At 68.1% G+C, this 57671-nt stretch carries 53 protein-coding genes (1 of these 53 running past the window's edge); 16 read left to right on the plus strand and 37 right to left on the minus strand.

What is annotated here, in order from left to right:
- Window positions 1-27 precede the first annotated feature (27 nt).
- On the plus strand, window positions 28-621 hold the full coding sequence (locus IM776_RS12520) for a hypothetical protein (RefSeq protein ID WP_194420418.1): 594 nt from the start codon (window positions 28-30) through the stop codon (window positions 619-621).
- A 138-nt stretch (window positions 622-759) separates the two neighbouring features.
- Here IM776_RS12520 and rpoC read toward each other — a convergent pair whose 3' ends face one another.
- The 10 genes from rpoC to IM776_RS12570 form a co-directional block, all read right to left on the minus strand.
- On the minus strand, window positions 760-4635 hold the full coding sequence (gene rpoC / locus IM776_RS12525) for a DNA-directed RNA polymerase subunit beta' (protein WP_194420419.1): 3876 nt from the start codon (window positions 4633-4635) through the stop codon (window positions 760-762).
- A 56-nt stretch (window positions 4636-4691) separates the two neighbouring features.
- On the minus strand, window positions 4692-8192 hold the full coding sequence (gene rpoB / locus IM776_RS12530) for a DNA-directed RNA polymerase subunit beta (RefSeq protein ID WP_194420420.1): 3501 nt from the start codon (window positions 8190-8192) through the stop codon (window positions 4692-4694).
- A 213-nt stretch (window positions 8193-8405) separates the two neighbouring features.
- Complete coding sequence (locus IM776_RS12535) at window positions 8406-10160, minus strand: ABC transporter ATP-binding protein (protein ID WP_194420421.1); 1755 nt, start codon at window positions 10158-10160, stop codon at window positions 8406-8408.
- Window position 10161: 1 nt separating this feature from the next.
- Window positions 10162-11115: an ABC transporter permease gene (locus tag IM776_RS12540; RefSeq protein ID WP_194420422.1), complete on the minus strand. Its 954-nt coding sequence runs from the start codon at window positions 11113-11115 to the stop codon at window positions 10162-10164.
- Complete coding sequence (locus tag IM776_RS12545) at window positions 11112-12116, minus strand: ABC transporter permease (protein WP_194420423.1); 1005 nt, start codon at window positions 12114-12116, stop codon at window positions 11112-11114. The genes IM776_RS12540 and IM776_RS12545 overlap by 4 nt, the downstream gene beginning before the upstream one ends.
- A gap of 86 nt (window positions 12117-12202) precedes the next feature.
- Window positions 12203-13882 (minus strand): ABC transporter substrate-binding protein, encoded by a 1680-nt coding sequence (locus IM776_RS12550; RefSeq protein WP_194420424.1) that lies wholly within the window; start codon window positions 13880-13882, stop codon window positions 12203-12205.
- A 186-nt stretch (window positions 13883-14068) separates the two neighbouring features.
- Window positions 14069-15553: a glycoside hydrolase family 3 protein gene (locus IM776_RS12555; protein WP_194420425.1), complete on the minus strand. Its 1485-nt coding sequence runs from the start codon at window positions 15551-15553 to the stop codon at window positions 14069-14071.
- Window positions 15550-16383, minus strand: coding sequence for a carbohydrate ABC transporter permease (locus IM776_RS12560; protein ID WP_194420426.1), 834 nt, complete (start codon window positions 16381-16383; stop codon window positions 15550-15552). The genes IM776_RS12555 and IM776_RS12560 overlap by 4 nt, the downstream gene beginning before the upstream one ends.
- The gene (locus IM776_RS12565) at window positions 16380-17360 is read right to left on the minus strand and encodes a carbohydrate ABC transporter permease (RefSeq protein WP_194420427.1); all 981 of its coding nucleotides are present in this window, start codon (window positions 17358-17360) and stop codon (window positions 16380-16382) included. Before IM776_RS12565 ends, IM776_RS12560 begins: the two co-directional genes overlap by 4 nt.
- A 42-nt stretch (window positions 17361-17402) precedes the next feature.
- Window positions 17403-18695, minus strand: a complete 1293-nt coding sequence (locus IM776_RS12570) for a sugar ABC transporter substrate-binding protein (protein WP_194420428.1) — start codon at window positions 18693-18695, stop codon at window positions 17403-17405.
- A gap of 138 nt (window positions 18696-18833) precedes the next feature.
- Here IM776_RS12570 and IM776_RS12575 point away from each other — a divergent pair, with 138 nt between their 5' ends.
- The 3 genes from IM776_RS12575 to IM776_RS12585 all read left to right on the plus strand — a co-directional run bounded on the left by IM776_RS12575 (window position 18834) and on the right by IM776_RS12585 (window position 20841).
- Window positions 18834-19694, plus strand: coding sequence for a spermidine synthase (locus IM776_RS12575; protein ID WP_194420429.1), 861 nt, complete (start codon window positions 18834-18836; stop codon window positions 19692-19694).
- 77 nt (window positions 19695-19771) lie between these two features.
- Window positions 19772-20299 carry a hypothetical protein gene (locus IM776_RS12580; RefSeq protein ID WP_194420430.1) on the plus strand — a complete coding sequence of 176 codons (528 nt, stop codon included), beginning with the start codon at window positions 19772-19774 and terminating at the stop codon, window positions 20297-20299.
- 53 nt (window positions 20300-20352) lie between these two features.
- Window positions 20353-20841 carry a SprT-like domain-containing protein gene (locus tag IM776_RS12585; protein WP_194420431.1) on the plus strand — a complete coding sequence of 163 codons (489 nt, stop codon included), beginning with the start codon at window positions 20353-20355 and terminating at the stop codon, window positions 20839-20841.
- A gap of 236 nt (window positions 20842-21077) precedes the next feature.
- Here IM776_RS12585 and IM776_RS12590 read toward each other — a convergent pair whose 3' ends face one another.
- The 9 genes from IM776_RS12590 to IM776_RS12630 all read right to left on the minus strand — a co-directional run bounded on the left by IM776_RS12590 (window position 21078) and on the right by IM776_RS12630 (window position 29566).
- Complete coding sequence (locus IM776_RS12590; RefSeq protein WP_194420432.1) at window positions 21078-21734, minus strand: 2-phosphosulfolactate phosphatase; 657 nt, start codon at window positions 21732-21734, stop codon at window positions 21078-21080.
- Window positions 21735-21857: 123 nt separating this feature from the next.
- The gene (locus IM776_RS12595; RefSeq protein WP_194420433.1) at window positions 21858-23321 is read right to left on the minus strand and encodes an ABC transporter permease; all 1464 of its coding nucleotides are present in this window, start codon (window positions 23319-23321) and stop codon (window positions 21858-21860) included.
- Complete coding sequence (locus tag IM776_RS12600; protein WP_194420434.1) at window positions 23318-24079, minus strand: ABC transporter ATP-binding protein; 762 nt, start codon at window positions 24077-24079, stop codon at window positions 23318-23320. The genes IM776_RS12595 and IM776_RS12600 overlap by 4 nt, the downstream gene beginning before the upstream one ends.
- 85 nt (window positions 24080-24164) lie before the next feature.
- Window positions 24165-24800: a response regulator gene (locus tag IM776_RS12605; protein ID WP_194420435.1), complete on the minus strand. Its 636-nt coding sequence runs from the start codon at window positions 24798-24800 to the stop codon at window positions 24165-24167.
- Window positions 24797-26026: a sensor histidine kinase gene (locus IM776_RS12610; RefSeq protein WP_194420436.1), complete on the minus strand. Its 1230-nt coding sequence runs from the start codon at window positions 26024-26026 to the stop codon at window positions 24797-24799. The genes IM776_RS12605 and IM776_RS12610 overlap by 4 nt, the downstream gene beginning before the upstream one ends.
- A 55-nt stretch (window positions 26027-26081) precedes the next feature.
- Entirely contained in the window at window positions 26082-27233 is a 1152-nt protein-coding gene (locus tag IM776_RS12615) for an AMP-binding protein (RefSeq protein ID WP_194420437.1), read from the minus strand.
- 52 nt (window positions 27234-27285) lie between these two features.
- Window positions 27286-28185: a 1,4-dihydroxy-2-naphthoyl-CoA synthase gene (locus tag IM776_RS12620; RefSeq protein ID WP_194420438.1), complete on the minus strand. Its 900-nt coding sequence runs from the start codon at window positions 28183-28185 to the stop codon at window positions 27286-27288.
- 35 nt (window positions 28186-28220) lie between these two features.
- Window positions 28221-29219, minus strand: coding sequence for a permease prefix domain 1-containing protein (locus tag IM776_RS12625; RefSeq protein ID WP_194420439.1), 999 nt, complete (start codon window positions 29217-29219; stop codon window positions 28221-28223).
- Window positions 29220-29221: 2 nt separating this feature from the next.
- Window positions 29222-29566 carry a PadR family transcriptional regulator gene (locus IM776_RS12630; protein WP_194420440.1) on the minus strand — a complete coding sequence of 115 codons (345 nt, stop codon included), beginning with the start codon at window positions 29564-29566 and terminating at the stop codon, window positions 29222-29224.
- A 76-nt stretch (window positions 29567-29642) separates the two neighbouring features.
- Between IM776_RS12630 and IM776_RS12635 the strand changes: the two genes are divergently transcribed.
- The gene (locus IM776_RS12635; RefSeq protein ID WP_194420441.1) at window positions 29643-30656 is read left to right on the plus strand and encodes a GNAT family N-acetyltransferase; all 1014 of its coding nucleotides are present in this window, start codon (window positions 29643-29645) and stop codon (window positions 30654-30656) included.
- A gap of 97 nt (window positions 30657-30753) precedes the next feature.
- Window positions 30754-31737, plus strand: coding sequence for an o-succinylbenzoate synthase (locus IM776_RS12640; RefSeq protein WP_194420442.1), 984 nt, complete (start codon window positions 30754-30756; stop codon window positions 31735-31737).
- A gap of 79 nt (window positions 31738-31816) precedes the next feature.
- Here IM776_RS12640 and IM776_RS12645 read toward each other — a convergent pair whose 3' ends face one another.
- The gene (locus IM776_RS12645; RefSeq protein ID WP_194420443.1) at window positions 31817-32449 is read right to left on the minus strand and encodes a TetR/AcrR family transcriptional regulator; all 633 of its coding nucleotides are present in this window, start codon (window positions 32447-32449) and stop codon (window positions 31817-31819) included.
- A 164-nt stretch (window positions 32450-32613) separates the two neighbouring features.
- Between IM776_RS12645 and IM776_RS12650 the strand changes: the two genes are divergently transcribed.
- From IM776_RS12650 to IM776_RS12660, 3 genes are all read left to right on the plus strand, one after another.
- Entirely contained in the window at window positions 32614-35361 is a 2748-nt protein-coding gene (locus tag IM776_RS12650) for an efflux RND transporter permease subunit (protein WP_194420444.1), read from the plus strand.
- On the plus strand, window positions 35358-37322 hold the full coding sequence (locus IM776_RS12655) for a YhgE/Pip family protein (protein WP_194420445.1): 1965 nt from the start codon (window positions 35358-35360) through the stop codon (window positions 37320-37322). The genes IM776_RS12650 and IM776_RS12655 overlap by 4 nt, the downstream gene beginning before the upstream one ends.
- Before the next feature lie 208 nt (window positions 37323-37530).
- Window positions 37531-38118 (plus strand): 2'-5' RNA ligase family protein, encoded by a 588-nt coding sequence (locus IM776_RS12660; protein ID WP_228479754.1) that lies wholly within the window; start codon window positions 37531-37533, stop codon window positions 38116-38118.
- 133 nt (window positions 38119-38251) lie between these two features.
- Here IM776_RS12660 and ccsB read toward each other — a convergent pair whose 3' ends face one another.
- The 5 genes from ccsB to IM776_RS12685 form a co-directional block, all read right to left on the minus strand.
- Entirely contained in the window at window positions 38252-39235 is a 984-nt protein-coding gene (gene ccsB / locus IM776_RS12665; protein ID WP_194420446.1) for a c-type cytochrome biogenesis protein CcsB, read from the minus strand.
- A 9-nt stretch (window positions 39236-39244) separates the two neighbouring features.
- Window positions 39245-40942, minus strand: a complete 1698-nt coding sequence (gene resB / locus IM776_RS12670) for a cytochrome c biogenesis protein ResB (protein WP_228479755.1) — start codon at window positions 40940-40942, stop codon at window positions 39245-39247.
- A gap of 43 nt (window positions 40943-40985) precedes the next feature.
- Entirely contained in the window at window positions 40986-41738 is a 753-nt protein-coding gene (locus tag IM776_RS12675) for a cytochrome c biogenesis CcdA family protein (protein WP_194420448.1), read from the minus strand.
- On the minus strand, window positions 41735-42385 hold the full coding sequence (locus IM776_RS12680) for a TlpA family protein disulfide reductase (protein WP_194420449.1): 651 nt from the start codon (window positions 42383-42385) through the stop codon (window positions 41735-41737). The genes IM776_RS12675 and IM776_RS12680 overlap by 4 nt, the downstream gene beginning before the upstream one ends.
- Window positions 42386-42447: 62 nt before the next feature.
- On the minus strand, window positions 42448-42852 hold the full coding sequence (locus tag IM776_RS12685; protein ID WP_194420450.1) for a helix-turn-helix domain-containing protein: 405 nt from the start codon (window positions 42850-42852) through the stop codon (window positions 42448-42450).
- Between the two features lie 52 nt (window positions 42853-42904).
- Between IM776_RS12685 and IM776_RS12690 the strand changes: the two genes are divergently transcribed.
- The gene (locus IM776_RS12690) at window positions 42905-43816 is read left to right on the plus strand and encodes an NAD(P)/FAD-dependent oxidoreductase (RefSeq protein WP_194420451.1); all 912 of its coding nucleotides are present in this window, start codon (window positions 42905-42907) and stop codon (window positions 43814-43816) included.
- A 6-nt stretch (window positions 43817-43822) separates the two neighbouring features.
- On the opposite strand, the gene IM776_RS12695 is transcribed toward IM776_RS12690, so the two are convergent.
- Both IM776_RS12695 and IM776_RS12700 read right to left on the minus strand, forming a co-directional pair.
- Complete coding sequence (locus tag IM776_RS12695) at window positions 43823-44446, minus strand: histidine phosphatase family protein (protein WP_194420452.1); 624 nt, start codon at window positions 44444-44446, stop codon at window positions 43823-43825.
- A complete protein-coding gene (locus tag IM776_RS12700) occupies window positions 44447-44812 on the minus strand; it encodes a DUF5684 domain-containing protein (RefSeq protein ID WP_194420453.1) in 366 nt (121 codons plus the stop codon). It abuts the gene before it with no gap.
- A gap of 112 nt (window positions 44813-44924) precedes the next feature.
- On the opposite strand from IM776_RS12700, the gene aspS reads away from it, so the two are divergent.
- Window positions 44925-46706, plus strand: coding sequence for an aspartate--tRNA ligase (gene aspS, locus IM776_RS12705; protein WP_194420454.1), 1782 nt, complete (start codon window positions 44925-44927; stop codon window positions 46704-46706).
- A 220-nt stretch (window positions 46707-46926) separates the two neighbouring features.
- On the opposite strand, the gene IM776_RS12710 is transcribed toward aspS, so the two are convergent.
- Complete coding sequence (locus IM776_RS12710; protein ID WP_194420455.1) at window positions 46927-47754, minus strand: sulfite exporter TauE/SafE family protein; 828 nt, start codon at window positions 47752-47754, stop codon at window positions 46927-46929.
- A gap of 230 nt (window positions 47755-47984) precedes the next feature.
- Between IM776_RS12710 and IM776_RS12715 the strand changes: the two genes are divergently transcribed.
- The 4 genes from IM776_RS12715 to IM776_RS12730 are packed head-to-tail and all read left to right on the plus strand — an operon-like array spanning window position 47985 to window position 51926.
- A complete protein-coding gene (locus tag IM776_RS12715) occupies window positions 47985-49130 on the plus strand; it encodes an ABC transporter substrate-binding protein (RefSeq protein ID WP_194420456.1) in 1146 nt (381 codons plus the stop codon).
- A gap of 8 nt (window positions 49131-49138) precedes the next feature.
- On the plus strand, window positions 49139-50053 hold the full coding sequence (locus IM776_RS12720; RefSeq protein ID WP_194422644.1) for an ABC transporter permease: 915 nt from the start codon (window positions 49139-49141) through the stop codon (window positions 50051-50053).
- A complete protein-coding gene (locus IM776_RS12725; RefSeq protein ID WP_194420457.1) occupies window positions 50050-50844 on the plus strand; it encodes an ABC transporter permease in 795 nt (264 codons plus the stop codon). The genes IM776_RS12720 and IM776_RS12725 overlap by 4 nt, the downstream gene beginning before the upstream one ends.
- The gene (locus tag IM776_RS12730) at window positions 50841-51926 is read left to right on the plus strand and encodes an ABC transporter ATP-binding protein (protein WP_194420458.1); all 1086 of its coding nucleotides are present in this window, start codon (window positions 50841-50843) and stop codon (window positions 51924-51926) included. The genes IM776_RS12725 and IM776_RS12730 overlap by 4 nt, the downstream gene beginning before the upstream one ends.
- Before the next feature lie 54 nt (window positions 51927-51980).
- Here the strand turns inward: IM776_RS12730 and IM776_RS12735 are convergent, their stop codons facing one another.
- The 9 genes from IM776_RS12735 to IM776_RS12775 all read right to left on the minus strand — a co-directional run bounded on the left by IM776_RS12735 (window position 51981) and on the right by IM776_RS12775 (window position 56945).
- Window positions 51981-52736, minus strand: a complete 756-nt coding sequence (locus IM776_RS12735) for an amino acid ABC transporter ATP-binding protein (protein WP_194420459.1) — start codon at window positions 52734-52736, stop codon at window positions 51981-51983.
- Window positions 52733-53530, minus strand: a complete 798-nt coding sequence (locus IM776_RS12740) for an amino acid ABC transporter permease (RefSeq protein ID WP_194420460.1) — start codon at window positions 53528-53530, stop codon at window positions 52733-52735. The genes IM776_RS12735 and IM776_RS12740 overlap by 4 nt, the downstream gene beginning before the upstream one ends.
- A 35-nt stretch (window positions 53531-53565) precedes the next feature.
- Entirely contained in the window at window positions 53566-54390 is an 825-nt protein-coding gene (locus tag IM776_RS12745) for a transporter substrate-binding domain-containing protein (protein ID WP_194420461.1), read from the minus strand.
- Window positions 54391-54512: 122 nt separating this feature from the next.
- Complete coding sequence (locus tag IM776_RS12750) at window positions 54513-54812, minus strand: Dabb family protein (RefSeq protein ID WP_194420462.1); 300 nt, start codon at window positions 54810-54812, stop codon at window positions 54513-54515.
- Window positions 54813-54831: 19 nt separating this feature from the next.
- Window positions 54832-55098 carry a glutaredoxin family protein gene (locus IM776_RS12755; RefSeq protein ID WP_194420463.1) on the minus strand — a complete coding sequence of 89 codons (267 nt, stop codon included), beginning with the start codon at window positions 55096-55098 and terminating at the stop codon, window positions 54832-54834.
- Complete coding sequence (locus IM776_RS12760) at window positions 55095-55397, minus strand: rhodanese-like domain-containing protein (protein ID WP_194420464.1); 303 nt, start codon at window positions 55395-55397, stop codon at window positions 55095-55097. The genes IM776_RS12755 and IM776_RS12760 overlap by 4 nt, the downstream gene beginning before the upstream one ends.
- A 101-nt stretch (window positions 55398-55498) precedes the next feature.
- Complete coding sequence (locus IM776_RS12765; protein ID WP_003792170.1) at window positions 55499-55597, minus strand: 30S ribosomal protein bS22; 99 nt, start codon at window positions 55595-55597, stop codon at window positions 55499-55501.
- 136 nt (window positions 55598-55733) lie between these two features.
- On the minus strand, window positions 55734-55925 hold the full coding sequence (locus IM776_RS12770) for a helix-turn-helix domain-containing protein (RefSeq protein ID WP_194420465.1): 192 nt from the start codon (window positions 55923-55925) through the stop codon (window positions 55734-55736).
- Between the two features lie 96 nt (window positions 55926-56021).
- Window positions 56022-56945, minus strand: coding sequence for a TetR/AcrR family transcriptional regulator (locus tag IM776_RS12775; RefSeq protein ID WP_194420466.1), 924 nt, complete (start codon window positions 56943-56945; stop codon window positions 56022-56024).
- 99 nt (window positions 56946-57044) lie between these two features.
- Here IM776_RS12775 and IM776_RS12780 point away from each other — a divergent pair, with 99 nt between their 5' ends.
- A protein-coding gene (locus IM776_RS12780; protein ID WP_194420467.1) for an ATP-binding cassette domain-containing protein crosses the window boundary here: on the plus strand, window positions 57045-57671 show its 5' portion. It continues 270 nt past the right edge of the window; the window shows 627 of its 897 coding nt (coding positions 1-627); its start codon is at window positions 57045-57047; its stop codon lies beyond the right edge, outside the window.

Below are 57671 nucleotides of genomic sequence, written 5' to 3' on the forward strand. Positions count from 1 at the left end.
TGTCGCACGGCGCGCTACGTTGTCGGCATGAGGACTCCTCGCACGGGCATGGCGGCCGCAGCGTTCCTTCTCGCGGCAGCGCTCACGGGGTGTACCGGGGCCCCGCCCGAGGAAACGCCCACGGCTGAGACTCCCGTAGCGTCGGAGAGCCCGTCGCCGACGGCATCCGACTCACCCGAGCCGAGTGAGACGCCGTCGGCCGCACTCATCCCGATCCCGGAGGACTGCCGCGCGATCCTGTCGGACGATGTGCTCGCACAGCTTGAGGACGTGCCCCTGAACGATCCCGCCGTCGGCCCCTCCGGCATCCAGCCCGACGGATCGCTGCTGTGCATCTGGCGCGACCCGCGCGCAGACACGACCGCGCTCATCACGAAGATCTCGCACCTGAACCGCGGTCCGGCGCTCGACATGCTGAACGATCTCGCCGATGACGAGGGCTTCACGTGCTTCACGCCGGACGAGGGCACCCGCTGCGAGAAGACGTGGGAGAACGAGATGTACCCGGTCACCGACGGACGGACGCTGTTCTGGCGGGACGACGTGATGATCGACACGAGCTACTCGAACCTCGCGCCGAGCGGCTACACCTCGAGCATCGTGGCGAGCCTGTTCGACTAGTGGGCTGATTTCCTGCGGCAGGGGTCGCAAGCGGCGGCCACCACGCCGATCAGGCAGCCAGATGCGACCCCTCGTCCGATCCAGCGACGACGAAGGCCCCGCACCTCCGAAGAGGGGCGGGGCCTTCGATCAGCTATCTCAGTTGTACGTGCCCGGAGTCACGTCATCCGTCGAGAACGCGTCGAAGTCGACGTATCCGAAGTCGCCCTCGGCGTACGCGCCGTCGGATGCGAAGATCCGGTTCGGGTAACGCTCGCTCTTGGCTTCCTCGGTCGCCTCGACCGTGACGTTGCGGTACTTCGAGAGACCCGTTCCGGCGGGGATGAGCTTACCGATGATGACGTTCTCCTTGAGACCGACCAGCGGGTCGCGCTTGCCCTGCATCGCAGCCTCGGTGAGCACGCGGGTCGTCTCCTGGAACGAGGCGGCGGACAGCCACGACTCGGTCGCAAGCGACGCCTTGGTGATACCCATCAGCTCCGAGCGGCCGGACGCGGGGCGCTTGCCCTCTGCCACAGCCTCGCGGTTGATCGACTGGTAGCGCTTGAGGTCGACCATCTCACCCGGCAGCAGGGTCGTGTCGGCGTGATCGACGACGGTGACCTTGCGGAGCATCTGACGGACGATGACCTCGATGTGCTTGTCGTGGATCGGCACACCCTGCGAGCGGTAGACGCCCTGGACACCGCCGACGAGGTACTTCTGCACCTCGCGGGCACCCATGACGCGCATGACCTCCTTGGGGTCGAGCGTTCCGACCTGCAGGGGCTGACCGACCGTGACGTGCTGACCGTCCTCGACGAGAAGCGTCGCACGCTTCAGCACCGGGTAGACGACCTCTTCATCACCATTGTCGGGCGTGAGGATGACCTTCTTGGCCTTGTCCGTCTCGTCGATCGTGATGCGGCCATCGGCCTCGGCGATCGGCGATGCGCCCTTGGGCGTGCGAGCCTCGAAGAGCTCCTGCACACGGGGCAGACCCTGAGTGATGTCATCCGCCGATGCCGAACCACCGGTGTGGAACGTACGCATCGTCAGCTGGGTACCGGGCTCACCGATCGACTGGGCCGCGATGATGCCGACGGCCTCGCCGATGTCGACGGTCTTGCCGGTCGCGAGCGAGCGGCCGTAGCACTGCGCGCAGACGCCGACAGCCGAGTCGCAGGTCAGCACCGAGCGGACCTTGATGGTCTCGACACCGAGCTCGACGAGCTTGTCGATCAGCACGTCTCCCACGTCGTCGCCGGCCGCGGCGAGAACCTCGCCCGACTCGCTGACGACATCGGCCGCCAGGGTACGGGCGAACACCGAGTTCTCGACGTTCGCGTCGCGCACCAGCTCACCCTGCGAGTTCGGAGCGGCGATCGGGAGCTCGAGGCCCTTCGACGTGCCGCAGTCCTCTTCGCGGATGATGACGTCCTGCGAGACGTCCACCAGACGACGGGTCAGGTAACCCGAGTCGGCGGTACGCAGAGCGGTGTCGGCCAGACCCTTACGGGTACCGTGCGTCGCGATGAAGTACTCCGCCACCGACAGACCCTCGCGGTACGAGGAGATGATCGGACGCGGGATGATCTCACCCTTGGGGTTGTTCACCAGACCACGCATGCCCGCGATGTTGCGGATCTGCAGCCAGTTACCACGAGCACCTGACGACACCATGCGGTTGATGGTGTTGTCCTCGGGGAAGTTGGCGCGCATCGCGGCCTGAACCTCGTCGGTCGCCTCGGTCCAGATCTTGATGAGCTCCTGACGACGCTCGGCGTCGGTGGTGAGACCCTTCTCGTACTGCGACTGGACCTTTGCGGCCTGCTTCTCGTAGCCGGCGACGATCTCCTTCTTGTTCGGAGGCGTCAGGATGTCGCTCAGGGCGACGGTGACTCCCGAGCGCGTCGCCCAGTAGAAACCGGCATCCTTGATGCGGTCCAGCGTCGCAGCCGTCTCGACCTTGGGGTACTCCTCGGCCAGCTTGTTGACGATCTGCGACAGCTTGCCCTTGTCGGCAGGCTCGCGGACGAAGGGGTAGCCCTTCGGCAGCGTCGCGTTGAAGATCGCCTGACCCAGCGAAGCGTCGACCAGGCCGTGCTTCTCGTAGCCCTCCGGAGCCTCGCCCTCAAGGAAGTTGAGGCCGGGGATGCGGATGCGGACCTTCGCCTGCAGGTCGAGGGTTCCCTCGTCCTTGGCGAGGATCGCCTCGGAGACCGAACCGAACGCACGCCCCTCGCCCTTGGCGCCCTCCTTGACCACCGTGAGGTGGTGCAGACCGATGATCATGTCCTGCGAGGGCAGGGTGACCGGACGGCCGTCGGACGGCTTCAGGATGTTGTTCGACGCGAGCATCAGCACGCGGGCCTCGGCCTGAGCCTCGACCGACAGCGGCAGGTGCACAGCCATCTGGTCACCGTCGAAGTCGGCGTTGAACGCGGCACATACGAGCGGGTGCAGCTGGATCGCCTTGCCCTCGACGAGCTGCGGCTCGAACGCCTGGATGCCGAGGCGGTGCAGCGTGGGCGCACGGTTCAGCAGCACGGGACGCTCGCGGATGATCTCCTCGAGCACGTCCCAGACCTCGGGACGGGTGCGCTCGACGGCACGCTTGGCGGCCTTGATGTTCTGCGAGTGACCGAGGTCGATCAGGCGCTTGATCACGAACGGCTTGAACAGCTCGAGCGCCATCTGCTTGGGCAGACCGCACTGGTGCAGCTGCAGCTGCGGGCCGACGACGATGACCGAACGGCCCGAGTAGTCGACGCGCTTGCCGAGCAGGTTCTGGCGGAAACGACCCTGCTTGCCCTTCAGCATGTCGCTGAGGGACTTCAGGGCGCGGTTGCCGGTACCGGTGACGGGGCGACCACGGCGGCCGTTGTCGAACAGTGCGTCGACGGCCTCCTGCAGCATGCGCTTCTCGTTGTTGACGATGATCTCGGGGGCGCCGAGGTCGATCAGACGACGAAGACGGTTGTTGCGGTTGATCACACGACGGTAGAGGTCGTTGAGGTCACTCGTGGCGAAGCGGCCACCGTCGAGCTGCACCATCGGGCGCAGCTCCGGCGGGATCACCGGCACGACGTCGAGAACCATGGATGCCGGGCTCATGCCGGTCTCCAGGAAGGAGTTGACGACCTTCAGACGCTTGATCGCGCGGATCTTGCGCTGGCCCTTGCCCTCGGAGATCTGCAGGTGCAGGCTCTCGGCCTCGGCCTGCAGGTCGAAGGCGGCCAGGCGGCGCTGGATCGACTCCGCACCCATGTGGGCCTCGAAGTACTGGCCGAAGCGGTCCTGCAGCTCGTGGAAGACGTCGTCCTCCGGGCGCAGGGCGCCGACCTCGAGCGTGCGGAAGTCCTCCCACACGCGCTCGAGCTTGGCGATGGCGTCGTCTGCGCCCTTGCGCAGCTGCGACATCTCCTTCTCGGCGGCGTCCTTGACCTTCTTCTTCGCGTCGGCCTTGGCGCCCTCGGCCTCGAGTGCCGCGAGCTCCTCCTCCAGCTTGGTGAGGCGCTCGGCGATCTTCGCATCGCGACGATCGGCGAGCGTCTTCAGCTCGAGGCGGACGTTGTTCTCCTGCGTGGCCAGGTCGCGGTGACGAGCATCCTCATCGACCGAGATGACCATGTACGCCGCGAAGTAGATGACCTTCTCGAGGTCCTTCGGCGCCATGTCGAGCAGGTACCCGAGGCGCGAAGGCACGCCCTTGAAGTACCAGATGTGGGTGACGGGAGCGGCGAGCTCGATGTGGCCCATACGCTCGCGACGGACGGAGCTCTTGGTGACCTCCACGCCGCAGCGCTCGCACACGATGCCCTTGAAGCGGACGCGCTTGTACTTCCCACATGCACATTCCCAGTCGCGGGAAGGGCCGAAGATCTGCTCGCCGAACAGACCGTCCTTCTCGGGCTTGAGGGTGCGGTAGTTGATGGTTTCGGGCTTCTTCACCTCACCGAAGGACCATCCGCGGATGTCGTCAGCGGTGGCCAGGCCGATGCGAAGCTCATCGAAGGTGTTTGACTCGAGCACTAGTTCTCCTGTGTCTCAATAAATTTCTGTGATCAGACGCTGGGCGAAGCCGCGCGTCAGATCTCGTCGATCGAGGCGGACTCGAATCGGCTGGAGATGTTGATACCGAGCTCTTCGGCGGCACGGAATGCCTCGTCGTCGGTGTCGCGGAGGTTGACAGCCGTGCCGTCTGCCGAGAGGACCTCGACATTCAGGCAGAGCGACTGCATCTCCTTCATGAGCACCTTGAAGGACTCGGGGATGCCGGGCTCCTGGATGTTCTCGCCCTTGACGATCGCCTCGTACACCTTGACGCGGCCGAGGATGTCGTCGGACTTGATCGTGAGGAGCTCCTGGAGCGCGTATGCCGCACCGTATGCCTCGAGTGCCCACACCTCCATCTCGCCGAAGCGCTGTCCGCCGAACTGCGCCTTACCACCGAGCGGCTGCTGGGTGATCATCGAGTACGGACCGGTCGAACGGGCGTGGATCTTGTCGTCGACCAGGTGGTGGAGCTTCAGGATGTACATGTAGCCGACGGAGATCGGTGCCGGGAACGGCTCTCCGGAGCGGCCGTCGAACAGCTGGGTCTTGCCCGAGCGGTCGATGAGGCGGTCACCGTCGCGCGTCGGCAGCGTCGAGTCGAGCAGGCCTGCGATCTCGTGCTCCTCGGCACCGTCGAACACCGGGGTGGCGACCTTGGTGCCAGGCGCGGCCTCGAAGGCCTCCTGCGGCAGGTGGACGGCCCACTCCGGGGTGCCCTCGACCTTCCAGCCCTGCTTCGCGATCCACCCGAGGTGGGTCTCGAGCACCTGGCCGAAGTTCATTCGGCCGGGGATGCCGAGCGGGTTCAGCACGATGTCGACGGGCGATCCGTCGGCGAGGAACGGCATGTCCTCGACCGGCAGGATCTTCGCGATGACGCCCTTGTTGCCGTGACGGCCGGCGAGCTTGTCACCCTCGGTGATCTTGCGCTTCTGGGCGATGTAGACCACGACGCGGCGGTTGACGCCCGAGCCGAGCTCGTCGTCGCCGTCCTCGGCGTTGAACTCCTTGACGGCGATGATCGTGCCCTGCTCGCCGTGCGGCACCTTCAGCGAGGTGTCGCGGACCTCGCGGCTCTTCTCGTTGAAGATCGCGCGGAGCAGGCGCTCCTCGGCCGACAGCTCGGTCTCGCCCTTCGGCGTGACCTTGCCGACCAGGATGTCGCCGGGGCGGACCTCGGCGCCGATGCGGATGATGCCGCGCTCGTCGAGGTCCTTCAGCAGCTCAGGGCTGACGTTGGGGAGGTCACGGGTGATCTCCTCCTTGCCGAGCTTGGTGTCGCGGGCATCGACCTCGTACTCCTCGATGTGGATCGAGGAGAGGGTGTCGTCCTTCACCAGGTCCTGGCTGAGGATGATGGCATCCTCGAAGTTGTAGCCCTCCCACGTCATGAACGCGACGAGCAGGTTCTTGCCCAGCGCCAGCTCACCGTTCTCGGTGGCGGGTCCGTCGGCGATGACCTCGCCGACCTCGACGCGCTCACCGGCCGAGACGACGACCTTCTGGTTGTAGGACGTGCCCTGGTTCGAGCGGTCGAATTTGCGCAGGTGGTACTCCTGCGTGCCGCCCTCGTCGAGCTGCACGACCACGCGGTCTGCGGAGACCTCGGTGACGACACCGGCCTTGTCGGCGGTCAGGACGTCGCCGGCGTCGATGGCCGCGTAGCCCTCCATACCGGTTCCGACCAGCGGGGAGTCGCTGCGCAGCAGCGGCACGGCCTGACGCTGCATGTTGGCGCCCATGAGCGCGCGCTGAGCGTCATCGTGCTCGAGGAACGGCACGAGCGAGGTCGCCACCGACACCATCTGACGCGGCGAGACGTCCATGTAGCCGATCTCGGCGGGCTCGAACATGTCGACCTCACCGCTGCCGCCCTTCGGGCGAGCCAGCACGTGGCTGTCGACGAAGTGCTTCTTCTCGTCGAGCACGGCGTTGGCCTGCGCGATGTTGAAGTCGTTCTCCTCGGCTGCCGTGAGGTAGTCGATGTCATCGGTGACCACGCCGTCGACGACGCGACGGTACGGGGTCTCGATGAAACCGAAGGAGTTGATGCGCGCGAAGGTCGCGAGCGACCCGATCAGACCGATGTTCGGGCCTTCAGGGGTCTCGATGGGGCACATGCGTCCGTAGTGCGACGGGTGGACGTCACGGACCTCGACACCGGCGCGGTCACGGGACAGACCACCGGGGCCCAGCGCTGAAAGGCGGCGCTTGTGGGTCAGACCCGCGAGCGGGTTGTTCTGGTCCATGAACTGCGACAGCTGCGAGGTTCCGAAGAACTCCTTGATCGCGGCGACGACGGGGCGCACGTTGATCAGCGTCTGCGGCGTGATCGCCTCGATGTCCTGCGTGGTCATGCGCTCGCGGACGACGCGCTCCATGCGGGACAGACCGGTGCGGACCTGGTTCTGGATGAGCTCGCCGACGGCGCGGATGCGACGGTTGCCGAAGTTGTCGATGTCATCGGTGGCGATGCGGATCTCGGCCTTCTTGCCGCTGCGCAGACCCTCGAAAGTCTCGTCGCCGCGGTGCAGGCGCACCAGGTACTTGATGGTCGCCACGATGTCCTCGACGGTCAGGACCGACGAGTCCAGCGGCTGGTTCAGGCCCAGCTTCTGGTTGATCTTGTAGCGGCCGACCTTGGCGAGGTCGTAGCGCTTGGCGTTGAAGTAGAAGTTGTCCAGCAGCGCGCGGGCGGCCTCTGCGGCGACCTGCTCGCCCGGACGGAGCTTGCGGTAGATGTCGCGAAGCGCGTCTTCCTTGGTGAGGATGGTGTCCTTGGCCAGGGTCTCCTCGATGGAGGGGAAGCCGGCGAACTCGACGAGGATCTCCTCGCTGGTCATGCCGAGGGCCTTGAGGAAGACTGTGACGGACTGCTTGCGCTTGCGGTCGATGCGGACGCCGACCTGGTCGCGCTTGTCGATCTCGAACTCGAGCCATGCGCCACGGCTCGGGATGACGCGAGCGGAGACGATGTCCTTGTCGGAGGTCTTGTCCGGCGTCTTGTCGAAGTAGACACCCGGCGAGCGCACGAGCTGCGAGACGACGACACGCTCGGTGCCGTTGATGATGAAGGTTCCCTTGCTGGTCTGCAGCGGGAAGTCGCCCATGAAGACGGTCTGAGTCTTGATCTCACCGGTCTGGTGGTTCATGAACTCGGCCTCGACGTACAGCGGGGCGGCGTAGGTCTTGCCGCGCTCCTTGCACTCGTCGATCGAGTACTTCTCGGGCTCGAGGTACGGGTTCGTGAAGCTCAGCTGCATCGTCTCGCTGAGGTCTTCGATCGGAGAGATCTCCTCGAAGATCTCCTCGAGACCGCTGAACTCGTTGAGGTCCTTGCGACCGGCCTTCTTACCCTCGGCGACACGCGCCTTCCAGGTGTCGTTGCCGACGAGCCAGTCGAACGACTCGGTCTGCAGCGCGAGAAGGTCGGGGACCGTCAGCGTGTCGGAGATCTTGGCGAACGAGAGACGCGATGCTCCGCGTCCGTTCTTGTTGGTGGTGGATGTGGATGCGTTGGGAGCAGCAGCCAAGGGAATAACCTCCGTGAGCCCCGCAGGGCTTCTCGATTCCTTTGTCGTCAGGTGGAGTGCGCGCTCACATGCTCAACATCTGCCGACCACCATATGAGGGCAGGGAGAAAGGAGGCGCAAGGAACAACTATACGAGGTAATTCGCGACATGGCAAGCCTGATCCTTGACCAATTCCGGATGCTGCGGTAAAAGCCCCCTCGCGGGTCGAAAGGTCAGGCGATGTTGAGCTCGTTGCCGGGGATGGATGCCAGCAGACGGCGGGTGTACGGGTCGCGAGGGTTCGTGAAGATCTCCTCCGAGGATGCCGCCTCCACGAGCGCGCCGTCCTTCATCACGCACACGTAGTCGCTGATCAGCCGCACCACCGCGAGGTCGTGCGAGATGAACAGATAGCTCAGGCCGTACTCGCGCTGCAGATCGCCGAGCAGGCGCAGGATCTGATCCTGCACCAGGACGTCCAGCGCCGAGACCGGCTCGTCGCAGACGATCAGGTCGGGCGAGAGGGCGAGCGCGCGGGCGATCGCGACGCGCTGCCGCTGACCGCCGGAGAGCTCGGACGGGTACCGGCGCAGCATCGACTGCGGCAGCGCGACGTCGTCGAGCAGCTGCCGGACGCGCTTGCGCCGGTCGGCACCGCTCCCCCGCCGGTAGAACTCCAGCGGCTCGGCGATCAGACGCTCGATCGTGAACATCGGATTCAGGCTCGAGTACGGGTCCTGGAAGATCGGCTGCACGCGCTGCCGGAAGTCCCTGGTGTCCGCACGGTTCAAGGAGGCGATGTCCTTGCCCTCGTAGCGGATGACGCCTTTGGTCGGCTCGAACAGCTTCAGCAGCATCCGCGCCGTCGTCGTCTTGCCCGACCCCGACTCGCCCACGATCGCGACGGTCTCGCCGCGCGGGATCGCCAGCGAAACGTCGTTCACCGCGACGAAGTCCTCGCCGCGTCCGCGGACGGGGAACACCTTGGTGAGATTCTCGATCTCGACGATGTTGTCGGGTGGGGAGGCTGCGGTGGCAGTCGTCGTTTCGACTCGCTGCGCTCGCTCAACGCGTTTCGTCTCGCCTTCGGCTCGCTCAACGACCCGCGGCGAGTCGGGCTCATCGGTCGGGACGGCGCCAGAGGCGGCGGTGAAGGCCTCCGGCTGCAGGCGCGCGACGGCGACCGACGGGGCGGCCTTCACGAGCGACTGGGTGTACGGGTGCTGCGGATCCTCGAGGATCTGCTTCGCATCGCCCTGCTCGACGACCTTGCCGCGGTGCATGACGATGACGCGCTCGGCGCGTTCGGCAGCGAGGCCCAGGTCGTGCGTGATGAGCAGCACGGCCGTCCCGAGCTCGCGGGTCATCGCGCCGATCTGATCGAGGATCGTCTGCTGCACCGTGACGTCCAGGGCGCTGGTCGGCTCGTCCGCGATGAGCAGCCGCGGCTTGCAGGCCAGCCCGATCGCGATGAGCGCGCGCTGGCGCATGCCGCCGGAGAACTCGTGCGGGTACTGCTTGGCGCGCTTGGCGGCATCCGGGAGGCCGGCCGCCTCGAGCGCCTCGACGACCTTCTGCGAGACGTTCTGGCGGTTCGCGAGTCCGTGCGCCAGCAGCGTCTCGGCGACCTGCGTGCCGATCTTGGCGACCGGGTTGAGGTTGGACATCGGGTCCTGCGGGACGAGTCCGATGTCACGCCCGCGGATGCCGCGCAGCTCGCTCTCGGAAGCCTTGGAGATCTCGCGACCGTCCAGGCGGATGCTGCCGCCGGCGATGCGGCCGCCACCGGCGAGGAGTCCGATGATCGCCATCGCGGTGGTCGACTTGCCCGAGCCGGACTCGCCCACGATCGCGACGGTCTCGCCTTCGGAGATGTCGAGATCGACGCCCTCGACCGCGTGGACGGTGCCGTCCATGGTGTTGAAGTCGACCGCGAGATCGCGGACGGACAGCAGCGGAGCATCCATGCTCTGTTGTTCCTTGCTCATGTCAGCGCGCCCTCGTCCTCGGATCCATGGATTCTCGCAGCGCCTCGCCGAACAGCGTGAAACCGAGCGCTGTGACGGCGATGCAGATGCCGGGGAAGAACGCCAGCCACGGGGCGATCGCCAGCTCGCTCTGCGCGTAGGTCAGCATCCGGCCCCATTCGGCCGTCTCGGGGCGTCCGCCGCCGAGGCCGAGGAACGACAGCGCCGCAGCGTCGATCACGGCCGTCGCGAGCGTCAGGGTCCCCTGCACGATGACTGGGCCGATGGCGTTGGGCAGGACGTGCGACATCGTGATGCGGCCCCGGCCGAGACCGAGGGTCTGCGCCGACAGCACATAGTCGCTGGAGCGCTGCTGCAGCATCGACGCGCGAAGAAGCCGGGCGAAGATGGGCACCTGCGAGGCACCGATCGCGATCATCACCGCGAACGGTGTCTGACCGAGGATCGCCGCGATCGAGACCGCGAGCAGCAGGTTCGGCACCGACAGGATGATGTCGACGATGCGCATGATGAGCGTATCGACCCAGCCGCCGAACGTTCCGGCGATGAGACCCAGCAGCATTCCGCCGACCAGGCCCAGCGCGGTGGAGACCACACCGACGAGCAGCGACGCCCGCGCGCCCCAGATGAGCTTGGACAGCACGTCGCCGCCGAAGCGGTCCAGGCCCAGCGGGAACTCCGGCAGTTCGCCGGGACCGGGGATGTGCGTCGGGGTGATGTCGCGCGCTCCGGGGAGCGCCGTCTCGGGGTAGGGCGCGAGGATCTGGGCGAGGACGGCGACGAGGACGAACACCAGGACGATGACGGCACCGATCCAGGCGGTCGGGTTGCGGCGCATGCGCACGAAGACGTCGCGCCAGAATCCGCCGGGGCTCTCCTTGCCCTCCCGCTGCGCGATCGCAGCGGTGTCGAGGACTCCCCCGCCTTGCGCAGGGGGCAGCACGGGGCTGGTCATTGGACCCTCACTCTCGGGTCGATGATGCTGTACGACACATCAACGGCCAGGTTTATCAGCGCATAGGCGATCGCGATGAAGATGATGAACCCCTGCAGCACCGGGAAGTCGCGGGTGAAGATGGCACGCGCGAGGAACGAGCCGACGCCGGGGAAGGCGAAGACCGTCTCGGTGAGGACCGCGCCGGAGATCAGGAGCCCCGTCTGCAGGCCGATCGTTGTGATGACCGGCAGCATCGCGTTGCGCAGGATGAACCGGCTGCGCAGCGTCGAGTTGGCGACGCCCTTCGCGCGGCCGGTGCGGACGTAGTCGGCGTTCTGCACCTCGAGGACGCTCGCCCTGGTGATGCGGACGATGATCGCGAGCGGGATCGTGCCGAGCGCGATCGCCGGGAGGATCAGGTGCAGGATGGCATCCCACGATGCGTCGAACTCCCCCGTGATGATGCCGTCCCACACGTAGAAACCGGTGGGGTGTGTGGCATCTATTCGCGGATCCTGTCTGCCGTCGGCCGGAAGCCAGCCGAGCTGGACCGCGAAGACGTACTTCAGGATGAAGGCCAGGAAGAACACCGGGATGGTGATGCCGACCAGGCTCAGCACCACGGAGGCGTGGTCGCTGAACTTACCGTGCCGGCGTGCGGCCCAGTATCCGAGCGGCACGCCGATGCCGATCGCGATGATGAGCGCCGCGATGGAAAGTTCGATCGTGGCCGGAAAGCGCCGGAAGAACTCCTCTGTCACCGGGCGGTTCGTCTGGATCGACGTGCCGAAGTCGCCCTGCAGGAGTCGGCCGATCCAGATGAAGTACTGCTCGATGAGGGGCCGATCGAACCCGTACAGCTTGTTGACCCGTTCGATGGCCTCCGGGGTCGCCTTCTCGCCGAGAAGGGCGACGGCCGGACCGCCGGGGAGGGCCCTGACCCAGGCGAACAGCAGGATGCTGAGCCCGAACAGGGTGGGGATGAGGAACAGCAGTCTCCTGCCGATGGTGCGCAGCAAGTGGTACTCCGATTGCGTAGACGAGCGCGATCCGCCCCGCGCCCTCCGCATGAAAGGGGACGGGCGCGGGGCGGATCGCTATCGCGTCACTTCGTGAGGACGATCTGGTTGAAGACCTCGTCGTTCACCGGGCTCGCCGGGTAGCTCTCGACCCGAGGGTCGAAGGCCAGCGTGGGAGCCGGGTGCGCCAGCGGCACACCGGGGATGAACTCCGCGACCATCTCGTTGATGTCCTGGTACAGCCCGGTCTGCTCCTCGAGGTCCGGGACGCCGCGCGCCTCGGCCAGGGCGTCGAACAGCTCGGGGTTGTCGAAGCCCCACTCCGAGCTCTGCGCACCGAAGAAGACGCCGACGAAGTTGTCGGTGTCGTTGTAGTCACCGGTCCAGCCGAGCAGGTGGATGCCGTGGTCCGCGGTGCCGGTGGTGCGGTCGAGGTACTCGACCCACTCCTCCGAGACCGGAGTCGTCTCGACACCGACTTCAGCGAGCTGCGACGAGAGCACCGTGAAGATCTGCTCGGGGTCCGGCATGTACGGACGCGAGACGTTGACCGGGTAGTTGAAGTCGAGCTTCAGCGGGTTGGACTCGTCGTAGCCCGCCTCGGCCAGCAGCGACTTGGCCTTGTCGACGTCGTACTCGTAGGTCGTGACGTCCTCGTTGTAGCCGTTGACGCTGTCCGGCATGAACTGCGTCGCCTTCTCCGTGCCCTCCGGCAGCACCTGGCTGATCAGCGCGTCCTTGTCGATCGCGTACGAGAGCGCCTCGCGCACCTTCGGGTCCTGCAGCTCGGGAATCTGCTGGTTGAACGCCAGATAGAGGATCGTGAACGGCGGACGGGAGACCATCCTGAAGCCGTCCTCCTCAAGGGCGGCCGTGTCGGCGGGGCCGACCAGGTCGTAGCCGTCGATGTCGCCGGCCTCGAGGGACTGGCGGCGTGCGGTCGGGTCATCGATGGTGCGGAAGATGATCTCGTCGATCTGCCCCTTCTCGCCCCAGTAGTCCTCGTAGTAGCTGAGGGTCAGCTGCTCGCCGCGAGCCCATTCGTCGAACTTGAAGGGGCCTGTTCCCGCGGGGTGCGCCTCGGCGTACTCCGACATCTGCGGGGCCTCGGCAGAGCCCGCGACCTCGTCAGCGCCGAACTCGGCCATCGCGGCCGGGCTCTGCATCGCGAACGCGGGAAGGGAGAGTGCGGGGATGAAGCCGGCGAACGGCTTGTTCAGCTCGACGGTCGCCGAGTAGTCGCCGTCGGGCGTGCAGGACTTGTAGACCGCGTTCTCGGGGCTCTCGGCATAGCCATGGAAGAGCTTGTTGTAGTAGTAGCCGAAGGCCTCGGATGCGGCGAGACCCGTCCAGTTGTACCAGCGGTCGAAGTTGGCGCAGACGGCCTCGGCGTTGAACGGAGTGCCGTCGTGGAAGGTGACGTCCTCCTTCAGCGCGAAGGTGTGCGACATGCCGTCTTCGGCGGACTCCCACGACTCGGCGAGAAGCGGTGCGGGGTCGGCGGTGCCGGGCTCGGTGCCGACGAGGCCCTCGAAGATCTGGCGCGAGACGCGGAAGGTCTCGCCGTCCTGTGCGAAGGCGGGGTCGAGGCTGGCCGGGTCGGAGGATGCCGCGAACACGAACGTGCTGTCGACCTCTTCTCCGCCGCCGTCCGCCGTGTCGTCACCGCGTTCACTGGCGACGCAGCCCGCGAGCAGCATCGCTGCGATCGCAGTGCCGGTGACGGCGATGAGCCCTCGCCGCCGGCGCATGGATGTGTGGTTCATGCTGTGTACCTTCCCTAGTGGGGCGCTTCGTTGCGCGTGCCGGTCGCGTCGTCGCTCCCGTTACACGTGATGCATTGACGCTACCCAGCCCGCACCTGGAATCCAAACGCATCCATGTTGCGATCCGGTATCAGCTCTGTAACGCTCCCGTCCCTTCCCCTCCCGAGAGGAGTTTGGTGAGCGGCGTCAGCGGCCGAGCAGGAGGGCGCGAGCGGCCTCGGCGCCGACGCGGCTGGCGGCGGCGACCTCGACGACGGGCAGGGGCAGCGGATGCTGCGCCGCGAGGCCCACGTTCACCACGACCGCGTCCGGCTGCCGCCGGGCTGCGAGCTCCACAAGGGCGCGCTGGCCGGCGTCCACATCCGGCCGGTCGATCAGCAGCACGAGCCGTCCGCCGGCGGCGACCGCCGCGTCCAGCGCGGCATCCCGCTCCGTCTCCGTCGCCCGGGCGATGTCGAGGCGCACGCGGAAGCCGTCGCCGGCGAGGGCCTCTGAGACGTACGCCGCGGCGCTGTCGACCGCGAGCGTCGACCGCCGGCGCGCGTCGACGACCGACAGGGCGGATGCCGCGGCATCCAGCTCACTGGTCACACGCAGCGCGCGACGGACGATCGATGCCCCGTCGAAGTTCGGCACGGCCGCCGACGTCGCGGCGGCGAGCTTGGTAGCCAGCACCCGTACGCGCTCGCGCGCCTGCTCGACCCGCTCGCGGGAGAGCGTCCCGTTCCGCAGCGCCGCGACGATCGCCTCGCGCGCGGCGAGGTAGTCGCGCTCGTCCTGATCCGGGTGCGCATCGTCACCGGGGTTCGTCGGGTTGCCGATGCACAGTAAGTCGGCGCCGGCGGCCAGGGCCTGCACGGCTCCGCCGCCGAGGCCGACCGATTCGCGGACGGCGGCCATATCAAGGGCGTCCGTGATGATGACGCCGTCGAAGCCCATCTCGCGCAGGCGTTCGAGCACCGCGGGGTTCAAAGTTGCCGGCTGCGCACCGCATGCTGGGACGACGATGTGCGCGGTCATGATCGTGTCCACGCCCGCGGCGATGGCGGCGCGGAACGGCTCCAGGTGCACGTTGTCGACCTCGGATGGATCGAGCGTGATCACCGGCAGCGCGTGGTGCGAGTCGAGGTGGGTGTCGCCGTGCCCGGGGAAGTGCTTGACGCACGCGGCCACTCCCCCGTTCTGCAGCCCGTGCACCGTTGCTGCGACGTGGCGCGAGACCAGCGCGGCATCCGCGCCGAAAGAGCGCACGCCGATCACGGGATTGCGGGGATCGGTGTTGACGTCGGCGACCGGCCCGAGCACCACGTCGACGCCGACCCGGCGGGCGCGTCGGGCGAGCTCGGCGCCGGTGGCCTCGCTGGCCGCGGTGTCGTCGAGGATGCCGAGCTGCGCCGCTCCGGGAAGCGTGGACCCGGTGGCGACCTCGAGGCGGGTGACGCTGCCGCCCTCCTCGTCGATGCCGATCAGCGCGTAGGGATTCGCGGTGTGGATCTCGGCGCTCAGGGCCGCGAGCTCTTCGGAGATGTTCTGCCCGAAGTAGACGACGCCGGCGAGGTCCTGCTCGAGCGCATCGCGCAGCCACTCCGGCGCGCCTTCGCCTTCGAGACGCGTGCCGAAGAAGCCCGGCCACAGCACGCTGTTGGCGAGGCGGGTGAGATCGTCCGTCATCCCTTCACCGCTCCCGACGTCATGCCACTCGCCAGACGCCCCTGCACGATGACGAAGAAGATCATGACCGGGATGGTGATGATGGTGGATGCCGCCATGATGCTGCCCCAGTCGTTGGAGTGCAGCCCGAAGAAGGACTTCAGTCCGATCGCGACGGTGTACTGGTCGGCGGCGCCGCCGAGCATCGTCATGGCGAAGATGAACTCGTTCCACGCGGTGATGAAACTGAAGATGCTGGTGGCGACGAGACCCGGCATCACCAGCGGCAGCAGCACCGAGCGGAACATGCGCCACCAGCTGGCGCCGTCGAGGTACGCGGCCTCCTCGAGTTCGACCGGGACGGCGGCGACGAAGCCGCGCAGCATCCAGATGCCGAACGCGAGCGAGAGAGCGACGTAGACGATCATCAGGCCGATGATGCTGTTCAGCAGCCCCAGACTCTTGACCTGGAGGAACAGTGGGATCACCAGCGCCTCGAGCGGAACCATCTGCACGATGAGGATCATCATGAGGATCATGGTGCGGAACTTGAACCTGAAGCGGGCCACAGCGACGGCGGCGAGCAGGCACACCAGGGCGCTGACCAGCACGGTGACGATGGCCACGATGGCGGAGTTGCGCAGATACGTGCCGAATCCACCCTCGTTGAACACGAAGATGAAGTGGTCGAGGGTGAACTCTTCCGGGATGAACGATCGACCGCCGCTGGAGGCGTTCTTGTCGAACGCGCTGGAGACCATCCAGTACGCGGGGAACAGCGTGAACGCCAGGAGCGCCGCGACGCCGATGCCGATGCCGACGCGGGAGAGGACGGACTTCTTCGGGTTCACAGTTCGTCCTCCTTCATGAGCGAGCGGATGTACACGATCGTGATTCCGATCAGCACGAGGGTGAGCAGCACGGCGAGCGCCGCGCCGAAGCCGTAGCGGTTCTGACCGAACGATTCGACGTACGACCAGACGCCGAGGTTGAGCACCGAACGGTTCGAGCCGGAGCCGCCGGGCATCAGGTAGACCTGCGCGAAGACCTTGAAGTCCCAGATGGTGGAGAGGATGATCACGACCGAGAACACCGGGCGCAGGGTCGGGAAGACGATCTTCCAGAAGCGGCGCCAGGCACCGGCGCCGTCCATGGCTGCGGCTTCGAGCATCTCCTTGGAGACGCCGAGCAGGCCGGCGAGCACGGTGATCGCGACGAACGGGAAGCCGTGGTGCACGACGTTCAGCAGCACGATCGCGTAGAACGACCACTGGTTGGTGAACCAGTTGACGGGCCCGTCGATCAGGCCGAGGTCGAGCAGGATGCTGTTGAAGATGCCGCGGTCGGCATCGAAGATGAACGTCCAGACGTAGGTGCCGGTGACGGCGGGCATCGCCCAGGCGATCATGATGCAGCTGGAGACGATGAGCCGCCAGGTCTTGCCGAGGCGCTGCAGCAGTAGTGCCACGAGCGTGCCGAGGGCGACCGTGGCGAACACGGCGACGGCGGCGAAGCCGACGGTGTTCGGCAGGACGATGGTCCACAGCGTGGAGTCTGTGAGCGCCTCGATGTAGTTGCCGAGGCCGATCCAGTTGTTCTCGCCGGTGTTGATCTCGCGCAGGCCGTAGTCCTGCAGCGAATAGATGAACACCTGCACCAGGGGCCACAGCATCAGCCCCGCGAGGATGATCAGGCCCGGCGCGAGCAGCAGCCAAGGTCGGGACCTGGCGATCAGGGTGAAGCGGTTGGATCGGCGGCCACCGGCCACGGAGGCGGGGGTGTTCCCCGCCTCCGTGGGTGTCGGCAGCGGTGCATGCACCGTCGACATCAAGGGATATTGCCTAACTTGTCGTTGCTGGAGTTACCAGTCTTACTGATTCAGCAGCTCGGTCATCTCGGCTGCGGCATCCTTCGTCGCCGTGGCGACGTCCTTCTGCCCGCTGAGGATCGACTGCATCATCGCGTTGGTGGTCTTCTTCGCCTGGACGGCGCCGAAGTTCGGGGTGACGGGCACGGAAGCGCCGCCCTCCACCATCTGCTGCGCGAACGGGGCGACCAGCGGGTCGGTCGAGGCGAGGGCCTCTTCCATCGCCGAGGCGACACCCGGGAAGTAACCGGTCTGTGCAGCCCACTTCTCAGCGAACTCGCCCGTGGTCATCATCTTCGTGAACTCCCACGCCAGGTCGGCGTTCTCGGTCGTGTTGAAGATCGACAGGTGCGAGCCACCGAGCACCGATGGCGCGATGTCGCCGTCCTTGCCAGGGATGACCGCCGCGCCGATCTTGCCCTCGAGGTCGGGGCCTGCCTCGACGAGGGAGGCGGGGGTCCACGAACCGGACAGCATCATCGCGACGTTGCCCTGTGCGAAGTTGTCGCTGAGGTCGGTCTCCTTCCAGGTGGTGGCACCCGCGGAGGAGAAGCCGTGCTCGGTCGCGAGGTCGGTGTAGAACTGGATGCCCTCCTGCGACTCCGCGCTGTCGAGCTCGCTCGTCCACTCGTCGCCGTCCTGCGTGGCGATCTCGCCGCCGGCGCCCCAGACCCAGGGGTAGACCTGGAACTCGGCGTCACCGGGAACAGGGAAGGCCATCATCTCGGGGTAGGCGGCCTTGATGGCCTCGCCTGCGGTGATGATGTCGTCCCACGTCTTCGGAGCCTCGAGCCCGAGCTCCTCGAAGATGTCGGTGCGGTAGACGAGGGCGCGGACACCGGCGTACCACGGCATGCCGTAGAGCTCTTCGTCGTAGGTGCCGGCGACCTCGAGGCCCTCGACGAGGTCATCGCGGAGGCCGTCTTCGCCGTCGACATACTCGTCGATCGGGAGCAGCGCCCCCGCGTCGGCGAACTCGGCCGTCCAGGTGGTGCCCGTCTCGGCGACGTCGGGGGTCGTGCCACCGGCGATGGCGGTCACGAAGCGGTCGTGCGCGTCAGCCCACTGGACCTCTTCGATCTCGACCTTGGCACCGGTCTCCTCTTCGAAGGCCGCGGACACCTCGTCGTAGAACGCGGTCGCGTCGGGGTTGGTGCCCTTCATGATCCAGACGTTGAGAGTCTGGCCCTCTCCGTCGGCTCCGCTGTTGTTGTCGGTGCCGCCGCCTGCGCAGCCTGCAAGGCCCAGCGATGCCGTGACGCCGAGCGCCACGATCGGAAGAATGCGCTTCTTCATCAGGTGAATCTCCTCATTGAAAACTGCCCTCGGCCACAACGGTTGCATGCCGACTTCGAAAAAGTATTTACCACTAACAAAATCTTCGCAACTCGGCCGAGGGGATCGTCATCGAGCTGTAACACGTAGGCTCGGGCCGTGGGACGAACGCGATCGAATGATGCCGAGCACCCACAGGCGCGCCTCGATCACGGCGGCATCGCCACCATCTCGCCATCGTCGTTCACATCGGGATACGAGCTCGTGGTCGATGGCACCCCGCAGTCGCACGTCGACCTCGAGGACCCGACGCATCTGCACTTCGAGTACATCGTCCGGATGGGTGCCGTGATCGATCAGCTCGCCGACGGACCGCTCACCGCCGTGCACCTCGGCGCCGGGGCTCTGACGATCCCGCGGTACATCGAAGCGACCAGGCCCGGTTCCCGGCAGCAGGTGATCGAACTCGAGGCACCGTTGGCCGCGCTCGTCCGAGAGCATCTGCCACTGCCGCGGGGGGCGTCGATCCGCATCCGGATCGGGGATGCGCGCGAGGGCATCGCCCGCCTTCCGAGTGCGCTGACCGGAGTGTGCGACCTCGTGGTCTCGGACGTGTACTCCGGCGCGCAGACGCCGGCGCATCTGACGAGCGTCGAGTTCTACCGGGAGCTGTCGGCGCTGCTCGCCGCCACCGGCGTGCTACTGGTGAACGTCGCGGACGGGCCGGGACTGGCCTTCGCCCGACGGCAGGTCGCGACGATCGCGCACGTGCTACCGGAGGTCGCGCTGCTCGCCGACACGCAGGTGCTCAAGGGCCGCCGGTTCGGCAACCTCGTGATCGCGGCATCCGCCTCTCCCCTGCCCACCGAATGGCTTCCGCGGATGCTGGCGGCCGGGCCACACCCGGCGAAGATCGCCCAGGGCGTCGAGGTGGCGTCCTTCGCGCAGGGCGCGCGGATCGTCACCGATGCGGATGCCGTGGCATCCCCCAAGCCCGACGCGTCGATCTTCCTGCGCTGAAATCGGCGTGCGGGGCGCGCCGACGCCTGCTCCGGCGCACTCGGAGGCAGACTGGACGTGCTGCGAAGGGAGAGCACGTGGGTTACATCAAGGGTTACGACTCGGAGACTCTTCGTGAGCAGGTCGACCAGGTCGAATGCGCCCGACGTCTCGCGGAGATCGAGGAGCAGCGGAGCCTTCCGGCGCTGCTCGAGCGCGTCTGGCTGCTGAAGGTGCTGGAGCGGCTCGATGAGGCGCTCGCGCTCGCGGACGAGTCGGTGCGCGTGGCGCGCATGGCCGGTACGCGCAAGGACGTCCTGCGCTCTCGCGTATTGCACGCGACGATCCTGCAGGCCCGGGGTGCGCATGCGGCCGCCGAACAGGAACTGGCGACGTGCGCGAGCGAGGCCGAGGGGCAGAACTGGGCCGGCATCGCGGCATTCGCTTACCAGCACCACGGCCGCAACGCCTACGATTCCGGAGACTTCGAGCTGGCGCGGGAGAGCTTCAAGCAGGCGCTGTTCCTGCGGCGTGAGGCCGGCGCACCGGACGATGAGCTCGAGACCGTGCTGCTCGCGATCGAGGCCGCGGAGCGCCGCCGCAGCGGGCAGCTCGTCTCCAGCTGAGCGCGGGTTCCGCGCGCGAGCCGAATGTCGGCACCGTGTTCTAATCTGGGCGAATGGCGGATCTGAATCGCGTGCGAGTGTGGGCAGAGGCGCTGATCCGCATGCACCTCGACGAGACGTGGGCGTTCGGGTTCGACAACGCGAAGCGCCGCGCAGGGCAGTGCGACTTCCGCGCGAAGCGGATCACCGTATCGCGCTATCTCGCCGCACGCTTCGAGGATGACGAGATCCACCAGGTGCTGCTGCATGAGGTCGCGCATGCTCTCGCCGGTCACCGTGCCGCTCACGGACCGTCGTGGCGGCGGATCGCCCTCGAGCTCGGCTACGTCGGCGGCACCACCCATCACGGCGAGACCGCCGAGGAGCTCGCCCCGTGGGTCGGCACCTGCCCCGCCGGACACATCACGTACCGGCATCGCCGGCCGAGTCGCGCGACCTCGTGCGCCAAGTGCTCGAAGACGTTCGACCCGCAGAACGAGTTCAGCTGGGTGCGGCGCGAGATCAGTCCGGCCGTGCGGCTCGCCGCGAGCACCCCGCGCTGAGCGCACCATTCCGCTGCAGCCCGCTTCGACTGCGGCCGCTGCGCGGCCTTCGCTCAACGCGTTTCGTCTCGCTGCGCTCGCTCAACGACCCGCGGGATGAGGTCCCCGCGGGCAGGCTGCGCTCCGCGGGCATTCGCGCCTGCGGGTCGTTGAGCGACGAGCGCAGCGAAGAGACGAAACGGGTTGAGCGAGCCGAAGGCGAGTCGAAACCTCGCCTCGAGAGTCGAAACCTTGCCTCAGGCGAAGGCCACGAACTCGTCGCTCTCGAGCACCGGCACGACGTCCGTCGCGTCGACCTGCGCGGCAGCGGCGGACTCGGTCGGGACGAGGCCTGCGGCCTCCATGCGCGCTGTCGCCGCGACTCCCCCGGCGATCTCCTTGGCAGATCCGGATGCCGTCAGCAGGTGCCGCATCGCACGGCGAAGCCCGCGGGCCGACTCGCACGCCGCCGCGGCCTCGGGCGAGGTGTGGTCGGCGCCGAGGTCGCTGAGTGCGGCGATGATGGTGCCCGCGCCGAGCTGGTCTTCCACGGCGAAGCGGAGGTCGCCGGCATCCGTCAGCTCACCGGCTGCGATCACCGTGACCGAGGTCCGCTGCTGACGCCGGTTCTGGATCTCGAGCACCGTGCGCGCGACGGCCGAGGCGTTACGGAGCGATCCGAGCAGCACCGTCGCCTCCCCCGCCGCGGCCGCGACGGCGGCGCCGTTGCGGGACCAGTCGACGGCATTCGTCAGTGAGACCGTACGACCGGATGCCACGGCATCCGTCACCGTCGACGAGAAGCGGAGCACGTCGACGACCACGACGATGTCCGCCGGCGCGAGGCGCGCGAGGCCCGCGACTCCCCACTCGAAGCGGACCTGATACGACGACTGATCGAACGGCTGCGGCATTCTTCCAGCCTACGGCCGCTGCCTCCCACGTGACGCCCACCGGGAGGTGTCACTTGCGGTCGCCCGGTCGCAGCTGAAGCGGCACGAAGCGACACCTCCCGGCCAGACCGTCGGCGCGCCGGCTCAGTCCACGGCGAGAGCTTCGACCGGGGCCACGCGAGTCGCCAGCCGTGTCGGGGCCGCCGCGGCGACCAGGGTCAGCACAGCGGTCGCGACGACGATGACGACCACCGGTATCCACGGCACGGCCGGCGCCACGAGCCCTGCGGTCTGCTCGAACGTCGGGGGCATCCGCACGGAACCGAGCAGCGACTGCGCGGCGATCCAGCCGTACAGCACGCCCAGCAGCAGCCCGGTGACGGTCGCCGTGACGGTGATGTGCAGCGCCTCGAGCAGGATCATCCGCCGCACCTGGCGGTTCGACAGTCCGATCGCGCGCAGCAGGCCGAGTTCCCGGCGCCGCTGCACGACCCCGATCGTCAGCAGGTTCACGAGCCCCACCGCCGCGATCACGGCCGAGATCCCGACGAGCACCATCATGACGGCGGCGAAGCTGTCCATGATGAGCGAGAACTGCGCGTCGAGTTCGCCGCCGGCCGCCCTGGTCAGCAGCACCTTCACCGACTCCAATGCGACGGCGAACATCGTCACGAGGGTCACGCCCATCACGACCCCGATCGCCATGCGGCTTGACCGCTCCGGGTACCGGTGCGCGTTCTCCGCCGCGAGCCGCGCGGTCGCAGACCGCCCGAAGAGGCGCCCGACCAGCCGCAGCAGCGGCGGCATCACGAGCACCGCGGCGAGCGAGATGCCGGTGAACGACAGCAGTCCGCCGAAGAACGACACGACGACACCGAGCGGCGTGACCAGGCCGGCGAGCACTCCGAATACGAGCAGCGCCGCGCCGAGGATCAGCAGCAGCAGCGCGCCGACGTGACGCGCGGGGCGCGACGCGGCATCCTGATGCGATCGCTCGACGGAGCCGCCGATCGCCTGCAGCGGCGTGACCGACAGCACCCGGCGCGAGCCGATCCACGCGGCAGCCCACGTCGTCAGTGCGACGCCGAGCGCCGGGATCAGGACCGCCGGCTGCACCAGCGTGAATTCGGGCACGGGTCCGAGAAGCTGGTCGGCGACATACACTCCGGATGCTGCTACCAGAAGCCCCGCCGCGACGCCGAGCAGGGCGCCGAGCGCGCCGACGACGAGACCGTGACCGGCGACCTCGGCACGCTGCGAGCGCGCCGTCGCCCCGATCAGGCGCATCAGCGCGATGCGGCGGGTGCGGCCGGCGACGATCGTCGCGAACGTGTTGGCCGTGACGATCGCCGCCACGTACAGGGCGACTCCGATCAGCAGCACGGAGAGGATCGCGATGACCGCGGCAAGCGTGCCGCTGTCGCCGATGTACGGGTCGGCCTTCAGCATCGCGCCGATGTACACGGTCGCCTCGACCAGCACGACGCCGAACGCCGACGACAGCGCTGCGACGAGGATGCTCGCGCCCATTCCCCTGTCGCGCAGCCAGCCGAATCGCGGACCTGTGGCGGTGCTCTCCGGGACGAACGTGGTGACGACGGCGCTCATGCGGTCACCTCTGCGGCGAGCATGTACGAAGCGATCTGCTCGGCGCTCTGGCGCGGATGGTCGGCGACGATGCGCCCGTCGCCGAGGAAGAGCACCCGGTCGGCGTGGCTCGCGGCGATCGCGTCGTGCGTCACCATCGCGATGGACTGCCCATGCTCGCGGCTCGCCGTGGCCAGCAGTTGCAGCACCTCGCGTCCGCTGCGCGAATCGAGGTTTCCGGTCGGCTCGTCGGCGAAGACGAGATCGGGCGCGGTGGCGAGGGCGCGGGCGATGGCGACGCGCTGCTGCTGTCCGCCGGACAGCTCGTGCGGACGGTGCCCCAGACGCGCAGACAGCCCGAGCCGTTCGACGAGCCCATCGATGCGAGCCCGCTCGATGGCGCTCGGACGTCGCCCATCGAGCTCGAACGGCAGCAGGATGTTGCCGAGAGCGTCGAGAGTGGGCACCAGGTTGAACGCCTGGAAGATGAACCCGACGCGGCGGCGTCGCAGGATCGTGAGCTCGAGATCGCCGAGTCCGGTGATCTCGGTGTCGCCGATCCACGCGCGGCCCCGGGTCGGGGCATCCAGCCCGGCCATGATGTGCATGAGCGTCGACTTGCCCGAGCCGGACGGACCCATGATCGCGGTGAACTGCCCGCGGCGGATGCCGACGCTGACGTCGTCGAGCGCGTTCACGGATCCCTCGCCGGATCCGTAGGTCTTGGTCAGGTGCTGGACGCGGGCTGCGAGCCCGAGGTCAGTGGTCGTGATCTCCATGCTCTTCACGCTACGAACCGCGGATGCCGCACCGCATCGCCCGTGCGTAGCATCCGCGTACATCCGAAGGATGATCCCGCAGCGCTCAGGCGAGGCCGTGCTCGAACGCGAACACGACCAGCTGCACGCGATCACGGAGGGCGAGTTTGCTGAGGATGCGGCTGATGTGGGTCTTCACGGTGGCCTCGCTGAGGTATTCCCGACCGGCGATCTCGCCGTTCGACAGACCGCGGGCGGCGAGCGCGAAGATCTCCTGCTCGCGCTCGGTCAGCGCGGCGAACGAGTCCGGCACCGGCCGCGTCTCGGGGGTGAAGTGCGCGAACAGCTCGCGAGTGGCGGATGCCGCGATCACGCTCGATCCGGAATGCACGGTGCGGATCGCCGCGAGCAGGAACTCCGGTTCGGCGTCCTTCAGAAGGAACCCGCTCGCCCCCTGCCGGATCGCTCGGGCCGCGGCCTCATCGAGGTCGAACGTCGTCAGCATCACCACGCGTGGGGGCTCCGGCCGCGACAGGATCTCGGCCGTCGCGGTGAGCCCGTCCATCACGGGCATCCGGATGTCCATCAGCACGACGTCGGGACGGTGCGCCGCGACGGCGGCGAGCGCCTCCTGCCCGTTGCCGGCCTCTCCGACGATCTCCATGTCGGGCTGCGACGAGAGCAGCATGCGGATGCCGGCGCGGAAAAGCGCCTGGTCATCCACCAGCATCACTCGGATCATGCGTCTTCTCCCGACAGGCTGTCGACCGACCCTGAAGCCCCGATGGACCCGGGGTTCCCGATCGGCAATGTCCCATGAACCACGAACTGGCCGCCTTCGCGATCCGCGCGCAGCGAGCCGCCGATCAGCTGCGCACGCTCCCGCATGCCGACGATCCCATGACCGCCCGCCGTTCCCACGGCAGTCGTACCGATTGCGTTGCGAACCTCGAGGTCGACGCGGTCCGGCATCCATGCCAGCCGCACGTCGACGACGCCGCCCTTCCCGTGCCGGATCGCGTTGGTGAGCGCCTCCTGCAGGATCCGGTACACCGCGAGCTGCACAGCCGCGGGCGGCTCCCCCGGCGGCATCGGATCGACCATGACCCGCGGCTCGATCCCCGCCTGCCGCACGTGCTCGAACAGCTGCTCGAGGTCGGCGATGGTCGGCTGCGGTCCGTCGCCCTGGCGGTGGCGCAGCTGGGTGAGCAGCATCCGGACGTCCGACAGCGCGGCACGCGCCGTCTGCGAGACAGTGCTGAGCGTCTCGGTCGCGATCTCGGGCGCGGACGCCGCGGCGTATCGCGCGCCGTCCGACTGGGCGATGATCACCGCGAGCGAGTGGGCGACGACATCGTGCATGTCACGGGCGATGCGCACCCGCTCCTGCTCCTCTGACGCCGCGATCTCGGCGCGTGCCTGCGCCTCTCGGCTCGTCCGCCACCGCAGCACCATGCGCCAGCCGAAGCCGCCGAGCCACGGCGCGCCGAGCGCGAGAACGCTGATGATGCCGAAGAACACGATGTTGATGATCGTGCTCGTGACGCTGACCCCGGTGAGCAGCCCGTTCACGAGGACCAGGTACAGCGAGGCGATGAACCCGCCGGCGATGACGGATGCCAGGCCCGCCCAGAACGTCCGCGTGGCACCCCACGCCGCGGTGGCGTAGAGCACACCCAGGATCGCGACGTTGATCGGCAGTGGCCCCAGGCCTGCCGACATCTGCACGAGGGCGCCCACCCAGGCGACACAGAGCGCGACGCCGGGAGCCAACCGGCCGACCGCGACCGCGCCGCACTGCAGCAGCCCGGCGACGACCACCGCGGCGATGGCCACCGCGTCGGAGGTGCTCGTGCTCAGACTGCCCGGAGCGTAGAACGCCAGCGACCCGGGCACGACCAGCGCGAAAAGCACGAACGCCCCGACGATGTCGAGGACGAGGGAGGCGCGGGAAAGCGGGCGGATCACTCCTTCACGGTACGCGAGGGATGGTTCCGCAGCATCCGCCTGAGGATGTATCCGGTCAGTGCAGCTCGGCGGCGATCCGGCGGATCGTCTCGCGGTCGGGCTTGCCCGACGGCAACGTGGCGAGCTCGTCGACGAGGATCAGCCGTGCAGGGCGAGCGGGTTTTCCGATCTCGGCGGCGACGGCCGCGCGCGCGTGCTCGAGCTGCTCGGACTCGCTGCGGCGCAGCGCCCCACCTCGCGGCGCGACGATGACGGATGCCTCACCCCACCGCGGGTCGTCGACGCCGACGACGACAGCGCCGGTGAGGCCGGGGATGCCGCGGACGATGCGCTCGACCCGGTCGAGGGAGACGTTGATGCCACCGGAGACGATGACGTTGTCGGCGCGGCCGTGCACGCGCACGACGCCGTCCTCGACGATGCCGAGGTCGCCGGTGCGATACCAGCGGATCCCATGCTCGTCGCGGGTGAAGATCCGTGCGGTGAGCGCCGCGTCGCCTAGGTAGCCGTCGGCGAGCATGGGACCGGCGATCTGCAGCTCGCCGTCGACAGTGCGCACCGCGACCTTGTCGAGCGGGATGCCGTCGTACACGCAGCCACCGCTGGTCTCGGTCGAGCCGTAGGTGCGCACGAGGCGCGCTCCGAGCTCGGCTGCGCGCTCACGGACGGGCTGCGGCAGGGACTGTCCCCCGACGAGGATCGCCTGGTACGCCTGGAGTGCAGCGAGGACGGTCGGGTCGTCCGCGGCATCCACCAGAGTGGCGATCTGCGCGGGGACGAGGGACGTGAACAGGGGCGTCCCGGCGAGCATGCCGAGCGTCGCCTCGGCGAAGGCGCGGGGCGAGAAGCTGCCGTGCAGGACCACGGGGGTGGTGCCGGAGAGGATCGAACGCACCAGCACCTGGAGGCCGGCGACGTAGCCGGCGGGCAGGGCGAGCAGCCACCTGCCGGATCCGATCCGCTCGGCCGTGGATTCGGCGCCGGCGCGCAGCGCCTCACCGCTCAGCACGACGCGCTTCGGGATGCCGGTCGATCCGGACGTGCCGATCACCACGGCTGTGCCCTCTTCGACCTCGGCGCGCTGATCGCCCAGCATCCCGAGCCCGATCGCGGGGCCGCCGTCGAGCGCGCGGACGAGCATATCCCTCAGCTCCCCCACATCGTCCCCCGTCGTCGCCACCAGCTCGCGAGACTTCGCTTGTGTCATGCTCAGTGCCTCGTTCCGTGACATAGGTGAAGTCTCGCGGGCGGTCGGGGGATTAAAAGTGGTAGGGGTATGGGGACCAGTCAGGGGCGCGCTTCTCGAGGAAGGAGTCGCGGCCCTCGACGGCCTCGTCGGTGCCGTAGGCCAGGCGGGTGGCCTCGCCGGCGAACACCTGCTGCCCGACCATCCCGTCGTCGACCGCGTTGAACGCGAACTTCAGCATCCGGATCGCGGTCGGCGACTTGGTGAGCACGGTCCGCGCCATCGCGAGAGCCTCGCGCTCCAGCTCGATGTGCGGGACGACCCGGTTGACCGAACCCATCTCGTACGCGCGCTGGGCGGAGTACTCCTCGGCGAGGAAGAACACCTCGCGCGCGATCTTCTGCCCGGTCTGGCGCGCCATGTACGCCGAGCCGTACCCGGCGTCGAAGCTGCCGACATCGGCATCCGTCTGCTTGAACCTGCCGTGCTCGGCAGAGGCGATCGACAGGTCGCAGACGATGTGCAGCGAGTGCCCCCCGCCGGCCGCCCACCCCGGGATCACGGCGATGACGACCTTCGGCATGAAGCGGATCAGGCGCTGCACCTCGAGGATGTGCAGCCGTCCGGCGCGCGCCGAGTCGTGCACCGTGGTCTCGTCGTCGGAGTACTTGTACCCGTCGCGCCCGCGGATGCGCTGATCTCCGCCGGAGCAGAACGCCCAGCCGCCGTCCTTCGCGCTCGGGCCGTTGCCGGTGAGCAGTACGGCCCCGATCTTCGGGTCCTGCCTGGCGATGTCGAGCGCCCGGTACAGCTCGTCGACCGTGTGCGGGCGGAAGGCGTTGCGCACCTCCGGCCGGTTGAACGCGATGCGCGCGACGCCGCCGTCGTGAGTGACGTGGGCGGTGATGTCGGTGTACGCCTCGGCGCCGGGCGCGAGCACCCATTCCGCGGGATCGAAGAGATCGGAGACCATGGCTCCAGCCTATTCCGCGCGCTGCGCGCGCATGATCACACGACCGCGCGCTGCGCGCGCCGCGTCTTGAGCCAGCCGTCGATGATGTCCCAGACCGCGACGCCGACGATCACGACGGCCAGCAGGACCGCGAGGATCCGGCCCACCTCGGAGGGCACGTCCGCTCGTCCGAGCGTGAAGTCCAGGAAGTCCGGGTTCAGCAGCCGGCCGCTGATCAGCAGATAAAGCGCCCCGGCCGCGAACACGATCGCGAGCACGGTGTTCAGCATCGCGAACCCCGGGCGCCAGCCGCGACCGGCGTAGATCGCGATCGCGAGCGCCGCTTCGACGCCCATGAGGATCAGGCCGCCGCCGATCCACCACGGCCACAGCTCCGGGTTCAGGATGGGCATGGCCGACGTCTGCGACCCGAGCCCGATCCCCACGTCGACGCTGTCCGCAGAGACCAGCACGAAGCCGATGAAGCGGTCCCACAGCAGGACGCCGGCCATGATGCCGAGGAACACCAGCGACGCGATGAGGTCACCGCGACCGGCACCGGTCTCCTGGGGCTCCGGCAGCGAATCGACCGACCACTTCACGCCGGTGTCGGCGCCGGTGCGCTCCAGGATGAAGAACACCAGCGTCGTCCAGAAGCCGATGTGCACGATCGTGGTGATGCCGACCACGAAGAATTGCCCGATGATCTCGCCGACGGGCTTGTCGACGATCATGTTCGCGATCGTCACCCCCGCCGCGGCGCAGATCGGACCGATGATCCACAGCAGCTTCAGCAGCCGCCACCAGGTGAGGTAGTACTTCGGCCCGATCAGGTGCAGCGGGCGGTCGGCGTAGCCGGCGGCCAGGACCGCGGGGTCGCCGAGCTCCGTGAGTACGGTGCGCTCGGCGTCCACCTTCGGCTCGCCCTGATCGGTGCGCGCCTCGACGGCGTCGCCGATGGATGCTTCGAGCTCTGCGCGCACGTCGCTCTGCGCTTCGGGGTTCAGGGACTTCGTCACGGCGCTGATGTAGCGCTCGGTGAGGGTTGCAGCCATGATCAGTCCTCCTGCTCAGGGGTGTCTTCGGTGAGAGTGGCGATCGCTTCGGTGAGCGAGGCCCATTCGGTCGTGAGGGTGTCGGCGAGGCGGATGCCGGCATCCGAGGTGCGATAGAACTTGCGAGGCCGTGCCTCGTCGGTGTTCCACTCGCTGGTGAGGTACTCCTGCTTCTCGAGGCGGCGCAGGAGCGGGTACAGCGTATTCGCGTCGGTGGCGAAGCCGTGACGCCCGAGGTCCTCGAGCAGCCCGTAGCCGTAGCCGGGGGTGCGCAGCAGCTGGAGGCACGCGAGCACCACCGTGCCGCGACGCAGCTCCTGCAGGTGAGTGTCGAGGGTTTCGTCCATGCCCGTCACATTACTGTGTAAGACACACTATTGTCAATCACCCATTGATGGACTCGCAGCGGGGTACGGTTGCAGGATGCTGCAACTCAGCCAGGTCGACCCGTTCGACGACACCGCGGTGGATCTGTGGTGGGAGATCTATGCCGCCGCCGAACGCGCGGATCGCGGGGCGCACACGGCTGTGTGGACACGCGACGAGTCACGGCATGAACTGCGGCAGCAGACGGACACGGTCGAGCGGCGGGCATACCTCGCGCTGTTCGACGGAGAAGTCGTCGCCTCGGCACGCCTGGCCCTCCCCCTGCGCGACAATCTGCGCACCGCCAGCCTCGGTGTGCACGTCGCGCCCCAGCGGCGACGACGCGGCACCGGAACAGCGGTGCTCAGCGCGATTGAGGCGGCGGCGAGGGATGCCGGTCGCAGCATCCTGAAGTCCAGCGCGTCGTGGCCCTACGCCGCGGGCGACGACGGTGCCGGCATCCCGGGCCGGGAGTTCGCGCGACGCCATGGCTACACCCTCGCGCTCGGAGACGTGCAGAGCCGCCTGCGACTGCCGATCGACGCCGACCTGCTCGACGGTCTCGAGGCGGAGGCCGCAGCCCGCTCGGCCGCATACCGGCTGCGCTCCTGGATCGGCAGCGCGCCGAGCGATGTCGTCCACGGCTGGGCTGAGCTGGATGCCGCGGTCGAGACGGAGGCGCCGGTCGGCGACCTCGACATCGAGCCTTCGGCCGTCGACGTCGCGGAGATCAGGGCGAACGAGGCGCTGCTCGCCCAGCAGAATCGCCGCAGCTACGGAACCGTCGCGCTGGATGCAGAGGGGCGCGTGGTGGCCCACACGCAACTGGTCGTGTCCGGCGACGACGGGAACGCGTACCAGTGGGGCACGCTGGTACGCAGCGAAGCCCGCGGGCACCGGCTCGGCATGTCCGTCAAGATCGCGAATCTGCGGATGCTGCAGGAGTACGCCTCGGATGTGCGCTCGGTGTACACGTACAACGCCGGCGTCAACCGGCACATGCTGGACATCAACCGCCGCCTGGGCTTCGCACCGTCCGAACGCATGGGCGAGTTCCAGAAGAAGCTGTAGCGGGGCAGCGCGTTCAGATCGCGCAATTCGCCGTTATGCACGCGGCAGAACGGCAGAATATGCGATCTGAATCACTGGGCGGGGCAGAATGGGCAGCATGACACCGGGACTGGATGACCTGCTCGAGACGGCCCGGGTGGTCGCGCTGCCGATGACGACGCGCTTCCGCGGCGTGGACGTGCGCGAAGCGCTGCTCTTCGAGGGTCCGGAGGGCTGGGCCGAGTTCTCGCCGTTCGTCGAGTACGCGGATGCCGAGGCGTCCGCCTGGCTCGCCGCAGCCGCCGACTACGCGTGGAACTCGCAGCCGGCACCGCTGCGCGACCGGATCCCGGTCAACGCCACGGTGCCCGCGGCTGACGCAGCCCACGTCGCCGAGATCCTGGAGCGCTTCCCCGGATGCCGTACCGCCAAGGTTAAAGTCGCGGACCCCGGCCAACAGCTGTCCGACGACGTCGCCCGCGTCCGCGCGGTGCGCGAGGCGCTGGGACCGGAGGGCCGCATCCGCATCGATGCCAACGCCGCCTGGAACGTCGACGAGGCCGAGCGCGCCCTGCATGCCCTCGCCGAGTTCGACCTCGAGTACGCCGAGCAGCCGTGCGCCACGGTCGACGAGCTGGCAGAGCTGCGCACGCGCATCAAGTACATGGGCATCCCGATCGCCGCGGACGAGAGCATCCGCAAGTCGGACGATCCTCTCGCGGTCGCCAGGGCCGGCGCCGCCGACCTGATCGTGATCAAGGCGCCGCCGCTCGGCGGCATCACGCACGCGCTGCAGATCGTCGTCGCGGCGGGTCTCCCGGCGGTGGTCTCCAGTGCACTCGACACGGCGGTCGGCCTCAGTCAGGGCGCGGCTCTCGCCGCGGCGCTCCCACACCTCGACTACGACTGCGGCCTGGGCACCGGAGCCCTGTTCGCCCAGGACGTCGCCGACCTCTCGCCGGTCGACGGCGCGATCCCCGTGGGCCGCGTCACGCCGGATGCCGCGCGGCTCGACCGCTTCTCAGCATCCGCCGAGCGCACGGAGTGGTGGCTCGATCGTCTGCGGCGCTGCCACGCGCTGCTCGCGGCATCCGCCAGCTGAGCGCGAGAATCGCCGTACGCCGCGAGAATCGTGCTGCCAGCGCGAGTTTCGCGCGGCAAGGCAATTCTCGCGGCCGGGGTCAGCCCTCAGCGGGCGCGATGATCAGGTCGACGAGCTGACCCAGCGCCTCGGCACCGGCACGGTGCAGCTTCTCGCCATCCCAGCCCGACACCGCGGCACGGGCCATGCAGCCCTCCCACTGGACCGTGAGCATCTGCGCGGCCGTCGGCACATCGACGCGCAGCGCGAACAGCCCCGAGTCGACGATGCCCTGGACGATGCCCTCGATGCTCGCGATCATGGCCCGATCCTGCGCGAGATAGGCCTTGCCGAACTCCTCGTCCCGCAGCGCCCGGATGCGGATCTCGCTCATCATGAGCACGCTGAGCCTGTCGTCCAGCCCGGAATCCATGACCCGCTGCACGAGCGCCGTGGGATCGGCGTCGCCGCTGAGCACTCCCGTGGCGACGAACTCCTCGATCCGCCCGCGCACGGATGCCAGCCGCTGCTCGGCGACAGAGGATGCGAGCTCGAGGAACAGCTCGTCCTTGGACGCGAAGTTGGAATAGAAGGCTCCGCGCGTGAAGCCGGCGCGCTCGCAGATCGCCTCGACGCTGGCGCCTTCCAGACCGGCCTCGGCGAAGACCTGCGCCGCGGCATCCATCAGTCGCGCCCGCGTGTTCTCACGCCGCCTCGTCACGGGAATCGTCATCGAACCCTCCTCCCTCCCATCATTGCGGAAATGCGATGCATTGAGCCTGCCGAAATGTTCACATCCGCCGCACAGTTTCACACCCCCGGCTCAACGTAGGATACACAGGTGTATCGGATACATCTCTGTATCCAAGTCTCCCATCCGTGCTCTCGGAGGATCCTGTGTCCACACTCCTGTCGTCCCTCGGACGTTGGTCGTTCCGTCACCCGTGGCGGGTTCTCGTCGCGTGGCTGATCATCCTCGCCGCCGCAGGCGGAGGCGCCGTGGTTCTCCAGCAGGGCACGGACAATTCGTTCAGCATCCCCGGCACGGAGGCGCAGGACGGGCTCGAGCAGCTGTCGCGCTCGTTCCCGCAGGTGAGCGGTACGAACGCGCAGTTCATCGTGGTCGCCGCAGACGGCGAGCAGGTGACGGACAACGCCTACCGCGTGCCGATCGAGGATGCCGTCGGCGAGCTCGCCGACCTCGACGACGTCCTGGCGGTCACCTCGCCGTACGACGAGATGGTCGAGGGCATGGTGAACGAGGGCGCCACCGCCGCCATCGTTCAGCTGCAGTTCGACGGCCAGGCCACCGACGTCTCGGACGAGACGAAGGAAGAGCTCACCGCCATGGTCGACGACCTGCGCGATGAACTGCCCGACGGCTCTGAGCTGAAGCTCGGCGGCGATCTGTTCGCGATCTCGATTCCCGGCGTGACGCTCACCGAGGCGGTCGGACTCGTGATCGCGCTGCTCGTGCTCGTGGTGACGTTCCGGTCGTTCGTGGTCGCCGGGCTCCCACTGCTGACCGCCGTGCTCGGCGTCGGTATCTCGATGGCGGGCATCTTCGCAGCCACCGCCTTCGCCAGCGTGTCGTCGACGACGCCCCTGCTCGCCCTCATGCTCGGGCTCGCGGTCGGCATCGACTACGCCCTGTTCATCATGGCCAGGCACCAGGACCAGGTGCGCGACGGCGTCGAGCCGGAGGAGTCCGCCGCACGTGCAGTCGGAACCGCGGGCTCGGCTGTCGTGTTCGCCGGCATCACGGTGCTGATCGCCCTGATCGGCCTCGGCTTCGCCGGCATCCCGTTCCTCACCACCATGGGTATCGCGGCATCCGTCGCCGTCGCGGTCGCGGTCGCGATCGCCGTCACGCTGACCCCCGCGGTGCTCGGGTTCCTGAAAGGCCGGATCGTCGGACGGCCGAAGAAGCAGCGCAAGGGCAAAGAGCCGCGCCGCGGCTTCAGCGAGCGCTGGGTCGGCGGGGTGACGAAGCATCCGGTCGTCACATCCCTCGCGGTCATCATCGGGCTCGGCATCGTCGCCGTCCCCGCGCTGAGCCTCAACCTGGCGCTCCCGAACGCCGGCGTGCTCGCACCCGACGACGAGGCGCGCCAGAGCTACGACCTCACCGCCGAGGAGTTCGGCCCCGGATTCAACGGCCCCCTCGTGCTCACCGGCACGATCATCACGTCCACCGACCCCCTCACCCTGATGGAGGACCTCGGCGATGCCGTCGCCGAGATCGACGGGGTCAAGGAGGTCGCACTCGCCGTCCCGAACGAGACCGCCGACACCGGCATCGTCCAGGTGATCCCGGAGACCGCCCCGGACGACCCCGCCACCAGCGACCTCGTGCGCGAGCTGCGCTCGCACCACGACGAGTGGCTCGACGAGTTCGGCATCGACGCGAAGGTCACCGGCTTCACCGCCGTCGCGATCGACATCTCCGACCAGCTCGGCGGCGCGCTGCTGCCGTTCGGCGTCTTCGTGATCGGCTTGTCGCTGATCCTGCTGACCATCGTGTTCCGCTCGATCTGGGTGCCGGTCACCGCGGCCCTGGGGTATCTGCTGTCGATCATCGCGGCGTTCGGCGTCGTAGCCGCCGTATTCGAATGGGGCTGGCTCGCCGACGCCCTGCACGTGGCGAAGGTCGGCCCGATCATCAGCTTCATGCCGATCATCCTGATGGGCGTGCTGTTCGGCCTGGCGATGGACTATCAGGTGTTCCTCGTCTCGCGCATGCGTGAGGACTTCGTTCACGACGCGGACTCGAAGTCGGCGTCGCGCGCTGACCGGCGTGCTGCCGCGCTGCGCGCGGTGCGGAGCGGATTCACCGGCTCGGCGAAGGTCGTCACGGCCGCGGGCCTGATCATGTTCGCCGTGTTCGTGGCGTTCGTGCCCGAGGGCGATTCGTCGCTCAAGCCGATCGCGCTAGGGCTCGCCGCCGGCATCGCGATCGATGCCTTCCTCGTCCGCATGACACTGATCCCCGCGCTCATGGCGATCCTCGGCGAGCGCGCCTGGCAGATCCCGGCGTGGCTGGAGAAGATCCTGCCGAGCGTCGACATCGAGGGCGAAGCGGTCGAGCGCGAGCGTCACCTCGCGGCATGGCCGGGCGACGGTTCGGTCGTCGCCGCCGACGGGCTCGTCCTCAGCGCGGATGCCCCGATCGTCGAGCCTCTGTCGCTGCGCGTCGCGCCCGGCGAGGCGCTCGTCGCGATGGGCGGCGACAGCCGCGTTCGTCGCGCGATCGCGCTGACCGTCGCGGGTCGCCTGACTCCGGATGCCGGAAAGCTGCGCGTGGCCGGGCACCTGCTTCCCGGACGTGCCGCCTGGGTGCGCCGCCACGTCGGCAGCGTGCTGGTCGACGACGTGGATGCCGCCCTCGTCGACCTGCGCGAAGCGCTGCGAGGCGGATCGGCACTCGTCGTGATCGACGGCATCGACCGCTTCACCGGAGGCCAGCGCGATCAGGCGACCACGATGCTGCAGCACGCTGCGGCATCTCGTCCGCTCGCGGTGTTCGCGACGGCATCCGACCCGGGCATCGCCCGCGACATCCTGGCGGAGGCCTCCTGGCCGTCCGTCGACATCATCGACGTCGCACAGGCGTCGGCACGCAACGACCTCGAGGTGAACGCATGAACCTCTCCATCGAGCGGGCACGGTCCCGCAAGCCCATCACCCTGCTGACGATCCTCGGTGTGCTGCTGCTGCCGGCCATCATCGGCGGCATTCTCGTCGCGGCGCTGCAGAATCCGACCGAGCGGCTCGACACGATGACCGCGGCGATCGTGAACCTCGACGAGCCCGTCACGATCGACGACCAGACCACGCCGCTCGGGCGTCAGCTCGCATCGGGTCTGGTCGAGGGGTCGGATGACATGGACTCGAACCTCACGTGGGTCATCTCCAACGAGGAGGATGCCGTGGATGGCCTCGCCGACGGCAGCTACCAGGCCGTCGTCACGATCCCCGCGGAGTTCTCCGCGGCGGCGACCTCGGCCGGGCAGACCATCTCGAACGGCAGCGGGTCGCCCGAGCAGGCCACGATCCGGGTGACGACCCCGGACGACGGGCTCGTCGCCGACGACCTCATCACTTCGCAGATCGCGTCGGTCGCGGCCAGCAGCATGGGCACCATGCTGAGCGAGGCGACCATGGAGAACGTGCTGGTCGGCTTCACGACCATCGGCGACCAGATCGGTGAAGCGGCGAGCGGGGCCTTGGAGCTCGCCGACGGCGCGCGTTCTGCGGCCGACGGGGCGGCCGAGCTGCCGGACGGTGCGACGCAGCTCGCCGATGGCGCTGCGGAGCTCGGATCGGGTGCATCGGAACTGTCCTCTGGACTCGGGACCATCGCGTCGGGGACGCGGGATGCCGCGAGCGGGGCGACTGAACTGGGGAACGGGCTGACGAGTGGCGCTGCGGCGCTGAATCAGAGCGGGCTCGTGCCCGATCAGCTGTTCACTGCGGCGGACGGCGCGCAGCAGGCGACCGCGGGCGTCAAGACAGGCGTCGACGACCTGGCCGAGGGCATGAATGCGCTGTTGGCCGCGTGCGTCGGCCGTGAGACCACCGATCCGGTCTGCGTCGGACTCGCAGACATGGCACAGGGGATGCCGCAGCTGCAGGGCGTGGCGGGGGCTGCTTCGAAGGCCGCGGCTGGAACCGCAACCGGACTCAGCGCCTTCGACGCAGAGGCGACGAAGAACGTCGCCGGACAGCTGAACACCGCCGGAGCCGGGGCGATCAGCCTCGCCGACGGCCTGACCCAGCTCGCGGACGGCACTGACCAGTCCGCGGCCGGAGCCTCCGCACTCGGTACCGGCGCCACGCAGCTGAGCGATGGCGCCACCGCCCTCGCCGACGGTGCAGGCGAGCTCGCCACCGGCCTCGACACGCTCGCGACCGGAACCGGCGACCTCGCCGGCGGACTGCAGACCGCGACGGAGCAGCTCCCGTCGTTCAGCGACGACGAGTCGACGTCGCTTGCGTCCGTCATCGCCGACCCGGTGACCTCGAACGCCGAGGCGAACACGATCTTCGGCCCGACGGCGATCCCGCTTCTCGCGGCCGTGGTGCTGTGGTTCGGCGGACTCGCGTCGTTCCTCGTGATGCGCGCGCACACCGCACGGACTCTTACGTCGCGCCGCTCGTCGGCGTGGCTGACGCTGGGCGCGTTCGGCCCCGCTGCGGCGATCGGTGCGGGGCAGGGGCTGCTCGTCGCTCTGATCGTGCAGATCGTCGCCTCGTACGACGCCGCCACCTGGTGGGCGTTCGCGGGGACCGCAGTTCTTGCAGGCGTCGCATTCGCCGCGGTGAACCAGGCGCTCGTCGCCGTCTTCGGTGGCGCCGGACGCTGGATCAGCGCGCTCATCGGCGTCGTCGCCGTCGCGACCGGGCTCATCTCGACCGTGCCCGGATGGCTCGCCTCGATCGGGGCGGCGCTTCCGACCGCGCCCGCGTTCACCGGCTTGATCGCCGCGAACGGCGCTGCCGTCGCGGGACTCGTCGTATGGGGCGTGCTGTCGCTGATCGTCACGACGGTCGTGGTGGCACTGCGGCGCACGACCTCTGCGAAGGCGGTGCTCGCCGCGGCGTAGCATCCGCCATGGCGCCTCCTGCCAGTCCCCCGGAGGTGTCGCCTTCTGCCGCACGAGCTGAGTCTGCACGGCAAGAGGCGACACCTCCCGACCGGCCCCGCCCACCAGCGACCCGGGAACACCTGGAAGGTGTCGCTTGTCGTCGCTCGCCACCGGTTATGGCGACACATTGCGACCCCTGCCGCGCGGGGTCCGCTACCGTCGGGGGATGCGCCGGCCGTTCATGACCCACCCCGACCAGCTGGCCTCGCTCGAGGGCCAGCAGTACCTCGTGCTGCGCCCGACCGGTCCGGTGTCCGAGGCGTACCGCCTGGTGCAGGGCGAGCTTCTCGCGCGCGTGCCGGAACGCACGAAGCATCCACACACCGAGCACGTCACGCTCCGGGGTTTCTTCGAGCCGGAACGCCGCGAGAAGGTCGCGGAACTCGTGCGCGAATGGGCGACTCGACAGCATCCGATAGAGATCATCGCGGATGCGATCGATGCATTCCCGGCGCCATGGCAGGTCGTGATCATGCGGCTGGCGCGCACCGCATCCCTCCTCGAGGCGTACTCGTCGCTCACCGCCGCGCTCGAACATACCGACTTCCGCCGTCTCGACGAGCGGCCGCTCGACGACTGGATCTTCCACCTGTCCATCGTCTACGGCAAGACCCTGTCACCGGACGCCTGGGCCGAGCTCGAACGCGCCTCGCGGCGCGAGCTGACCGAACGTCCCCGTTGCATCGTCTCCGAGGCCGAGCTCGTCTGGTACGAAGACGGCGCCGAGCACGCCGAGGTCATCCCTCTCGGCTGACGTCGCGGGATCACCGCTCCCGGCATCCGTCATTCAAAGGAGGAAAACGCACGCGAACCGGCTCGGGAGCGTGCCTTTTCCTCCTTTCGACTGGGCCAAGAGGCACAGAGCGGAGGGCGCTGAGGGCGGACCCTCAGCTCAAGCCGCTGTAGGCGTGCAGTCCCTTGAAGAAGACGTTCACGATCGTGAAGTTGAAGATCACAGCGGTGAAGCCGACGATCGACAGCCACGCGGACGGGTTGCCGCGCCAGCCGCGGGTCGCGCGGGCGTGGATGTATCCGGCGTAGAGCACCCAGATGATGAAGGTCCACGTCTCCTTGACGTCGAAGCCCCAGTAGCGGCCCCAGGCGTCCTGCGCCCAGATGGCACCGGCGATGAGCGTGAAGGTCCAGAAGATGAATCCGACGATCGCGAAGCGGAATGCCATGCCCTCGAGGCGGTCGGCGTTCGGGAGGGTACCGAGGAACTTCGGCCCGGGCTTCTCAACCGCCTCGACGAGCCGCCGCTCGCGCCGCGACTGCATCAGCTGCAGAACGGACAGCGCGCACGCGAGGGCAAAGAAGGCGGTGCCGAGTGACGCGACGAACACGTGGATCACGAGCCAGACGCTCTTGAGCGGATCCATCAGCGGCACGACACCCACGTAGAAGCTGATCGCCGCAGCCCCCATCAGCACGACGACGAGCCCGGTGATGAACGTGCCGAGGAACCGCAGATCGATCCGCGTGTTCACCACGAGATAGACGAGCACGACCAGCAGCGTGCCGGTCATGGCGAACTCGTACAGGTTCGCCCACGGCACGCGCTCCGCCGCGATCCCGCGCGTGATCGTCGCGGCGAGCTGGAACAGGAAACCCAACACGGTCAGCGCCGTGCCGATCCGCGCCATCACGTACCGCGGCTTCGTCGGCTCCTCGGATGCCGCGTCCGCAGCGTCCGCACCCGCAGAAGCTGCACCTGCACCGACGAGCACGGCCTCGCGCTCGCGGACCAGTCGCGCATCCGCGCTCACCTCGGAGCGACGCGCGAGGTCGAAGGCGTACGCCACGAAGGCCGCCGCATAGATCGCGATCGCCGTCCAGATGAGCAGGATCGAGAGGGAATCGAGGTCGGGCATTGTCCCAGTCTACTTTCGGGTGGTTTCAGAGGAAGGGGAGTCGAGCAGTCGCGCATGGCCCGCAGCGAGGTCATCGACGGCGGCGCCCAGGGTCGGGTCCTCGCCACGGGCGAGACCGGCGTACTCGAGCCGCACTGTGCTCTCGCCGTCGGAGCCCTCGGCGACGGATGCCTTCACCCACATGCGGCGACGCGGGATGAACAGCGCGAGCATGAGGCCGGCGAGTGCGAGCAGCGCGAACACGAGCACCCACACGGCGGATGCGTCGTGGTGCACCTGCAGCGATGCGAACCGCTTGACCGACTGAGTGAAGTCCGTGGCTCCGGCAGGCGACTCGTCCTCGAAGGTGATCGAACCCCGACCGTCCGGAAGCTCTGCCGTCTCCCCCGGCTGCAGTTCGATCGACGGTGCGCCGCTCTCATCGCCGACGATCGGGGTGAGCTCCTCGGTGTCCAGCACGTACACCGATCGCGGTGTGCCGTCGTCGACGCCGAGGTCGCCCTCGTAGATGCGGAGCGTGAGCAGCGGCGCGAGCAGGTCGCCGTGCGCCGACGCGTAGGCCCCGCTCTCGAGTTGGACCGCGCTCGGGTAGAGGAATGCCGCAATGCCGAGCTGTTCCGGCATCCCGTCGGTGACCTTGATGACGCCGAGCGAGGTGAGCGCGTTGTCCTGCGGCAGGAAGGGCACGGAGTTGCTGTAGACGACCTCGTCGTCCGCATTGCGCACCGTGATGGTCGGCGCATAGCCGTTGCCGAGCAGGTAGATCTTGTCGCCGGCGATGTCGAGCGGGTGATTGACGCGCACGGCATCCTCGCGGGTCTCGCCGTTCTCGCGGACGGTCACGTTGGCCAAGAAGTCGCCGGCCTGCCCGGATGCCGCGGAGCCGTACTCCTGGTAGGTCACATCGAACGAGTCGAGAGTCATCGAGTACGGGCTGAGCGCGTCATCGCCGACGAACCGGCCGCGGTTCATCGACTCGTAGTCCAACAGCGTGTTGACGAACGTCTGCCCCTCGACGACGACGCGCTGGCCGGTGTAGGCGAAGCTGCCGCCGACGCCGACCGTGATCAGCACGCCGACCAGCGCCAGGTGGAAGATGAGGTTGCCGGTCTCGCGCCAGTACCCGCGCTCGGCCGACACCGAGTACGTGCGGCCGGACTTCGATGCCGTGTCGTACCGCTCGACGCGATAGCCGAGTGCCTTCAGCTGCTTCTGCGCGACGTCGATGGAGCGGGATGCCTCGGCGTCGGCATCCGCGCCCGCAGGACGCACGACCTCGCGGTGATCCTCGAGACGCTGCAGGCGCGCGGGCGTCCGCGGCGGACGTGCGCGCAGGGCCTTGAGATGGTGCTTGATGCGCGGGATGACGCAGCCGACGAGCGAGATGAACAGCAGCAGGTAGATCGCCGAGAACCACGGCGACAGGTACACGTCGAACAGCCCCATCGCATCGAGCACGGGGAACAGGTCGGGGTTGTCGGTCTCCCACTGCGTGACGCCGTTCGGGTCGGCCATCCGCTGCGGGAAGATCGAGCCGGGGATCGCGGCGATCGCGAGGACGAGCAGCAGGATGATCGCCGTGCGCATCGACGTCAGCTGGCGCCAGCCCCAGCGCAGCCAGCCGACGAACCCGAGACGCGGCTGATTGATCGAGGCGCCGTCGCCGTCGATGTGGTCGGACGGGCGGAGCGGATCGGAAGACGTCACGGCATCCTTCTGGGCGGTGTCGGTATCAGAATGGGTGCGGGAATCAGAGCGGGAGGATGACACTGCCCATCACCGCCGTCAGTCGGGACATGAGGTCGGTCCACAGCCCCGTGACCATCAGGACGCCGAGCGCGATGAGCAGCACGCCGCCGAGGATGTTCACGATGCGGATGTGCCGGCGCAGGAACCCGATGGTCTTCGTCGCCCAGCCGAACCCGAGGGCGACGAGCAGGAACGGGATGCCGAGGCCGAGGCTGTACGCCAAGCCGAGGAACGAGGCGCGCCAGGGGTCGCCGAGCGTCCACGAGACCGCGGTGATCGCGGTCAGCGTCGGACCGATGCACGGCGCCCAGCCGATGCCGAGCGCGAAACCCAGCAGAGGGGCGCCGATGAGCCCCGTCTTCGAAGTGACGTGCATCCGGAACTCGCGCTGGGCGAAGCCGAAGAGCCCCAGGAACACCAGGCCCATCGCGATGATGACGACGCCCAGGATGCGGGTGATCAGGTCGCCCCACTGCAGGAAGAAGACGGATGCCGCGCCGCCGATGATCGTGAACGCGATGAACACGATGCTGAAGCCGAGGATGAACAGCAGCACGCCGAGCACGAGACGGCCGCGGTTGGGGGCGCTGCCTGCTGCCGCGCCCCGCGGCGCCACCGCTCCCCCGATGAAACCGAGGTAGCCCGGCACGAGCGGGAGAACGCAGGGAGAGAGGAACGACACGAGTCCGGCGAGCATCGCGACCGGGATCGCGAGCCAGAGTGCGCCGGAGCCGATCAGCTCGCTCGTGTTCACGCGCCCTCCGCGAGCGCGTCGCCCACGAGCGTCGAGAGGATGCTGGGGCCGTCCACCGGTCCGATTATCCGAGCGGCGACCCGCCCCTGCTTGTCGAGCACGAGTGTGGTCGGAGTGGCCTGGATCGGGGTGGCGCTGGCGAAGGCGAGCTTCGCCGAACCGCTGTCGACGTCCATGATGCTGGGGTAGGTCACGCCGTAGGTCTTCGCGAACGAGCGGGCCGTGTCTGCCTGGTCGTAGATGTTGATGCCGACGAACGACACGTCGTCTTCGCTGTATTCCCGCCAGACCTCTTCGAGGTCACCCGCCTCGACGCGGCACGGCGCGCAACCGGCGTACCAGAAGTTCACGACCGTGACGTCACCGGCGATGTCCGCGCTGTCGAACTGCTCGCCGTTCTCCGTCACCCCGCCGAAGACCACGGGCTCCCCGCGCTCAGCGACCGGGATCTCCTCGACCGCTCCGTCCGCGGAGATGTAGCCCTTGCCGTCACCGGAGAGGTACTGCTGGGCGACGGGGTCGGCGCCGCAGGCGCTCAGGGAGACGGCGATAACCGCGGCGAGCGCGGCTCCGAGCAGCCGACGAGAGCGTCGATTGCGGGAGGGGCGGCCGTCGCGAGTCGTTCGAATCGTCGAGGCGAAAGGCACATTCCCAGTCTACGCAGGGGTTTCTATGGTTGATCTGGAAGGTGCGACGGTGGCGATGCGGGTCAGAACCGCGCCAAGACGTCGTCGACGCCGGCGCGGAACCGCGGACACGTCATGATGTCGTGGGCGCGGCAGCGGAGCGCGTGCTCGGTCATCTCACGGGATCGCTGCATCTCCAGCATCCGCTTGTCGAGATCGTCCAGGTGCGCGTGCAGCACCTCGTGCCGTCCGGAGCGTCCGTCGTCGAGCAGCACGGCGATCTGCTCGAGCGTCATGCCGGCGAGCTTGCTGCGCTGGATGATCGCGATGCGCACGACATCCGCCTCGCCGTATCGCCTCCGCCCCGCGCCATCCCGTTCGGGGCGGAGAAGGTCGACGCTCTCCCAGTGCCGGAGCACGTTCGTGGGCAGATCGAAGCGTTCGGCGACATCGCCGACGGACCAGGGATGCGCATCGTTTGACTTCATGTTGACATGAAGTCACACACTGGTCGAGAACGCAAGATCAGGAGGATCCACCATGTACGACGCGATCGTGATCGGCGCCGGCCCAGCCGGTCTGCAGACCGCCCTCACCCTGGGCCGGATGCATCGCACTGCCCTGCTGCTCGACTCCGGCGAATACCGCAACGGCCCCGTCGAGCACATGCACAACGTCATAGCGTCCGACGGCACCCCACCGGCGGAGTTCCGCGCCACCGCACGCGCGCAGCTCGCGGAGTACGCCACCGTCGAGCTCCGCGATGTCGCAGCGGAGCGGATCGACGGCACCATCGACGACTTCGCCGTCCGGCTCGCCGACGGCTCGGCGGAGCACGCGCGGCGAGTGGTGCTCGCGACCGGTGTCGTCGACGATCTGCCCGGCGTCCCCGGACTTCAGGAGCTGTGGGGCCTGCGCGCTTTCACCTGCCCGTTCTGCGACGGTCACGAGTTCGCCGGGAAGGACATCGGCATCCTCGGCGCATCCGCACGGACGGCGCACCTGATCGGGATGCTGTCGCCGATCGTCGCGAGCATCACGGTGTTCCCCGTCGGCGAGCACCCGACCGAAGAGGACCGTGCGGTGCTCGTCGCCGCCGGGGTGCGCATCCACCCGGAGCTCGTCGACGCCGTCGCCGCGGAAGGAGACGGCGTGCGGGTGACGACCGGCGGTGAGAGCCTCGCCGTGGCGGGGCTGTTCGTGGCGGCGGGAGCCGTGCGGCAGCGCGCATCCTTCGCGGACGATCTCGGGCTGAGCATGCTGCCCTCGGGGTCGATCGAGATCGACGACTTCGGTCAGACCTCGGCCCCTGGCATCCTCGCCGCGGGCGATCTCGCCCACCGCGCGTCGCTCCCAGGGCCCGTGGCATCCGTCATCCAGTCCGCGGCCGCCGGCCAGTTGGCGGCCGCAGGGATCGTGCAGCAGCTCGCGGCGCCGCATCCGACTGCCTGAGCGACGTCACACCGCGCCGAGGTCGACGCCGGCGGCGGCCGGCTCCGCGTAACCGACCTCGCGCCACACGTCGCCGACGCGCTCGAACGAGGTGACGCTCGAGAGCGCGCAGCGCCGGGTGCGCGGGTCGTGCCGGAGGCGGAGTCCGGCGACATGCAGGTGCGTGATCCAGATCGGCGCCTGGTGCGAGACGATCACGGCGTCGCCGCCGTCGGCCTCGTTCCATGCGCTGTTCATCGCGTCCTCCATGCGGTCGGCGATCGACAGGTACGGCTCGCCCCAGCTCGGCACCGAGGGGTTGCGCAGGTGCCACCAGTTGCGGGGATCGCGCAGCGACCGGCTCATCCTGGTGCCCTCGAAGACGTTCGTCGGCTCGATGACCCGCTCATCGAGCACGGCCTCCGGCCCGAAGATCTCAGTGAACGGCTCCGCCGACTCCTGCGTGCGCTCCAGCGGCGAGCAGTGCAGCGAGGTGACGGGCCTGTCGAGTCCTTCGACGTACTCGGCGGCCGCCCGTGCCATCCGCCTGCCGTCCTCGCTGAGCCGGTAGTGCGGAAGCCGCCCGTACAGGAGGCGGCGGGGATTGTGGACCTCCCCGTGACGGACGAGGTGCAGACGCTCGGCAGGCATTCAGACCTTCCGGTAGGTCGCCGACCCGAATCCGATGATCAGGTGGCCGATGAACGGGAACATCCAGAGCAGGAAGAAGGAGAACGCTCCGCCCTTTCCGAAGTTCGCGCCCTCCTTGACCGCCACGACGATCGCGAAGACGATGTTCACGATCGGGATCAGATACAGCAGCGAGAACCAGGCCGACATGCCGGCGATCTTCACGAGGAAGATCACGTTGACGATCGGGATCAGAGCGAGGATGCCGGCATAGCCCGCCTTCACGAAGACCTTCCACATCGTGATGGCGTAGAGCACGTACAGCCCGAGACTCAGCCACATCGATGTCGTGGAGGCCACCTGGTCGCTGATCAGATTCCAATCCACGGCCTGCTCCCCCTGCTCTCCGGCTGCCCGGCGCAACCCCACTGCGGCCGAGTCTATCCAGCCGGCGCTCCACCCCGCGGAGCCCCGGCGCACACCCCCGTAGAATGGCGGAATGCTTCGCACTCACACGACCGGCTCTCTGCGAGCCGAACACATCGGTCAGACCGTCACCCTCACGGGCTGGGTCGATCGTCGTCGTGATCACGGAGGAGTCGCCTTCATCGATCTGCGCGACGCCTCAGGCATCGCCCAGGTCGTCATCCGCGATGAAGAGGTCGCCCACCCACTGCGCAGCGAGTTCGTGCTGAAGGTCACCGGCGAGGTCTCCCGCCGCCCCGAGGGCAACGCGAACCCGAACCTGCCCACCGGCGACATCGAGGTCATCGCGACCGAGGTCGAGGTGCTCAACGAGTCCGCTCCCCTGCCGTTCCAGGTGTCGACCGGCCTCGGCGACACCGAGACGATCGGCGAGGACGTGCGGTTCAAGCACCGCTACCTCGACCTGCGACGCCCGTCCGCGGCATCCGCTCTTCGTCTGCGCTCGAAGGTCTACAAGGCGATCCGCGATGAGCTCGACGCGCGCGAGTTCGTCGAGGTCGAGACCCCGACGCTGACCCGTTCGACTCCGGAGGGCGCCCGCGACTTCGTCGTGCCGGCGCGCCTGCACCCCGGCAGCTGGTACGCCCTGCCGCAGAGCCCGCAGCTGTTCAAGCAGCTGCTCATGGTCGGCGGCGTCGAGAAGTACTACCAGATGGCCCGCTGCTACCGCGATGAGGACTTCCGCGCCGACCGTCAGCCGGAGTTCACCCAGCTCGACATCGAGATGAGCTTCGTCGACCAGGAGGACGTCATCGAGATGATGGAGTCCCTCATCGTCGCGATGTGGAAGACGATCGATGTCGAGGTGCAGACGCCGTTGCCGCGCATCACCTACGCCGACGCCATGGCGAAGTACGGCTCCGACAAGCCCGACCTGCGCTTCGGCCTCGAGCTCGTCGAGGCGACCGATTACTTCAAGGACACCACGTTCCGCGTGTTCCAGAACCCGTATGTCGGTGCCGTGCGCATGCCCGGCGGCGCCTCGCAGCCCCGCAAGCAGCTGGATGCCTGGCAGGACTGGGCCAAGCAGCGCGGCGCACGCGGACTCGCCTACGTCCTCTTCAACGAGGACGGCACGCTCGGCGGCCCCGTCGCCAAGAACCTGTCCGAGCAGGAGCAGGCGGGCCTGGCCGCGCTGACCGGCGCGGAGCCCGGCGACTGCGTGTTCTTCGCGGCCGGATCGGCGAAGGACGGCCGCGCTCTGCTGGGTGCGGCGCGCGTCGAGATCGGCCGTCGCCTCGGCCTCCAGGGCCCCGACACATTCGCGTTCACGTGGGTCGTGGATGCTCCGATGTTCGAGCCCGCGGCGGATGCCGTGGCATCCGGTGATGTGGCCGTCGGAGCGGGCGCCTGGACGGCCGTGCACCACGCGTTCACCGGCCCGAAGCCGGAGTTCGCCGACACGTTCGACACCGACCCGGCATCCGCGCTCGCCTACGCGTACGACATCGTCTGCAACGGCACCGAGCTCGGCGGCGGATCGATCCGCATCCACCGCGAAGACGTGCAGAAGCGCGTGTTCGAGGTCATGGGCATCTCGGACGAGGTCGCCGACGAGCAGTTCGGATTCCTGCTGGACGCGTTCAAGTTCGGTGCCCCGCCCCACGGCGGCATCGCGCTGGGCATGGACCGCGTGCTGCAGCACCTGACGAAGACGGAGTCGATCCGCGAGGTCATCGCGTTCCCGAAGACCGGCAACGGCTTCGACCCGCTGACCGCGGCGCCCGCGCCGATCACCGACGCGCAGCGCGCCGAGGCCGGCGTCGACTTCGAGCCGGAGGATGCCGGGGCCTGAGCTCTGGGTGCTGGCGACGCTTCGACTCGCCTTCGGCTCGCTCAACGCGTTTCGTCTCGTCGCTGCGCTCCTCGCTCAACGACCCTCCAGAAAACTCCCCGGGGGAGCTCTCCCGCAGAAACTCTCTGAGGACCTCTCCCTAGCGGAGCTCTCCCCCGCGGGTCGTTGAGCGAGCGCAGCGAGACGAAACGGGCTGAGCGAGCGGAGCGAGACGAAGCCGCTACCGCAGCAGCGCGAGCCCCGGCACGATGTTCTCGTTCCACACGTCGACGCCGAGCTTCCCGATGAGTGCCACGACGACGACGAGGAACACGATCCGGATGAACTTCGCTCCGCGCGAGACGGCCATGCGCGACCCGAGGTAGCTCCCGGCGACGTTCGCGACCGCAAGGATGCCGCCGAGCAGCCACAGCACGGCTCCGTGCGGGATGAACAGCAGCAGCGCGCCGGCGTTCGTGGCGAGGTTGACGATCTTCGCCTTGGCGCTCGCCTGCAGGAAGTCGTATCCCATCAGCGCCACCAGCGTGATGACGAGGAACGTGCCGGTGCCCGGACCGATCATGCCGTCGTAGAACCCGATCACGAGCCCGGCGGCGCCAGCCATGATGTGGTGCCTGTGTCCGGAGAAGCGCAACGTCGTCACCGCGCCCATCGCGGGCCTGAACACCGTGAAGATCGCCACGGCGAGCAGGGCCACGACGATGATCGGCTTGAACGCAGCCGGCGGTAGCACGATGGCCACCGCTGCGCCGCCGAATGATCCCAGCAGCGCGATCCCGGCCATCGGCAGCGCGGTGCGGATGTCGGGCTTCGCGCGACGGTAGTACGTCACGCTGCTGGTTGCGGTGCCGAACACCGAGGCGAGCTTGTTGGTGGCGAGCGCCTGTACGGGTGAGATGCCGGGGATGAGCAGAAGCGCCGGCAGCTGCAGCAGCCCTCCTCCGCCCACGACGGCGTCGATCCAGCCGGCCGCGAACGCCGCGAGGACGACGAGCACCAGCATCCCCCAGGTGAGCTGTTCGAGCCCGAGCAGCTCACCGATCTCCATCCCTCCAGTATCCCTTCCCACTGACCTGAGAATTGCTCCGCGCGGCGAGAATCGGTCTGCCAGATTCTCGCGCGGCAGGCCGATTCTCGAGGAGGGCACCGCCGCCTCGGCGTTCGCATTCACGACACCGCACGTTCACCGCTCCCGGGAGATCCGGTAACTCAGGACCCGTAGCGTCCTGGGCAACCCGACTTCGGCGCGCTCGCGCCGGTCATCCGAGAGGAACCCTGATGGCAACCATTACCCGCCGCGCGCGTCTCGTCGCCGGCATCGCCCTGGCAGCGACCGCCGCCCTGGCGCTGACCTCCTGCGCTGCCGACAGCAGCGCAGGAAACGGCACGGACGGCGGCGACTCCACCGACGCCGCGAACGCCACCTCGCTCGCCGACTTCGGCACCTTCGAGGACCTCGAGGCCGCAGCCAAGGCCGAGGGCGCGCTGAACGTGATCGCCCTCCCCCGCGATTGGGCGAACTACGGCGAGATCCTCGACCTGTTCGCCGAGCGCTACCCCGAGATCACGATCAATGAGGCATCCCCGGATGTCTCCAGCCAGGAAGAGATCACGGCCGCCGAGACGAACCAGGGCCTGGACACCGCCCCTGACGTGTTCGACCTCGGCCTTGCGGTCGCACTGGCGAACACCGACATGTTCGCGCCGTACACGGTCGAGAACTTCGACGAGATCCCCGATGCTCTGAAGGAGCCGACCGGCCTGTTCGTCGGTGACTACGGCGGATACATGTCGATCGGCTACGACTCCTCGAAGTTCGACGAACCGACCTCGCTCGACGACCTCAAGGGCGCCGACTTCAAGGGCGCCGTCGCGATCAACGGCGACCCGACCCAGGCCGGTTCCGCCTTCGCCGCCGTGGGCCTCGCTGCCGTGCAGTCCGGTGGCGACCTGGACGACTTCACTCCCGGCATCGAGTACTTCGGTGAGCTGCAGACGGCCGGCAACTTCCTCAAGGTCGACGTGACCCCCGCCACTATCACCAGCGGCGAGACCCCTGTGGTCTTCGACTGGGACTACCTGAACGCCGCCGCCGGCGCTGACAACGAGAACTGGAACGTTACCGTCCTGGACGGCGTCGGCTACGCCTCGTACTACAACCAGGCCATCAACAAGGATGCCCCGAACCCGGCGGCTGCCCGCCTGTGGCAGGAATTCCTCTACAGCGACGAGGTGCAGAACCTGTGGCTCAAGGGCGGCGCGCGTCCGGCTCGCATGGAGGCCATGACGGAGGCGGGCACGATCGACGCCGACCTCGCAGCCGCCCTCCCCGAGGTCCCCGCGGAAACGGTCGTCCCGACCGAGGCGCAGTCCACGGCGGCCGGCACCCTGCTCGGCGAGAAGTGGGCCGCGGCCGTCCAGTGACAGCGATCATGACGGGGGTGGATGCTCCGGCATCCGCCCCCACCACCGCCGGACCGTCTCGCACGGTCCGGCGGTTCGGCCCTTCCTGGGCATGGCTGGGGCTCGTCCCCTTCGGCGCGTACGTGCTGCTTTTCCTGGCCGTGCCGACGATCCTCGCGATCGGTTCCGGGTTCTTCGACGGCGATGGCGTGTTCACCTGGACCAACATCGCAGCCCTCGTCGACCCGGTCGTATTGAACACCTTCGCGAACTCCGCGTGGATCTCGCTGCTCACCGCCGTCGTCGGCGCGGTCGCCGGCGCCCTCGTCTGCTACGCCATGCTCGGCATGAACCCGCAGGGGGCGGTCCGCCAGATGGTGGATGCCGCAGCCGGCGTGCTGGCGCAGTTCGGTGGCGTCATGCTCGCGTTCGCGTTCATCGCAACGATCGGCGCGCAGGGCGTCATCACGGTGCTGCTGCGCGACTCGTTCGGGCTCAATATCTTCGAGAACGGCATGTGGCTGTATGAGGTCCCAGGGCTCATCTTCCCGTACATCTACTTCCAGGTGCCGCTCATGGTGATCACGTTCATGCCCGCGCTCGCGGCACTGAAGCCGCAGTGGTCCGAGGCGAACCTGACTCTCGGCGGTACGCGCCTGGGATTCTGGACCCGCATCGGAATCCCGGTTCTCGCCCCGACTTTCCTCGCGAGTCTGCTGCTGCTGTTCGCCAACGCGTTCTCCTCGTACGCGACCGCGGCCGCGCTCGCCAGCCAAGGGTCGCAGATCGTTCCGCTGCAGATCCGCGCCGCCCTCACCAGCGAGACCGTGCTCGGGCGCGAGAACCTTGCCGGAGCCCTCGCACTCGGCATGATCGTCATCGTCGGCGTCGTGATGGTGCTGTACTCGCTGATCCAGCGGCGAGCCGCGAGGTGGCAGTCATGAACAAGCTCGCTCCCTCTCGCGTGACGCGGTGGATCATCGGCATCCTGATCGGCGCGTTCTTCGCGATCCCGCTGATCTCGACCTTCCTCTACACGTTGCGCGGCACCGGCGGCCGGCTCTCGTTCGAGCGCTGGGCGGCGCTGCTGGACCCCGCGGCATCCGCGGCGATCAAGCCGATCTGGACGGGCCTGGGCAACTCGCTGGTCCTCGCTCTCGTCACGGTCATCATCGTCCTGCTGCTGCTCGCACCGACGATGATCCTGGTGAATCTGCGGTTCCCGAAGCTCAAGTCGGTCTTCGAGTTCACCGCCCTGCTGCCTATCTCGATCCCGGCGATCGTGCTGGTCGTCGGGCTGTCGCCGATCTACCTGCAGATCGGGCGGGCCCTCGGCACCGGAACGTGGACGCTCGCGTTCGCCTACGGCATCACCGTGCTGCCCTTCGCGTACCGCTCGATCCAGGCATCCATCGACGCCGCCGACCTGCGCACGCTGTCGGAGGCCGCCCGGTCGCTCGGCTCGAGCTGGCCGGTCGTCGTGATGAAGGTGCTCGCACCCAACCTGCGTCAGGGCCTGCTATCGGCATCCCTCATCTCGATCGCCGTCGTGCTCGGTGAGTTCACGATCGCATCCCTCCTGAATCGTCAGGTGTTCCAGACCGCGATGGTCGTCGTCGGGAAACAGGATCCCTACGCGCCCGCGATCTTCACGCTGCTCGCGCTGCTGTTCTGCTTCCTGCTGCTGCTCATCATCGGCCGCGCCGCACGCGGCAACCGAAAGGCCTCCCAATGACCACCGCACTCCCCGCGACCAAGGACAACCAGCTGCTGGCCGAAGCCGGCGATGGGACGCGCGTGCAGTTCCAGGGCATCGAGAAGAGCTACGGCTCGAACCGCGTGCTGCACGGCGTCGACCTCGACATCGCACCCGGCGAGTTCGTGTCGCTGCTCGGGCCCTCCGGCTGCGGCAAGACCACCGCGCTGCGCGTGCTCGCGGGCCTCGAGAACGCCGATGGCGGCGCCGTGCTGCTCGGCGGTCAGGATGTCTCGCGCGTCCCCACCAACAGGCGCGACATCGGCATGGTCTTCCAGGCGTACTCGCTGTTCCCGCACCTGAGCGTCGCCGACAACACCGCGTTCGGCCTGCGCCGTCGGGGCATCGGCAAGGCCGCGGCCGGCCGCCGAGCGCTCGATGCCCTGGCTCTCGTCGGACTCGAGGGATTCGCCGAGCGGTTTCCGCACCAGCTCTCCGGCGGACAGCAGCAGCGCGTCGCGCTCGCGCGCGCGCTCGTCACCGAGCCGCGGGTGCTGCTGCTCGACGAACCGCTGTCGGCGCTCGACGCGAAGGTGCGCGTGCAGCTGCGCGACGAGATCCGCCGCATCCAGCTGCGCCTGGGCATCACGACCGTGTTCGTAACGCACGACCAGGAGGAGGCCCTCGCCGTCTCCGACCGGATCGCCGTGATGGATGCCGGACGCATCGACCAGATCGACTCGCCCGAGGAGCTCTACCTGCGGCCGGCGACCGCCCACGTCGCCGCGTTCGTCGGGCTGTCGAGCATCGTCTCGGGAGTCGCATCCGGCGACACGGTCATGGTGTGGGGTCGCTCGCTTCCTGTGAATGCTCCGGCGACCGGCAAGGTCGAGGTGCACCTGCGCCCCGAGAACCTGCGGTTCACCGGCGAGGCGGATGCTGCGACCGGAGGCGTCGTCGAGGAGAGCACCTTCCTCGGCAGCATCCGCCGCACGCTCGTCAAGACCGACACCGGCGAGCTGGTCCGCGTGCAGCACGACGCGCACCAGCATCCGGCCTTCGGTGACCGCGTCTGGCTCGGAATCGAGCCGGTCCCCGTCGCCGTCCGCGCGCGCGACTGACCCGAGAATTGCTTTGCACGTCGAGAATCGAGGTGTGCCGGGCGGATGCCGCGGCTAGAGCACGCGCGAGAGGAAGTCCTGCGTGCGCGGATGCCGCGGGTTCGCGAGCACCTCGCGCGGATCGCCCTGCTCGACGATCGCGCCCGCGTCCATGAAGATCAGGCGGCTTCCGACCTCGCGTGCGAAGCCCATCTCGTGCGTGACGACGAGCATCGTCATGCCCTCGTCCGCGAGCGACCGCATGACCTGCAGCACCTCGCCGACCAGCTCGGGGTCGAGCGCAGAGGTCGGCTCGTCGAACAGCATCATGTCGGGGTTCATGCACAGTGCCCGCGCGATCGCGACGCGCTGCTGCTGACCGCCGGACAGGTGCCCCGGGTACGCGGAAGCCTTCTCGCTGAGCCCCACCCGCGCGAGCATCGCCAGCGCGACCTTCTCGGCCTCTGCCTTCGAGCGCTTCTTCACCCGCCGCTGCGCGAGCGTGAGGTTTCCCATCACGTCGAGGTGCGGGAACAGGTTGAAGCTCTGGAACACCATGCCGATGCGGGTGCGGACCCGGTCGATGTCGGTGTCCTCGTCGGTGATGTCGATGCCCTCGACGAGGATCTCGCCGCCGGTGGGCTCTTCGAGCATGTTCACCGAGCGCAGCAGCGTCGACTTGCCCGAGCCCGACGGTCCGATGATGCACACGACCTCGCCGCCGGTGACGGTGAGGTCGATCCCCTTGAGCACCTCGTTGTCGCCGAAGCTCTTGCGCAGACCCCGGACCTCGATGGCCGGCGCGTGGATGTCGATCAGATCGGTGCTCATCGCTGCCTCGCCATTCGTCGCTCGAGCCACGCGCTGAACCGCGTGAGAGGTATCGTCACGATCAGGTACAGCAGAGCCGCCATGATCAACGGAGTCGCGTTGCCGTTCTGAGTCGTGGCGTCGCGGGCGAAGGTGGTGAGCTCCTTCGACCAGATGAAGCTTCCCGCGATGAACAGCAACGAGGTGTCCTTCAGCAGCAGCACGAACTCGTTCGTCAGCGGCGGGATGATGATCCGGAAGCCCTGCGGGATGACCACCCAGAAGGTGGTCGCCAGAGGCGACATACCCAGCGAGCGGGAGGCTTCGGTCTGCCCCTTCGGCACGGCCTGGAGACCGGCGCGGATCGTCTCGGCCATGTACGCCGAGGCGACGAGGATCAGGCCGACGAGGCCGAGAACGACCGGGCCGCCGAGGTCTTGATTGCGCACGCCGACGGCGATCGGCAGGATGTAGGCGATCGCGAAGATCGTCAGCAGCGCCGGAAGGCCGCGGAACAGCTCGATCCACACCGTGGCGATCCACCGGAACGGTGCGATCACCGAGAGCTTCATCAGCGCCAGCACGACGCCCAGCAGCAACCCGCCGAGGAACGCCACGGCGGTGAACCACAGCGTGTTCACGAGGCCCGTCGTGATGATCCCGGGGAGCATCTTGACGGCGACTTCGGGGTTGAAGAACAGCGGACCGAGTCGCGCCCAGTCCGCTGTCACGGCAGCCCACACCGCAAGCGCGATGAGGATCGCGTACACCGAGTAGCGGTACACCTTCTGCTTCTGAGTGCGCCTCAACGCCATCGCCAAGGTCCTCTCGACCGACCGTCCCTACAAGCTCAGTTCGCGGAGAAGTAGGTGTCGTAGATCGTCTTGTAGTCGCCGCTGTCGCGGAGCTCCTGCAGCGCGCCGTTGACCGCCTCGAGCAGCTCGGCCTTCTCGCCCTTGGCGAAGGCGAAGCCATAGGACTCGCCGGTGTCGTACTCTTCGACGATCTTGTAGTTGGGGTCGGCCTTCTCGTGCTCGATGTTGACCGGCTGGTCCTGCAGGATCGCATCGATCGTGCCGGCCTGGATCGCCGGCCACAGCTCGCCGTCGGACGGGAGCTGCAGCAGCTCGGCGCCCTGGGCGTTCTCGGTGGCGTAGGCCTCGCCCGTCGTCCCCTGCTGGACGCCGACGATCTTGCCGTCGAGGTCGTCGATCGACTTGATCTCCGAGTCGGCGGGGACCAGCAGAGACTGCAGCGAGTCGTAGTACGGGTCGGAGAAGTCGAGGTTGGCCTTGCGCTCGTCGGTGATCGTCATGGCCGACGCTCCGATGTCGCAGGTGCCCGAGGCGAGGGTCGTACCGGACTGCAGGGCATCGAATCCGACGTCCTGCACGGCGAGCTTCAGGTCGAGCTTCTTCGAGATCGCGTCGAGCAGGTCGATGTCGAAGCCCGTGTAGCCGGTGCCGTTGTCGCCGCCCTCGAACTCGAACGGCGCGTACGGAATGTCGGAGCAGATGGTGAGCGTGCCCGCCTCGACGAGGCCGTAGTCGTCTCCTGCAGAGGTCGGGGCGTCGTCGCCTCCGGTCTCGTTGCCGCTGCTGGCACAGCCGGCGAGGGTGAGGGTGGCGGTCGCCGCGAGGGCGAGGCCGAGGATGAGATGACGGCGACGGGTCATGACCGCTCCAGACTGACGGGGCCATGAGGCCCGCGGACGGGTATGCAGATCATCCTGACACGGCGCAGGGCTGAATTCACACCTTGCCGGGTCACGTTTCCGTTTCGCCGCCCGGCCGCCGATCAGATCTCGAAGTCGACTGCCACACGGGATGCCACGACGGAGCGGATGTACGCCGCCGCCTCTTCGTGGGCCGGGTGCACCTGGTACTGCTCCAGATCGGCGACGGAATCGAAGTCGGCGACGAGCGTGACGTCCCAGTTCACGTCCGCGTAGACCGAGTTCGCGCCGGCCGAGATCGATCGCAGCTGGGGCACCACGCCGTCCAGCGCGTTCAGGCGACGGGCGACCTCGGCCGCCTGCGCGCCGCGCTCGGCGGCATTCTCGCTCGCGAGCTTCCACGTGACGACGTGACGGATCACTTCGACTCCCTCCGGTCGCTCAGCACGACCATCTGTTCTCCAGTCTCTGGCGCAGCTTGTCGGGCGAGACCCGCCAGTGCGCGTGCACCTCGTCGTCGATCAGGACGACCGGGATCTTCTCCCACCACAGGTCGTACAGCACGGGATCGTCCTCGATGGATCGCTCGACGATCTCGATGTCATCGCCGATCTCGTCGGGCAGGCCGGCGACGACCTCTTCGACGATGCCGAGCGCCGTCGGGCACAGATGGCAGCCCTGCTTGCCGATGACCGTGATGGTCGTCACGCCGACGGCACCTCGATCGGCTTGCCCTCGGCGATCCATCCGCCGGTGCCGCCCTCGACGTTGGTCGCGTCGTATCCTCGCGCTTCGAGTGCCTGCACGACGCGCGCCGAGCGACCTCCGACCTGGCAGATGACGTCGAACGCCTCGGAGGGAAGCTCCGCGAGGCGCCCGCCGAGCTCGGACATCGGGATGTTCACAGCGCCGGGCACGTGACCTGCGTCGAATTCGTCGCGCTCGCGCACGTCTATGAGCGGGACGCCCTCGCGTGCTGCGAGGTCGGCGGTGGTGATCGACTTCATGGGTCCTCGGTTCTCCGTAGCGACAGATGCGGCGGGAGACACACGAAGCGCCCCGTCGACGAGCTCGCAGAGCTGGTCGGGGGCGCTCGGTGTCTGGCCGCTTACTTCTTGTTGCGGCGCTGGTGGCGAGTCTTGCGAAGCAGCTTGCGGTGCTTCTTCTTCGCCATGCGCTTACGGCGCTTCTTGATGACTGAACCCACGGAAACCTCACTAAGTCAGGGGCTGGGCGTCTCCGAAAATCGGACACCCGGGTACGGGCACGGAAAATGCCTCGGATCAGTTTAGCAAACGCGACACCATGCGAAGTGCACTCCGTCGCGCCGGCTCGTCCCGCCGTCAGCCGACGTCGGAGATGGGGCGCTGCAGCGCATTCGCGACGGCGGTCTCCGGCACTCGATAGCTGCGTCCGAATCGGATCGCCGGCAGGTCGCCGGAGTGCACGAGGCGGTACACGGTCATCTTGGACACGCGCATGAGTTCTGCGACCTCTGCGACCGTGAGGAATCGGACTTCAGGAACATCGGGCATCCCACGTACCCCTTTCTGGTGATGCCCAACTCTATGGGGAAGACGGGACGCCTGTAAACCCACGGGACGAATGTGGTCTATGTGACTGCTGTGCATTCACTGTCGACGAGCCGTACGCTCACGCGCATCCTTCAGCACCTGCCGCTCGATCTTGCGGGCGTCCCACAGCGCCTTCTCGGCTGCACGCACGGCCTTGCGGGCCTCGCGCACCTTCTTGTCCTCGGCGAGTTCGGCAGGCTCGGACTGGAGCCAGGTGTCGGGCTGGACCCTCGGTTCGTCGCGATCGATGCTCGCGATGTACGCCTCGACGCCATCGAACACGCGCTCGATCCCGAAGTGGAACGGGTCGTCCTCGGACAGGAACACTCCCGCCTCGATCGCCGCGCGCAGCGAGGGGAACTCCTCCGCCGTGATCACCCTGTCGAACAGCTCGGCCTCGTAGACGGTGATCTGCTCGGGAGACATGCCCGTCGACCGCGCCTGCTGGGCATAGCCCGCGATCACGATTCCGTACCAGCGCGCAGCCCCTGTGACGGCGAGCGCGACCGCGAGGCGATCACCCTCGTCGAGAGGAGTCCCATCGAGACTCTCCAGCGCGGCATCCAGCCAGGCGGAGCTGCTCGGCGTGATCGGCGAACCCGTGATCGGGATCGAGAGCAGCCACGGGTGCGCGAGATAGAGCCGCGCCTGCGCCTCGAACAGCGCCCGCAGCTTCGCCCGCCAGCCGTCCTCCTGACGGTGTTCTTCGGGCGGGAGCCCCGTGGCCTCCTCCTGCATGAGCAGCAGCAGATCGTCCTTCGCGGTGACGTACCGGTACAGCGACATCGGCGTGAATCCGAGTCGGGCGGCGACGGCCGCCATCGACACCGCGCCGATCCCGTCGGCATCCGCAAGCTCGACCGCGGCCTCGACGATCTTCTCGACGCTCATCTCGCGCTTGGGCCCGCGCTGTGGATTGGCCGCCACACCCCACGCGAGTGCGATGCCTCTGGGCAGCTCCGGGGGTTCGATGTCGCTCATGCCCTCATCCTACTTCTGTTTATTTAGTAAACAGTGTGTTACTGTCATACACAGTTGTTAGCGGCGTACACAGTTTCCCCTACACAGAAGGATCTGCTCATGACGACACCAGCCATCGAAGTACGCGGGCTCCGCAAGGCGTTCGGCGCACAGACCGTGATCGACGGTCTCGATCTCACCGTCTCGCGCGGTGAGGTCTTCGCGCTGCTCGGCCCGAACGGCGCCGGTAAGACCACGGTCATCAACATCCTCACCACCCTCACCGAGCCGGATGCCGGCACCGCCACCGTCAGCGGGTTCGACGTGGCATCCGCCGCGATGCAGGTGCGCCGCCGGATCAGCCTCACCGGCCAGTCCGCTGCGGTCGATGACGCCCTCAGCGCGATCGAGAACGTGGTGATGTTCGCGCGTCTCGCCGGCCTCTCCGGTTCCGCGAGCCGTCGCCGCGCGAAAGAACTCCTGGAGGGCTTCGGACTGATGGATGCCGCGAGCCGGCGCGTCGCGACGTTCTCCGGCGGCATGCGCCGCCGGCTCGACCTGGCGCTCAGCTTCGTCGTCACACCGGAGGTACTGTTCCTCGACGAGCCCACCACCGGTCTCGACACCCTCAGCCGACGCGACCTCTGGGACATCATCCGCTCGCTCGCCTCGGCGGGGACGACCGTGTTCCTCACCACGCAGTACCTCGAAGAGGCCGACCAGCTCGCCGACCGCATCGCCGTGCTG

The sequence above is a fragment of the Microbacterium abyssi genome (genome assembly GCF_015277895.1).
In the GTDB taxonomy this organism is placed as follows: Bacteria; Actinomycetota; Actinomycetes; order Actinomycetales; family Microbacteriaceae; genus Microbacterium; species Microbacterium abyssi.

Bases quoted from the DNA above. Each gene is read 5' to 3' on its own strand.
- IM776_RS12520 (WP_194420418.1), top strand. From the start codon at position 28: ATGAGGACTCCTCGCACGGGCATGGCGGCCGCAGCGTTCCTTCTCGCG.
- IM776_RS12535 (WP_194420421.1), bottom strand. From the start codon at position 10,160: ATGAGCAAGGAACAACAGAGCATGGATGCTCCGCTGCTGTCCGTCCGC.
- IM776_RS12540 (WP_194420422.1), bottom strand. From the start codon at position 11,115: ATGACCAGCCCCGTGCTGCCCCCTGCGCAAGGCGGGGGAGTCCTCGAC.
- IM776_RS12550 (WP_194420424.1), bottom strand. From the start codon at position 13,882: ATGAACCACACATCCATGCGCCGGCGGCGAGGGCTCATCGCCGTCACC.
- IM776_RS12555 (WP_194420425.1), bottom strand. From the start codon at position 15,553: ATGACGGACGATCTCACCCGCCTCGCCAACAGCGTGCTGTGGCCGGGC.
- IM776_RS12565 (WP_194420427.1), bottom strand. From the start codon at position 17,360: ATGTCGACGGTGCATGCACCGCTGCCGACACCCACGGAGGCGGGGAAC.
- IM776_RS12570 (WP_194420428.1), bottom strand. From the start codon at position 18,695: ATGAAGAAGCGCATTCTTCCGATCGTGGCGCTCGGCGTCACGGCATCG.
- IM776_RS12585 (WP_194420431.1), top strand. From the start codon at position 20,353: ATGGCGGATCTGAATCGCGTGCGAGTGTGGGCAGAGGCGCTGATCCGC.
- IM776_RS12590 (WP_194420432.1), bottom strand. From the start codon at position 21,734: ATGCCGCAGCCGTTCGATCAGTCGTCGTATCAGGTCCGCTTCGAGTGG.
- IM776_RS12595 (WP_194420433.1), bottom strand. From the start codon at position 23,321: ATGAGCGCCGTCGTCACCACGTTCGTCCCGGAGAGCACCGCCACAGGT.
- IM776_RS12600 (WP_194420434.1), bottom strand. From the start codon at position 24,079: ATGGAGATCACGACCACTGACCTCGGGCTCGCAGCCCGCGTCCAGCAC.
- IM776_RS12605 (WP_194420435.1), bottom strand. From the start codon at position 24,800: ATGATCCGAGTGATGCTGGTGGATGACCAGGCGCTTTTCCGCGCCGGC.
- IM776_RS12615 (WP_194420437.1), bottom strand. From the start codon at position 27,233: ATGACACAAGCGAAGTCTCGCGAGCTGGTGGCGACGACGGGGGACGAT.
- IM776_RS12620 (WP_194420438.1), bottom strand. From the start codon at position 28,185: ATGGTCTCCGATCTCTTCGATCCCGCGGAATGGGTGCTCGCGCCCGGC.
- IM776_RS12625 (WP_194420439.1), bottom strand. From the start codon at position 29,219: ATGGCTGCAACCCTCACCGAGCGCTACATCAGCGCCGTGACGAAGTCC.
- IM776_RS12630 (WP_194420440.1), bottom strand. From the start codon at position 29,566: ATGGACGAAACCCTCGACACTCACCTGCAGGAGCTGCGTCGCGGCACG.
- IM776_RS12635 (WP_194420441.1), top strand. From the start codon at position 29,643: ATGCTGCAACTCAGCCAGGTCGACCCGTTCGACGACACCGCGGTGGAT.
- IM776_RS12640 (WP_194420442.1), top strand. From the start codon at position 30,754: ATGACACCGGGACTGGATGACCTGCTCGAGACGGCCCGGGTGGTCGCG.
- IM776_RS12645 (WP_194420443.1), bottom strand. From the start codon at position 32,449: ATGACGATTCCCGTGACGAGGCGGCGTGAGAACACGCGGGCGCGACTG.
- IM776_RS12655 (WP_194420445.1), top strand. From the start codon at position 35,358: ATGAACCTCTCCATCGAGCGGGCACGGTCCCGCAAGCCCATCACCCTG.
- IM776_RS12660 (WP_228479754.1), top strand. From the start codon at position 37,531: ATGCGCCGGCCGTTCATGACCCACCCCGACCAGCTGGCCTCGCTCGAG.
- ccsB (WP_194420446.1), bottom strand. From the start codon at position 39,235: ATGCCCGACCTCGATTCCCTCTCGATCCTGCTCATCTGGACGGCGATC.
- IM776_RS12685 (WP_194420450.1), bottom strand. From the start codon at position 42,852: ATGAAGTCAAACGATGCGCATCCCTGGTCCGTCGGCGATGTCGCCGAA.
- IM776_RS12690 (WP_194420451.1), top strand. From the start codon at position 42,905: ATGTACGACGCGATCGTGATCGGCGCCGGCCCAGCCGGTCTGCAGACC.
- IM776_RS12695 (WP_194420452.1), bottom strand. From the start codon at position 44,446: ATGCCTGCCGAGCGTCTGCACCTCGTCCGTCACGGGGAGGTCCACAAT.
- aspS (WP_194420454.1), top strand. From the start codon at position 44,925: ATGCTTCGCACTCACACGACCGGCTCTCTGCGAGCCGAACACATCGGT.
- IM776_RS12710 (WP_194420455.1), bottom strand. From the start codon at position 47,754: ATGGAGATCGGTGAGCTGCTCGGGCTCGAACAGCTCACCTGGGGGATG.
- IM776_RS12715 (WP_194420456.1), top strand. From the start codon at position 47,985: ATGGCAACCATTACCCGCCGCGCGCGTCTCGTCGCCGGCATCGCCCTG.
- IM776_RS12720 (WP_194422644.1), top strand. From the start codon at position 49,139: ATGACGGGGGTGGATGCTCCGGCATCCGCCCCCACCACCGCCGGACCG.
- IM776_RS12725 (WP_194420457.1), top strand. From the start codon at position 50,050: ATGAACAAGCTCGCTCCCTCTCGCGTGACGCGGTGGATCATCGGCATC.
- IM776_RS12730 (WP_194420458.1), top strand. From the start codon at position 50,841: ATGACCACCGCACTCCCCGCGACCAAGGACAACCAGCTGCTGGCCGAA.
- IM776_RS12735 (WP_194420459.1), bottom strand. From the start codon at position 52,736: ATGAGCACCGATCTGATCGACATCCACGCGCCGGCCATCGAGGTCCGG.
- IM776_RS12740 (WP_194420460.1), bottom strand. From the start codon at position 53,530: ATGGCGTTGAGGCGCACTCAGAAGCAGAAGGTGTACCGCTACTCGGTG.
- IM776_RS12745 (WP_194420461.1), bottom strand. From the start codon at position 54,390: ATGACCCGTCGCCGTCATCTCATCCTCGGCCTCGCCCTCGCGGCGACC.
- IM776_RS12760 (WP_194420464.1), bottom strand. From the start codon at position 55,397: ATGAAGTCGATCACCACCGCCGACCTCGCAGCACGCGAGGGCGTCCCG.
- IM776_RS12770 (WP_194420465.1), bottom strand. From the start codon at position 55,925: ATGCCCGATGTTCCTGAAGTCCGATTCCTCACGGTCGCAGAGGTCGCA.
- IM776_RS12775 (WP_194420466.1), bottom strand. From the start codon at position 56,945: ATGAGCGACATCGAACCCCCGGAGCTGCCCAGAGGCATCGCACTCGCG.